Source organism: Xenorhabdus entomophaga (assembly GCF_037996725.1).
Lineage (GTDB): Bacteria > Pseudomonadota > Gammaproteobacteria > Enterobacterales > Enterobacteriaceae > Xenorhabdus > Xenorhabdus khoisanae.
Genome location: NZ_JBBMXH010000009.1, coordinates 1 through 56,758, shown reverse-complemented (window position 1 = coordinate 56,758; position 56,758 = coordinate 1). Strand labels below are relative to the sequence as shown.

General features: G+C 45.2%; 66 protein-coding genes and 1 pseudogene. 52 read left to right on the top strand and 15 right to left on the bottom strand.

The annotated features are described in order from the left end of the window. The first annotated feature begins 196 nt into the window (after nt 1–196). The 4 genes from AAC854_RS03260 to AAC854_RS03245 all read left to right on the top strand — a co-directional run bounded on the left by AAC854_RS03260 (nt 197) and on the right by AAC854_RS03245 (nt 3,085). Nucleotides 197–1,765, top strand: a complete 1,569-nt coding sequence (locus AAC854_RS03260) for a DUF6973 domain-containing protein (protein ID WP_340615864.1) — start codon at nt 197–199, stop codon at nt 1,763–1,765. A 128-nt stretch (nt 1,766–1,893) separates the two neighbouring features. Next, nucleotides 1,894–2,436, top strand: coding sequence for a hypothetical protein (locus AAC854_RS03255; RefSeq protein ID WP_340615863.1), 543 nt, complete (start codon nt 1,894–1,896; stop codon nt 2,434–2,436). A gap of 105 nt (nt 2,437–2,541) precedes the next feature. Continuing rightward, entirely contained in the window at nt 2,542–2,805 is a 264-nt protein-coding gene (locus AAC854_RS03250) for a hypothetical protein (protein WP_340615862.1), read from the top strand. 4 nt (nt 2,806–2,809) lie between these two features. Continuing rightward, nucleotides 2,810–3,085, top strand: coding sequence for a hypothetical protein (locus AAC854_RS03245; protein ID WP_047961769.1), 276 nt, complete (start codon nt 2,810–2,812; stop codon nt 3,083–3,085). A 183-nt stretch (nt 3,086–3,268) separates the two neighbouring features. Here the strand turns inward: AAC854_RS03245 and AAC854_RS03240 are convergent, their stop codons facing one another. Both AAC854_RS03240 and AAC854_RS03235 read right to left on the bottom strand, forming a co-directional pair. Beyond that, complete coding sequence (locus tag AAC854_RS03240) at nt 3,269–3,730, bottom strand: hypothetical protein (protein WP_340615861.1); 462 nt, start codon at nt 3,728–3,730, stop codon at nt 3,269–3,271. Between the two features lie 156 nt (nt 3,731–3,886). Beyond that, complete coding sequence (locus AAC854_RS03235) at nt 3,887–4,456, bottom strand: helix-turn-helix transcriptional regulator (RefSeq protein WP_273549077.1); 570 nt, start codon at nt 4,454–4,456, stop codon at nt 3,887–3,889. A 648-nt stretch (nt 4,457–5,104) separates the two neighbouring features. Between AAC854_RS03235 and AAC854_RS03230 the strand changes: the two genes are divergently transcribed. The 3 genes from AAC854_RS03230 (at nt 5,105) to AAC854_RS03220 (ending at nt 6,372) form a co-directional block, all read left to right on the top strand. Further along, nucleotides 5,105–5,365 (top strand): type II toxin-antitoxin system RelE family toxin, encoded by a 261-nt coding sequence (locus tag AAC854_RS03230; RefSeq protein WP_340615860.1) that lies wholly within the window; start codon nt 5,105–5,107, stop codon nt 5,363–5,365. 72 nt (nt 5,366–5,437) lie between these two features. Next, nucleotides 5,438–5,812 carry a helix-turn-helix domain-containing protein gene (locus tag AAC854_RS03225; RefSeq protein ID WP_340615859.1) on the top strand — a complete coding sequence of 125 codons (375 nt, stop codon included), beginning with the start codon at nt 5,438–5,440 and terminating at the stop codon, nt 5,810–5,812. 164 nt (nt 5,813–5,976) lie between these two features. Continuing rightward, nucleotides 5,977–6,372 (top strand): hypothetical protein, encoded by a 396-nt coding sequence (locus tag AAC854_RS03220; protein WP_340615858.1) that lies wholly within the window; start codon nt 5,977–5,979, stop codon nt 6,370–6,372. Here the strand turns inward: AAC854_RS03220 and AAC854_RS03215 are convergent. Further along, nucleotides 6,362–6,889 carry a hypothetical protein gene (locus AAC854_RS03215; protein WP_340615857.1) on the bottom strand — a complete coding sequence of 176 codons (528 nt, stop codon included), beginning with the start codon at nt 6,887–6,889 and terminating at the stop codon, nt 6,362–6,364. The genes AAC854_RS03220 and AAC854_RS03215 overlap by 11 nt on opposite strands. Further along, entirely contained in the window at nt 6,890–8,110 is a 1,221-nt protein-coding gene (parM, locus tag AAC854_RS03210) for a plasmid segregation protein ParM domain-containing protein (protein WP_340615856.1), read from the bottom strand. A gap of 295 nt (nt 8,111–8,405) precedes the next feature. On the opposite strand from parM, the gene AAC854_RS03205 reads away from it, so the two are divergent. Next, entirely contained in the window at nt 8,406–9,560 is a 1,155-nt protein-coding gene (locus tag AAC854_RS03205; RefSeq protein ID WP_340615855.1) for a hypothetical protein, read from the top strand. Beyond that, a complete protein-coding gene (locus tag AAC854_RS03200; RefSeq protein ID WP_340615854.1) occupies nt 9,560–11,074 on the top strand; it encodes a terminase in 1,515 nt (504 codons plus the stop codon). The genes AAC854_RS03205 and AAC854_RS03200 overlap by 1 nt, the downstream gene beginning before the upstream one ends. An 11-nt stretch (nt 11,075–11,085) precedes the next feature. On the opposite strand, the gene AAC854_RS03195 is transcribed toward AAC854_RS03200, so the two are convergent. Together AAC854_RS03195 and AAC854_RS03190 are read right to left on the bottom strand one after the other, a co-directional pair. Then, a complete protein-coding gene (locus tag AAC854_RS03195; protein ID WP_340615853.1) occupies nt 11,086–11,991 on the bottom strand; it encodes a hypothetical protein in 906 nt (301 codons plus the stop codon). Nucleotides 11,992–12,105: 114 nt separating this feature from the next. Then, complete coding sequence (locus AAC854_RS03190) at nt 12,106–12,297, bottom strand: hypothetical protein (RefSeq protein WP_152671484.1); 192 nt, start codon at nt 12,295–12,297, stop codon at nt 12,106–12,108. Nucleotides 12,298–12,643: 346 nt separating this feature from the next. Between AAC854_RS03190 and AAC854_RS03185 the strand changes: the two genes are divergently transcribed. Beyond that, complete coding sequence (locus AAC854_RS03185; protein WP_340615852.1) at nt 12,644–13,690, top strand: tyrosine-type recombinase/integrase; 1,047 nt, start codon at nt 12,644–12,646, stop codon at nt 13,688–13,690. 109 nt (nt 13,691–13,799) lie between these two features. Here AAC854_RS03185 and AAC854_RS03180 read toward each other — a convergent pair whose 3' ends face one another. Both AAC854_RS03180 and AAC854_RS03175 read right to left on the bottom strand, forming a co-directional pair. Beyond that, nucleotides 13,800–14,219: a type II toxin-antitoxin system HicB family antitoxin gene (locus AAC854_RS03180; RefSeq protein ID WP_047961758.1), complete on the bottom strand. Its 420-nt coding sequence runs from the start codon at nt 14,217–14,219 to the stop codon at nt 13,800–13,802. Nucleotides 14,220–14,278: 59 nt separating this feature from the next. Then, on the bottom strand, nt 14,279–14,458 hold the full coding sequence (locus tag AAC854_RS03175; RefSeq protein ID WP_047961757.1) for a type II toxin-antitoxin system HicA family toxin: 180 nt from the start codon (nt 14,456–14,458) through the stop codon (nt 14,279–14,281). A 191-nt stretch (nt 14,459–14,649) separates the two neighbouring features. Here AAC854_RS03175 and AAC854_RS03170 point away from each other — a divergent pair, with 191 nt between their 5' ends. After that, complete coding sequence (locus tag AAC854_RS03170; protein WP_340615851.1) at nt 14,650–14,946, top strand: chromosome segregation protein ParM; 297 nt, start codon at nt 14,650–14,652, stop codon at nt 14,944–14,946. A gap of 180 nt (nt 14,947–15,126) precedes the next feature. Here AAC854_RS03170 and AAC854_RS03165 read toward each other — a convergent pair whose 3' ends face one another. Continuing rightward, nucleotides 15,127–15,495, bottom strand: a complete 369-nt coding sequence (locus AAC854_RS03165) for a helix-turn-helix domain-containing protein (RefSeq protein WP_273549183.1) — start codon at nt 15,493–15,495, stop codon at nt 15,127–15,129. 550 nt (nt 15,496–16,045) lie between these two features. Between AAC854_RS03165 and AAC854_RS03160 the strand changes: the two genes are divergently transcribed. The 10 genes from AAC854_RS03160 (at nt 16,046) to AAC854_RS03115 (ending at nt 25,609) form a co-directional block, all read left to right on the top strand. Beyond that, nucleotides 16,046–16,375: a hypothetical protein gene (locus AAC854_RS03160; protein ID WP_340615850.1), complete on the top strand. Its 330-nt coding sequence runs from the start codon at nt 16,046–16,048 to the stop codon at nt 16,373–16,375. A gap of 173 nt (nt 16,376–16,548) precedes the next feature. After that, entirely contained in the window at nt 16,549–16,824 is a 276-nt protein-coding gene (locus AAC854_RS03155) for a helix-turn-helix domain-containing protein (RefSeq protein ID WP_340615849.1), read from the top strand. A gap of 158 nt (nt 16,825–16,982) precedes the next feature. Beyond that, entirely contained in the window at nt 16,983–17,519 is a 537-nt protein-coding gene (locus AAC854_RS03150; protein ID WP_273549180.1) for a dUTP diphosphatase, read from the top strand. A gap of 8 nt (nt 17,520–17,527) precedes the next feature. After that, nucleotides 17,528–18,280, top strand: coding sequence for a hypothetical protein (locus AAC854_RS03145; RefSeq protein WP_340615848.1), 753 nt, complete (start codon nt 17,528–17,530; stop codon nt 18,278–18,280). A gap of 405 nt (nt 18,281–18,685) precedes the next feature. Further along, a complete protein-coding gene (locus AAC854_RS03140) occupies nt 18,686–19,693 on the top strand; it encodes a type VI secretion system baseplate subunit TssF (protein WP_340615847.1) in 1,008 nt (335 codons plus the stop codon). A 36-nt stretch (nt 19,694–19,729) separates the two neighbouring features. Beyond that, nucleotides 19,730–20,422 (top strand): type VI secretion system baseplate subunit TssF, encoded by a 693-nt coding sequence (locus AAC854_RS03135; RefSeq protein WP_340615846.1) that lies wholly within the window; start codon nt 19,730–19,732, stop codon nt 20,420–20,422. 18 nt (nt 20,423–20,440) lie between these two features. Beyond that, nucleotides 20,441–22,618, top strand: a complete 2,178-nt coding sequence (locus AAC854_RS03130; protein ID WP_340615845.1) for a type VI secretion system Vgr family protein — start codon at nt 20,441–20,443, stop codon at nt 22,616–22,618. Then, nucleotides 22,615–24,135 (top strand): VRR-NUC domain-containing protein, encoded by a 1,521-nt coding sequence (locus AAC854_RS03125; protein WP_340615844.1) that lies wholly within the window; start codon nt 22,615–22,617, stop codon nt 24,133–24,135. The genes AAC854_RS03130 and AAC854_RS03125 overlap by 4 nt, the downstream gene beginning before the upstream one ends. 15 nt (nt 24,136–24,150) lie before the next feature. Then, the gene (locus AAC854_RS03120; RefSeq protein WP_340615843.1) at nt 24,151–25,356 is read left to right on the top strand and encodes a type VI immunity family protein; all 1,206 of its coding nucleotides are present in this window, start codon (nt 24,151–24,153) and stop codon (nt 25,354–25,356) included. Further along, the gene (locus tag AAC854_RS03115; protein ID WP_273549174.1) at nt 25,340–25,609 is read left to right on the top strand and encodes a PAAR domain-containing protein; all 270 of its coding nucleotides are present in this window, start codon (nt 25,340–25,342) and stop codon (nt 25,607–25,609) included. The genes AAC854_RS03120 and AAC854_RS03115 overlap by 17 nt, the downstream gene beginning before the upstream one ends. An 87-nt stretch (nt 25,610–25,696) precedes the next feature. On the opposite strand, the gene AAC854_RS03110 is transcribed toward AAC854_RS03115, so the two are convergent. The 4 genes from AAC854_RS03110 to AAC854_RS03095 all read right to left on the bottom strand — a co-directional run bounded on the left by AAC854_RS03110 (nt 25,697) and on the right by AAC854_RS03095 (nt 26,957). Next, the gene (locus AAC854_RS03110; RefSeq protein ID WP_340615876.1) at nt 25,697–25,930 is read right to left on the bottom strand and encodes a HigA family addiction module antitoxin; all 234 of its coding nucleotides are present in this window, start codon (nt 25,928–25,930) and stop codon (nt 25,697–25,699) included. Nucleotides 25,931–26,019: 89 nt separating this feature from the next. Next, a complete protein-coding gene (locus AAC854_RS03105; RefSeq protein ID WP_273549173.1) occupies nt 26,020–26,304 on the bottom strand; it encodes a helix-turn-helix domain-containing protein in 285 nt (94 codons plus the stop codon). Further along, nucleotides 26,294–26,614, bottom strand: coding sequence for a type II toxin-antitoxin system RelE/ParE family toxin (locus AAC854_RS03100; RefSeq protein WP_340615842.1), 321 nt, complete (start codon nt 26,612–26,614; stop codon nt 26,294–26,296). Before AAC854_RS03100 ends, AAC854_RS03105 begins: the two co-directional genes overlap by 11 nt. Nucleotides 26,615–26,654: 40 nt before the next feature. Next, nucleotides 26,655–26,957, bottom strand: coding sequence for a hypothetical protein (locus tag AAC854_RS03095; RefSeq protein ID WP_273549171.1), 303 nt, complete (start codon nt 26,955–26,957; stop codon nt 26,655–26,657). A 575-nt stretch (nt 26,958–27,532) separates the two neighbouring features. On the opposite strand from AAC854_RS03095, the gene AAC854_RS03090 reads away from it, so the two are divergent. The 13 genes from AAC854_RS03090 to lysC all read left to right on the top strand — a co-directional run bounded on the left by AAC854_RS03090 (nt 27,533) and on the right by lysC (nt 36,443). Then, nucleotides 27,533–28,186 carry a hypothetical protein gene (locus tag AAC854_RS03090; protein WP_273549170.1) on the top strand — a complete coding sequence of 218 codons (654 nt, stop codon included), beginning with the start codon at nt 27,533–27,535 and terminating at the stop codon, nt 28,184–28,186. Next, nucleotides 28,183–28,515: a baseplate protein gene (locus AAC854_RS03085; protein WP_273549169.1), complete on the top strand. Its 333-nt coding sequence runs from the start codon at nt 28,183–28,185 to the stop codon at nt 28,513–28,515. Before AAC854_RS03090 ends, AAC854_RS03085 begins: the two co-directional genes overlap by 4 nt. Continuing rightward, nucleotides 28,508–29,728: a phage tail protein gene (locus tag AAC854_RS03080; protein WP_340615841.1), complete on the top strand. Its 1,221-nt coding sequence runs from the start codon at nt 28,508–28,510 to the stop codon at nt 29,726–29,728. The genes AAC854_RS03085 and AAC854_RS03080 overlap by 8 nt, the downstream gene beginning before the upstream one ends. Further along, nucleotides 29,725–30,465 carry a hypothetical protein gene (locus AAC854_RS03075; protein WP_273549167.1) on the top strand — a complete coding sequence of 247 codons (741 nt, stop codon included), beginning with the start codon at nt 29,725–29,727 and terminating at the stop codon, nt 30,463–30,465. The genes AAC854_RS03080 and AAC854_RS03075 overlap by 4 nt, the downstream gene beginning before the upstream one ends. Continuing rightward, complete coding sequence (locus AAC854_RS03070; RefSeq protein ID WP_340615840.1) at nt 30,452–31,252, top strand: hypothetical protein; 801 nt, start codon at nt 30,452–30,454, stop codon at nt 31,250–31,252. Before AAC854_RS03075 ends, AAC854_RS03070 begins: the two co-directional genes overlap by 14 nt. Then, nucleotides 31,236–32,216, top strand: coding sequence for a tail length tape measure protein (locus AAC854_RS03065; protein ID WP_340615839.1), 981 nt, complete (start codon nt 31,236–31,238; stop codon nt 32,214–32,216). The genes AAC854_RS03070 and AAC854_RS03065 overlap by 17 nt, the downstream gene beginning before the upstream one ends. Beyond that, a complete protein-coding gene (locus AAC854_RS03060) occupies nt 32,209–32,817 on the top strand; it encodes a baseplate protein (RefSeq protein ID WP_340615838.1) in 609 nt (202 codons plus the stop codon). The genes AAC854_RS03065 and AAC854_RS03060 overlap by 8 nt, the downstream gene beginning before the upstream one ends. A gap of 179 nt (nt 32,818–32,996) precedes the next feature. Then, complete coding sequence (locus AAC854_RS03055) at nt 32,997–33,929, top strand: recombination-associated protein RdgC (protein WP_340615837.1); 933 nt, start codon at nt 32,997–32,999, stop codon at nt 33,927–33,929. After that, nucleotides 33,922–34,764: a DNA adenine methylase gene (locus AAC854_RS03050; RefSeq protein WP_273549162.1), complete on the top strand. Its 843-nt coding sequence runs from the start codon at nt 33,922–33,924 to the stop codon at nt 34,762–34,764. The genes AAC854_RS03055 and AAC854_RS03050 overlap by 8 nt, the downstream gene beginning before the upstream one ends. Before the next feature lie 2 nt (nt 34,765–34,766). Then, nucleotides 34,767–35,051 (top strand): PAAR domain-containing protein, encoded by a 285-nt coding sequence (locus AAC854_RS03045; RefSeq protein WP_273549161.1) that lies wholly within the window; start codon nt 34,767–34,769, stop codon nt 35,049–35,051. 1 nt (nt 35,052) lies between these two features. After that, nucleotides 35,053–35,799: a hypothetical protein gene (locus AAC854_RS03040; RefSeq protein ID WP_340615836.1), complete on the top strand. Its 747-nt coding sequence runs from the start codon at nt 35,053–35,055 to the stop codon at nt 35,797–35,799. A gap of 16 nt (nt 35,800–35,815) precedes the next feature. Beyond that, the gene (locus AAC854_RS03035; RefSeq protein ID WP_273549159.1) at nt 35,816–36,268 is read left to right on the top strand and encodes a hypothetical protein; all 453 of its coding nucleotides are present in this window, start codon (nt 35,816–35,818) and stop codon (nt 36,266–36,268) included. After that, the gene (lysC, locus tag AAC854_RS24190; RefSeq protein ID WP_420497875.1) at nt 36,177–36,443 is read left to right on the top strand and encodes an Rz1-like lysis system protein LysC; all 267 of its coding nucleotides are present in this window, start codon (nt 36,177–36,179) and stop codon (nt 36,441–36,443) included. Before AAC854_RS03035 ends, lysC begins: the two co-directional genes overlap by 92 nt. Before the next feature lie 229 nt (nt 36,444–36,672). Here lysC and AAC854_RS03030 read toward each other — a convergent pair whose 3' ends face one another. After that, on the bottom strand, nt 36,673–37,068 hold the full coding sequence (locus tag AAC854_RS03030; protein WP_340615835.1) for a helix-turn-helix domain-containing protein: 396 nt from the start codon (nt 37,066–37,068) through the stop codon (nt 36,673–36,675). A 293-nt stretch (nt 37,069–37,361) separates the two neighbouring features. Here AAC854_RS03030 and AAC854_RS03025 point away from each other — a divergent pair, with 293 nt between their 5' ends. After that, complete coding sequence (locus tag AAC854_RS03025) at nt 37,362–37,580, top strand: helix-turn-helix domain-containing protein (RefSeq protein ID WP_340615834.1); 219 nt, start codon at nt 37,362–37,364, stop codon at nt 37,578–37,580. 135 nt (nt 37,581–37,715) lie between these two features. Here the strand turns inward: AAC854_RS03025 and AAC854_RS03020 are convergent, their stop codons facing one another. Next, entirely contained in the window at nt 37,716–38,132 is a 417-nt protein-coding gene (locus AAC854_RS03020) for a hypothetical protein (protein WP_340615833.1), read from the bottom strand. A 282-nt stretch (nt 38,133–38,414) separates the two neighbouring features. On the opposite strand from AAC854_RS03020, the gene AAC854_RS03015 reads away from it, so the two are divergent. From AAC854_RS03015 to AAC854_RS02935, 17 genes and pseudogenes are all read left to right on the top strand, one after another. Then, nucleotides 38,415–40,109, top strand: a complete 1,695-nt coding sequence (locus tag AAC854_RS03015) for a capsid protein (protein ID WP_340615832.1) — start codon at nt 38,415–38,417, stop codon at nt 40,107–40,109. A 45-nt stretch (nt 40,110–40,154) separates the two neighbouring features. Next, entirely contained in the window at nt 40,155–41,732 is a 1,578-nt protein-coding gene (locus AAC854_RS03010) for a hypothetical protein (RefSeq protein ID WP_047961732.1), read from the top strand. A 24-nt stretch (nt 41,733–41,756) separates the two neighbouring features. Beyond that, nucleotides 41,757–42,485, top strand: a complete 729-nt coding sequence (locus AAC854_RS03005; RefSeq protein ID WP_340615831.1) for a hypothetical protein — start codon at nt 41,757–41,759, stop codon at nt 42,483–42,485. Between the two features lie 45 nt (nt 42,486–42,530). Next, nucleotides 42,531–43,106, top strand: coding sequence for a hypothetical protein (locus tag AAC854_RS03000; RefSeq protein ID WP_084728505.1), 576 nt, complete (start codon nt 42,531–42,533; stop codon nt 43,104–43,106). Nucleotides 43,107–43,118: 12 nt separating this feature from the next. Next, complete coding sequence (locus AAC854_RS02995) at nt 43,119–43,610, top strand: baseplate protein (protein WP_340615830.1); 492 nt, start codon at nt 43,119–43,121, stop codon at nt 43,608–43,610. 3 nt (nt 43,611–43,613) lie between these two features. Then, nucleotides 43,614–44,168, top strand: coding sequence for a hypothetical protein (locus tag AAC854_RS02990; RefSeq protein WP_340615829.1), 555 nt, complete (start codon nt 43,614–43,616; stop codon nt 44,166–44,168). Between the two features lie 9 nt (nt 44,169–44,177). Next, on the top strand, nt 44,178–44,897 hold the full coding sequence (locus AAC854_RS02985) for a phage tail protein (RefSeq protein ID WP_340615828.1): 720 nt from the start codon (nt 44,178–44,180) through the stop codon (nt 44,895–44,897). A gap of 11 nt (nt 44,898–44,908) precedes the next feature. After that, nucleotides 44,909–45,742, top strand: coding sequence for a hypothetical protein (locus tag AAC854_RS02980; protein ID WP_047961729.1), 834 nt, complete (start codon nt 44,909–44,911; stop codon nt 45,740–45,742). A gap of 122 nt (nt 45,743–45,864) precedes the next feature. Further along, complete coding sequence (locus tag AAC854_RS02975; RefSeq protein WP_340615827.1) at nt 45,865–49,755, top strand: hypothetical protein; 3,891 nt, start codon at nt 45,865–45,867, stop codon at nt 49,753–49,755. Nucleotides 49,756–49,757: 2 nt separating this feature from the next. Beyond that, nucleotides 49,758–50,111 carry a hypothetical protein gene (locus AAC854_RS02970; RefSeq protein WP_273549122.1) on the top strand — a complete coding sequence of 118 codons (354 nt, stop codon included), beginning with the start codon at nt 49,758–49,760 and terminating at the stop codon, nt 50,109–50,111. Beyond that, nucleotides 50,111–51,523 (top strand): baseplate J/gp47 family protein, encoded by a 1,413-nt coding sequence (locus tag AAC854_RS02965; protein ID WP_340615826.1) that lies wholly within the window; start codon nt 50,111–50,113, stop codon nt 51,521–51,523. Before AAC854_RS02970 ends, AAC854_RS02965 begins: the two co-directional genes overlap by 1 nt. Nucleotides 51,524–51,531: 8 nt before the next feature. Next, nucleotides 51,532–53,559 (top strand): hypothetical protein, encoded by a 2,028-nt coding sequence (locus AAC854_RS02960; protein ID WP_340615825.1) that lies wholly within the window; start codon nt 51,532–51,534, stop codon nt 53,557–53,559. Nucleotides 53,560–53,601: 42 nt separating this feature from the next. Next, nucleotides 53,602–53,937 carry a nucleoside triphosphate pyrophosphohydrolase family protein gene (locus tag AAC854_RS02955; protein ID WP_340615824.1) on the top strand — a complete coding sequence of 112 codons (336 nt, stop codon included), beginning with the start codon at nt 53,602–53,604 and terminating at the stop codon, nt 53,935–53,937. Then, entirely contained in the window at nt 53,937–54,386 is a 450-nt protein-coding gene (locus AAC854_RS02950; protein ID WP_340615823.1) for a phage protein NinX family protein, read from the top strand. The genes AAC854_RS02955 and AAC854_RS02950 overlap by 1 nt, the downstream gene beginning before the upstream one ends. Nucleotides 54,387–54,443: 57 nt before the next feature. Then, nucleotides 54,444–54,671, top strand: a complete 228-nt coding sequence (locus AAC854_RS02945; protein WP_047961724.1) for a hypothetical protein — start codon at nt 54,444–54,446, stop codon at nt 54,669–54,671. Between the two features lie 216 nt (nt 54,672–54,887). Then, on the top strand, nt 54,888–55,337 hold the full coding sequence (locus tag AAC854_RS02940) for a phage tail protein (protein WP_340615822.1): 450 nt from the start codon (nt 54,888–54,890) through the stop codon (nt 55,335–55,337). Next, nucleotides 55,337–56,758, top strand: a pseudogene (locus AAC854_RS02935) (hypothetical protein); the annotation flags it as partial. The gene AAC854_RS02940 and the pseudogene AAC854_RS02935, both read left to right, overlap by 1 nt.

Sequence of the window (56,758 nt, the reverse complement as noted above, 5' to 3'; positions counted from 1 at the left end):
GTGCGGCGACGATACGAACTGCCAAAAGAAATTCTTATATTTTAAAATTAATAATAAATTTATCAAAAAATAATTTCCATACTTGCTTTTATAATTTTTATTTATTGATTTTAAAATTAGAGTTGCTGTAAATTTTTTTCCCCTTTCATAAAGGGATTAATTTTATCTTGAAAATAAATAAGTTAAGGATATAGAGATGTCATATAGTTTAATTGCATATTATGAAAATGGTATTCCATATACTGCGGATGGAAAGAGAATTCTTAAAATTATCCCGGCGACAATCAGCGGGAGAGACGTTTTAAACAGATTGAAATCTAGTTTTATGCCATCTACTCCTAACATTTTTCCTGGTATTGGGTATGGTTCCTATGCGAAGCCGCGTGAAACTCTAACGGATGGTGCCCTTTACACACCAGGTGGAGGAATTAGCGCTCATGATATGGCTAAACTTTGGCAAGCTAATGGAAAGGAGGGAATATGTCCAGTTTGTTCAAGAAAACAGTGTCCTTTTATAGAAAAGGAAATAAATAAGGCATTGGGACTACTGGACAAATATCGTAATAAGCCTAATGGTGAGACATTCGCGCTAATGAGGAGTGATTACCATTTTACTCAACCATTATTAAATATCAAAAATATGTTTAACTCTACAGCGCCTGTTGTGATGAGCCATTTATCTATGCTTGAAGGTAAGCGGTTTTATTCAACCATGGATAATCTAAAAGGGCTTTTTGAAGATAGATATTTACTAGATAACAGAATAGGTTCATTTAAGAGCTTATCATCTAATGCTCAAACCACATTACAAATATTTGCTTATGGAAATGAATCCAGGAAATCAAAATATGATAATTTTTACCACCATATGGGTAGTGTGGAAGGTACTGGAAGGAGTACCCAATGGGGTAAAAGGGATTTTAATTCAGCCATTAAAGAATTATATAACAATATGGCTCCAACATTAAAAAATATTTTCGTACTAGATGAACTTGTCAAAGAGTTCGATAAATTTGGTCAAATGAGTACATATGTAAAAAATATTGGTAAGTTAACTACAGATTTTCTTAAAAGTGACTTTAGCAATAGCGACCATAAAGATCTTGTTAAAAACCAATATGATTTTTTCTCGGGAAAGAAAACTAATTTGCAGCGAGACATACAACAATACATGTTTGCCGTTAGTAACCTAGACAAGGTCTTCAATATAGGGGGGATTTCTCAAGGCAGTACGAATATGACAACTAGCGCACTGCGTTTTTCAACGCAGGGATCGCGTGAGACAAACCCTCACGGAATACTCCAGGACAATGATCGCAGGGAGGGTAGTCAGGTTAATGCCTTTCGACATACACTATGGCAATCTGCAATTACCGCTAAATACGGTAAGGAAATAGCCTCTCGTGTGGCTGATGCACATGAACGATATGACACGTTAGATTTGAGTGTTCGCCATTTCCAAACGTCCGCAGATGCTGATGAAACGATTGATATGCTGAATAACCGAACAGGCCGCCAAATTGGCATGGCAAACGCCAATACGTCAATGAAAGAGCAGGCTAAAGCAGTATTAAACCATTTTCATAAAGAAGGTCTCTACGTTGCCAAAGAGAATGCCTCTGGATTTTCAGTGGTGAAAGAGAAAATTTCAGATGAACAGCTTTCTTATATGAAGAGTCAATTTGATAGAGGTGATAATGAAGGTTTTTCACCCGAACAGTTAGCAGCTGGGAAGCGAAAAGAACCCATTGTCGATTATCAATGATAACGACTTAAAAATAATGTAAATTTAAGCTCGGCTTTTTCGGTTGTCATGGATATGCCATTAAGCGCGATACTCCCGCCGACAAAAAGCCGACTTTTTTATATGAATGGGCAATGTAGAGAGAGGCGATGATGATAGTTTTTAACCCAGACGATTATTTGCTAGGGCGAAAAAGTCAATTAGTTACTTTGTTTATTATGTTTTTCTCTGTGTTTTATTTGTCCAGTTGCAGGGAGGCTAATATAGCTGAAGGTATATTTGATTATACTGATAAATATTGTCATGTTAATGATGAATGTATTGTCAATATGAAAAGCATCACACCATTTGAGTGGGATTACATGTATGTAATAGATAATGGATTTGAACGTAAAGCTGTTGAAAGTTTCATCAACTTAAAAATTGATGGGGATTTAGATATATTTTCAAAAATCATCTTTGTTAAAGACAACAAACTTGTTTATCTTGAGCATTATATTGATATTTCGGATTCCGAAAAAACATTAGTATTAAATTTTGATGTTAGAAAAAAGGAAAAAAAATATATTAAGTATTACGTCATATCAAAAGATAATGCAGACGTTTTGATGAAAAAGGAAAAAGTGCCTGATAATAGAGCTTATTATTGGTTTTCATATGCGAATGAAAATCAAGTGGTGAGGGTGGATTAGATAAATAACCCGAATTCGTTTAAGCCGTCACAGGGAAAACGATTTGTATTAAGAGAGATAAAAATATTTAATAACTCATTTGGGTATGTGATTTGGGACGTTAGAATGACAATCGAATATACAGTAGTAGGCAAAAATAATTTTGATGACCTGACAGATCGATACGCTCTGAAAAATGATAAGCCGGATGTCCTGTCCCCTAAGTATTTAGCTGAGATGTGCGCTAAAGATTATAATGATAATCATGAGGGATGGGGTGCTTACTGGCCGATTGATATCGTGGTATTTACTGAGGGGAAATCTCTCGGTGTATTCAGGGTCGCGCAAGAATATAACCCAACATTTACAGCGTCATATCAGAAGAGCTAAAAGAATGAGTATCAACTACCTGCAACCAGAGGATTTGGCGGCATTACGGCGTTTTAAAGCGACGTCGGATGATGGAGAAGGGTACGATGTTTCCCGTGAAATTATGCACAGATTAGCGGAACTGGGCGTTGTTTGTTATCACCGGCATGGTATTTATAGCATTACATGGTTTGGCATGTATGTATTGGATCAAGCCAATAACGATCTGTGTCCACCGTTCCGAACTGAATCAGACCGTATTCGTGAATTAAATAATCGATTAAATATTCTTGGATTCTAATGTGTATAGGTGAATTGTGTTTCGCATGGATAGTGCCGTGTTAATAGCACCGGTCATCCGTGCTTGTTCCACCAGCGCATTGTCGATGAGATTATTTGTTGGCAATATCAGTCCACGGCCATAATGGACAGTGACTGTCTATACGTAGAATGGGTGTTGGGACATCACCCGCTCCGTAATTCCCTATTTGTAACGACCCGAAAACGATAGGTAATCCTTTTTATCCAAAACATCAAAATAGTAGGAGTTCTCATCAATGACTTGTTTTTCTTGATTTCTTAATTTCACCTTTATTTCATAGATGCCGGGTTCAGGGAACTCTATCTGGTCAAATGCGGCACTAAAAATAGCAGTAACTTGATTCTCCGGTAATCTGATGTCTTCAACAGTGAATTCTTCTCCTTCACCACCATAAGGATTTTCGTGAAATTTTACACAACTCTCTCCATTATGGAGAATATCTATAAATAATCGATAAGATTTTCTCTTATTCAGTCCCACTAGACTCACTATCACAGATAAGCGTTGAGTGTCTGGAAAGCTGCTTACTACTTTTGTGATTATTGGTGCCAGTAAATCAGGTTCTACGTTCTGATTTGATTCACGAGTGCAAAATGCTGTCGCTATTTTCTCTGTAATTCCCATAACACCACCTTAAATTTACATTTAAACACTGAATAAATAACCCTTGTTAATGGTTATTTTATATTCAATTTCAGAAGGTGTCGTGAAATAAAAAAAAAGGCCATCATTTAGACGGCCGAATGTGTGAGACTTATCTTTTAAAAGAATTATTGTTAACTACGCCGTGATTATTGTGTGGTTATTATTGGATTTCAATGCGTACAGAAATTGAAATACTGTATCCATTGAATTAGTGTTTCGAATTGACAGTGCTGTGTTAATGGCTCCAGTCATCCGTGCTTGCTCCACCAGCTCATTGTCGATGAGCTTGTTTTTTTCGAGCCATTCAGCAATATCCGCCCATGACCATAACGGGCGACTGCTATCTACGCGTAGAATTGGTGTCGGAAAATCACCGGCTCCACGGCTCCCCTTACTGTATCGAGATAACGCCGCTTTGGTGGTTCCTGCCAGTTCAGCAGCATCACTTAAACTGACTACATCACCAATATCTACAGATAAACAAGTTAATCCAGAAACTGACTCAATATCAGAGATGGCAGATGACACTGATTTGGCGTAATTTTCGCCGTTGCGTGTAAAATTAACGTACAATGTACCGTTGTATGCAGCGGGGTGGGCGTCGCTGCATCCTGCTTCATACAAAGCGTCTGAGATATCAAACAAATCATCGTCAGTAGTGATTTTCTTTCCACCCACCACGATGCTAAAACTGTATTTTCTCATATCCTTTTTCCTATCATTAGATGTGAGACTGATATAAAAAAGGCCGCCGATTGACGGCCTTGATATTATTTGCATTTATCCACTAATGAGATTATATCTTTTGCGTGGTCTTGGGGGCTATCCGGTGTTCCCCACACTGATTTTTGGTGGCACTTATCTTCACGTCCACATCGCAAAATTCCTACAGCATGGCCTTTTCCTTTCCGTTTGATGTAAGCCCAGCCTTGAGACACGGCATATGCAATTGCCGCATTGATCTCCTTATTTTTATGATACGCGATAGATAACACTCCTTTTAAATTAAGTCTCACTTTGTTAAAGAACGTAACCGGCCAAAGTCGCCAGCCAACGGTAACAATAGTAACCATTTATAGATTATTTGTCAACAATCATTACCAATCTTCAAGTTTATACTGATTGACTAGCCACTTAATGGCAAGGCAACGGCTGACTGCCCCGATGGTCATCGTTACCGGGCAATCGGTAATTCAATGGCCGTACCTGTGATGGCATGGATTGGGAAACGAATTTTAATGGGGTATGCGGAATACTTATAACAATATAAGTATTATATTGACAATATAAGTAATAATACTTATATTATACCTATCCTGAAAACGGAGATGCTCTTTAAAAATAGGGGAAATGATGGTCAAAGTGATTTGGTCTAAAGCGGCAACCAAACAGCTAGTCAGGATCGACACGCGATACCAGAAAGCGATCAAAAATAAAGTGGGTTTGCTTACGGGTTTTCCGCTGGTGGATTTGGATATCAAAAAATTAACGGGAACAGAAACTCAATACAGATTGAGAGTAGGTGACTACCGAATTCTGTTTGAGCTTTCAGGTAAAGCGCCGAAGATTTTGGAAGTGCAGGAAGTTAAGCGAAGACAAACAAAGACATATTGACTGGCACGGCGGGGAATACCCGCCTGCTTTTTCCTCTATTCGCGTCATGGTCAATACAATATTGGAGATAATATGGCTGGTATCCAGTTTATTACAGATGAGAACGGCAACAAGCAGGCTGTAGTACTTCCTATTGCGGAGTATGAGCGCTTGCTTGCAGCGCTAGATCGTGATGAAGATTTTGTCAGTATCCCTTACACCGAGGGGGCTAATGATGATGAAACCATTCCCCATGACGTCATTAGTATTATGGTTGATGAAGAGGTCACACTTCATGCAGCATGGCGTATATATCGACGTTTATCACAGATAGAGGTGGCCGAGAGGCTGGGAATTACACAAGCTGCCGTCTCTCAATTTGAAAAATCAGAACGCCCACGCCAAGCTACACTGGAAAAATTGGCGGCGTTTTATGTGTGTAGACCGACACAATTAATCTTGGATTAATATTAATCCATAGATCAGAGGCCGCTTAATGCGGCCTTTTCTTATTAGTCTATATAATCACTGCCTAATTTATTATTAACTTATTGTAATTGAAGGTATTTTCTTCTTCTTTTCTGCTTTTTATGTAATATAAAAAATCATTTAGAATTTCCTTGGAAAAGAGCGTGAAAGAAAAAATCTCCAATATCCATTTGGCAGATGTGCTTCTGAGAGAAAACCGCCCTCTGACCGCCAAAGAGGTCATGGATGCCATTCGCCGCTATTACCCCCATGTCACAATAGACAAGGATTTTGTCTACGCACGGCTTAACGTGTTTTGTTCGTCCAAAAACATTGTTTGCCTCATGGATACCCGTGTTCGGCCAAGAAAATATGAAATGAAATACATTACACAGGCCCACTTTAAGCCGCGCCATGGCATATCCATTGATTTCTCAAAAACAGTGATTCCCAATGGTGGGCTGAAGGGCGATGAAAAAAAGGCTGCATTAAAGCATGCAGCCTTACGTAAGATTTGGGATGACATGATCCGAAAAAGAATGATAGATCCTATTTCTTAGTCACGTTTCCTCTGAGTGCTGACATTGCTGATAGCGTTGAAGGCGGCGGTTGTTTATTGGTTGAACGTTCAATTAACGTCGCTGAACCATCCTCTCGTTTCTCGTGTTTGATTATGCTGGTGGTATTCTCAGACGGAGTATCCGTGTCGTTATTCGCTGGCTCTTTCGATTGGTGTGGTGCTTTTGCCACCGCTGGTGGTGCCTCAATTTCCACACTTGTCATTTCTGGCTCAACGGGAGCGGTGGGGGCTTCTTCTATATTACTTAACGCCAGCACACGCATGACCATCTGCTTACGTGTGTTGTGATCAGCAGCGAAAAATGCTTCCGTATCGAGAAGTGACAGCAGAGGCGCTAACCCCGCTTTTTCGATAAGATAGCCGCAGCGAATCGCATTCATCATCATTTTCCGTTTGCTGTGATGACCGGTCAGAGATTGATAATCTTCCCGAAACTTTGTGGTAGCAATGCCTGCTTCGCTGAGTGCTTGCGCTTTAATGTTTAATGATGATGACATTTAAGCCCCTTTTTCTTCCAGAAGTTTAGCCTTTTCTTTTTGTGCCTGTTTAATCAGCCACCCCTTAATGATTTCCTCTGCATCTATTTCAAATGCCATATGAACACCGCGAACAATGGCAAATTCAGGGTTGTCAGGAATATAGACAGGACATCCCCAGCCTGTTGTGCAATTGTTAAGGTATTCCAGTTTGCCGCCAATCAAATTAGCCCCGCCACCAACCAGAATAAGCACATCAATATCACTCAGATTGCGATGAACGGTACGGATATCATTTCGAATGATTTCAGCAAATTCCTCTGCCGCCTGTTGGACGACCTCATCAATTTTAATGCGTTTGTCTGCGGCTGATTTTAGACGCGAGCCGATATAACCTTGGCGGATAAATGTATCAATGGATTCAAGGTGAATTTCTTTGGGTTCAGCAATATTGAGTTTTTCTGCGTTTTCCTGAAGCAACGCGTGAACACGATCCAACATCATATAGACGCCGTGTTCAGAGGTACGGCGTTTCACAACTTGATAAGTTTTATCCAGTACGGCGATATCACAGGTAAACCGTCCTACATCAACAACCATGATACTCTCCGCCCCGTCAAGATCAGGGTTAGGCTTCATGTCAGACGTGACTGAAGCTGACACATAGGCCGGGATCGCTTCAGGATAGACCATAACATCTATAATGTGTGGTGCTTCATACTGGCCGGAGACATTGTTGACCGGCTTCATCAAACTCTCACGCTTGGCTTCAAGGCGGTTTTGATCAATTTTCCCCAAGTCGCTGTAAAACTGGTTAATCGGCAGTGTGTCCGCCAGAATAATTTCCTGTCCGCCTAACCCCAGCTGGGCCAGTGCGTTAATAACCAGAACACGATGGGCAGGGCTGGATTGGTAGTTTGGATCACAGGTGTTGACGAGATCGTTACCGCCACTGACAACAGAAAACACCACGTTTTCTCCGTGATCACCTTCGGTTTCCCATGAGGTTCCCGCTTCTAACGCCATTGATTGGGCATTACCTTGGCATACCCGTGCAGGAATGATGGTATTTTCAATTTCTCCATCACGTTCACGTCTAAAGCGTATAGCGATATTACCGGAACCTGCATCGACAGCGACTAAAATAGGCTGTTTAACCAGCGTGTCGTCTGAATCCGCATCGACGGCGACCAAAGTAGGTTTTTGAACAGCAGTATTATCAGAACCAGTAGGCTTCTTCATGATATTTCCCTGTTTTAGATATTAACGATTAAGACATTTAAGTCGGATTTGTGCATGAGTAATTTTGATAGATAAAAGGGAAAACATCAAGCGTTTGTTATCCAAACGAATAACAAACGCTTTTCGTTTTTTGCTTGGCAAAAATGAAGATTAAAAGGTATCTAGGGGAAGAGCAAATAGTGGTCGGCGTGGAGATTGGGGAGGGGTGAAATGAGCGGGAGTAAATTACGTTAATAGAACATATTAATGCTTGTGTATCATCGGATTCATTGAGGGTTGACTTTGGTAGATAGGGATGAACTGGCAGGAACACGTATCTAATTTCAATAGGCTACGTGCTGAAAATGGAATCAGCATCCGTGAATATGCCGAACATTACAACCTGAATCCCAACACCGCCCGTCGCTATCTGCGTTCGGCCAATCCCGCCACGTCAGATGATCATGATCATGCCACAACACATGATCAAATCATTCCCCTAAAAAAGACCGGACAAAAAAAGGGAAAATCCGCGCAATCCCGTGTGAATACGGGCGTTAAGCCGGGAAGGAAAACGGGCGGCGAGCGACATCCGCAGGCCAAAAGCGCCAAAAGTCAGAACGCGAAAATGATCATTTCGCCTGCCGCGATCATCACACATCAAAAATTATCCCGAGGGGAAGGACGTCGCTTGACCGTGGGGAATGAAGCGGCCATGAAACATGGCCGGTACGCCACCCCCAGAAGTGTTGATTTAGATCAGGCAGACGCCTTGATGGAAGCGGGTTATTTCGACGTGTTGGAAGTGGATTTGATGCGACGGGCATTAGCCCATTTTGAACTTGTTGAGCGGATACGTGATCGCTCCATCGAAGAACTTGAGAAACAGGAAGCCCAATTTAATCCCGACGACGGGACGCTGCATCCGGCGTTTAAGCAGCTCAAGATGCTGAACGACTGTTCCTATGCCATGACCGATTTCATGCGCACCATGACATCAATGAAACAGGGGTGGCTGAAAAACCGCCGTGACGAGGAAAAACATGCGGCCAAGATGGGCGAAACGACGGTGATCGCCAACGCCTATCAATGCCAGCAGGAAAATGAATGGGATGCCCTGCAAACGGCGGCTTACATCGAATCCCAAGGCGGTAAGGTGCCCGCCGCTTTATTGGAGAAATTGCGCCACGAGATGAAACAGGATCAGGGCGAGGACGTGGATAATGCAGTCATTGATCCGGACGAACTGGACAGGCAGGCCAGAGCATATCGGGAGAAGCAGGCCGGACGGGACACCTATCTGGCGACAAAGCGTCGGCTGGTTGATGGCATTGTCGATAAAGGCGGTTATGGCGATAGGGATAGTCAGGGCGAGGGGCGCGAAGGCGAGTCGCTGGATGCGTTAGAAGACGAACCGGATTATGACTATGCAGCCACCAGCGATATGTATGATGATGAGGGTGAAAGTTAGTGGCATCCCGACAGAAAAAACAACGCAGTGTTGTCAGTGATCCCCGTTGGCGGGATATGGTGATCAAATACCGGTACGACTGGGGGCTGGCGGCGGTACATCTGTTTGGTAAAACCCCCACATGGCAACAAGATCTGATTCTTGAGTCTGTACAGGAAGGTGGCAGCAAAACCAGCGTGACGTCGGGGCATGGTACGGGCAAATCGGATATGACCAGTATCATGATCCTGTGTTTCATTCTGTTTCATCCCAATGCCCGTGTGATCATCATTGCCAACAAAATCCAGCAGGTCATGACGGGGATATTTAAGTACCTGAAGGTCAACTGGCATGAATGTGTCCGGCGGTTCCCGTGGCTGCAAAATTACTTTGTCATTACGGATACGTCGTTTTACGCGGTGGGGGGAAAAGGCGTCTGGACCGTCATCCCCAAGGGGTTTCGTTTGGGTAACGAAGAAGCCTTGGCCGGTGAACACGCGGAATACCTGTTTTACATTGTGGATGAGGCATCAGGGGTATCAGACAAAGCCTTTGGTATTATCACCGGTGCCTTGACTCAGAAAGATAACCGCATCCTGTTACTTTCCCAGCCGACGCGCCCCAGCGGGTATTTCTACGATACGCACCATAGCCTCGCCAGACATCCTGATAACCCCAACGGCCTGTATGTGGCTATCATGCTGAACTCTGAAGAGTCCCCCCTCGTTGAGCCTGAATTTATTAAAATGAAGCTGGCAGAATACGGTGGCCGTGACAGTGTTGAATACCAGATCAAGGTATTAGGCCAGTTTCCTAAATCAGTCACCGGCTATCTGTTAGGGCGTGATGAATGTGACAGAGCCGCGAGACGTAAAATCCACCTTGAAAAAGGCTGGGGATGGGTTGCCCTGTGTGACGTCGGTAACGGCCGGGATAAGTCCATTATGAATCTTTGCAAAATATCGGGCACCCGTGGCGATAAACGCCGTCTGGTGAACTACAAAATGCTGGAAATGGATGGCTCCTGTGATCCGGTGGAGTTTGGGGAGTTTATTCATTTGACGTGTGATCCGGCCATTTACCCCAATATCAGTCTCGTGGTAGACAGTGATGGCGTCGGTTCCGATACGGCGAGTGTATTAGAGCGTCGTGGCCGCGATGTACAGCGTATCCGGTGGGGTAAGCCGATGTTCAGCAGATATGACCGCAGCCGGTACATTAATCAACGCGCCTACGCAAATGTGGCCGCGCAACGGGCGATCCGCAGTGGCCGAATGCGCCTGGATAAAAGCCTCAAGACATCAGAACAAGCCTCGAAAATACCGGTCAAGATTGATGAGAACGGGCGCTGGGTGATCATGAAAAAAGAGATGATGAGAGCGAAACTCAATATTCGCTCTCCGGATAGATGGGATACATATTGTTTTGGGATGTTGTGTGATTTTGTACCGGCCTGTGAAGATGTCGGTTTTGAAGAAGCCGCTACCCGCTCTGAGGCCATGAAGTATCTTGATGATTATGACGATGAAAGCTGACAGCCTAAGCATTAATCCCGCTTTTTTTGTTGCCCATAGCGTTGTGCTTTCTGTTTTTCCACGGCAATTTTGTTGAGGCGTATGGCTTCTTGTTGAATCCGCTGTTGATCAAGCAAATCTTGATCCCTTCGACGGAGGTAGGTTTGCTTCCGGCTTTCTTTTAATTTTTGCCGGGAGACGGTATTGCGGGCTTGCTTAGCTTCTTCTATCTTCTCAATGAGATACAGGCTAGATCCTGCAAACAACGAGCACCGTACCGGCGATACCATGTTATAATAGCTGTCAGACACGGCGTATTTATCGCCCGTGTTGATGTCGTAAGCGTCGGGCTGCGTTAAGCTGTTACCATCAACGATAACGCCATACGCCCCAACACGATAAGATTCATCACCGCCGATATCTAACACAATGTCTCTGTAACCCGTCGTGCGTCGGCGAAAGCGTGTCCCTTCCGGGTAGAAGCCAATCAGTTCCTTATCCAGTTCCAGTTCGGTAATGGTTAAATGGTCTTTGTTTTTCGTCCTGTGCAGCTGGTTGAGTTTCTTATCTATTTTTCTAAGGATCTCTTCGCGGACAAAATTAACGGTGGCGGAGGACTCAAAAGCACCAATGGTAAAACTGTTCACATTCCTCAGTATGGCGGGTACCGGCAAATAGATTTGCGAAGAGACGGCAGACAGACCCGCGGCCCGCTTGTGCTCGGCAAATGCAGCAAACTGTTGCCATGCCAGCAGCAGTGTTTCCGCCTCATGCAGCCCTTCCTGATCAGCCAGTATCGCCACAGGGCGGCAAGCCTCGCCCTGCGTATTTATATCGGTATAAACCGCGTGTTTGAATACGATCTTCAACCATTCACTACGCACTTTTAGAAACTCTTTGTACTTTGCTTCAAAAATGCTGTCACTGAAAGCATCCATAACTACTCCTAACAGGGTACATCTTAAACATACATATTTATAACTTTATCAGGTTTGACAAAAGTAATAAAAATTTAGTTAGAATTTACCTGTTAAAAATGACGGAATAGCGCTTTATTTCAAACTTTTCAGCATATGAACCAAAATGGTTTTGTAATCACAGGGAGAGCCGTCGTCATGAGTGGCCTCGCGCAGGGTGTAGACATGACGGGCCAGAATGTGCGGCAGGGCGCAGTCGTGCGGATCAAGGTGCAGTTCGTTGACCAGAGTGATGATATTTTCTGTAGTGTAGTCTCTAATATCCATGTATTAAATTTCCAAGGGATGATGAACGGCCAAGCGGTAAAAGTACCGCGCTAAATAAAAATCGCCGTGATTATATCTGTATTCTTCTATTTCTTATGGTCACTATCCCCATCCGCTTGACTTCGCGGCGGAAGTCGCTACTATTTTCTAATAGTACATAATGGGGATTATGTTCTATTATGTACTCGGACTGGCGGCGGCGGCGGGCTAGGATGACGGGGCGTGATTCAGCGCGGGCTTTTTTTATTAATAACAAAGGATGCGCCTACGTGAAATCTGAAGAATATGGCGGGGCGTTATGCACCACTTTTTACGTAGCGTCACCAAAACAGCGAGGGGTTTATTGATGGCAGGGGGACTGGCCCTGATGGGGCGTGATGCGGTACTGATCCCGGACAATCCGGATCTGAATGACGAGGTGATCCGCAACCTGAATGCGTTCGTCAAAGACCGAGAGGCGTTTGCGGACAACACCTGGAAGCAGCTGATGCAGGTGGCCCGGCAGTGGTGTCGCTGGTGTATTGTCAAAGGCCGGGCCTATTTGCCGGTGGAGGCGGACTACCTGCGTGATTATCTGCTGGAGTTGCATGAGAACGGGCGGGCCCCGTCCACCCTCAAGAACCATGTCAGGATGCTGAACATGCTGCACCGGCAGGCGGGCCTGATCCCCGCCGGTGACAGTCAGAAGGTGCAACGGACATTGAAAAAAATCAGCCGCCTGGCTGTGGTTAGCGGGCAGACGGTCGGCCAAGCGATCCCGTTTCGGATCGCCGACCTCAACCGGGTGGATGCCGCCTGGCAAGACTCTGATCAGTTGAAGGTCATGCGCAACCGGGCGTTTTTGTTTGTCGCTTACAACACGCTGTTGCGTGTTTCCAATATTGCCCGCCTGAAAGTGAAAGACCTGGTTTTTCAGCCCGACGGCCACCTCCTGCTGAACGTCGGCCACACCAAAACCATCATGGACGGCTACGGCATCACCAAGGCGCTCAGTCCGCGCGCGGCGGCCAGTCTGATCCAGTGGCTGACGGCCGCCGACTTGCTGGCGCATTCAGACGCGTATGTTTTTTGCCCGGTCCGCCGGGGGAACCGGGCCAACGTGCACGGCAAACCGTTATCGCTGTCCAATCTGGAGCGGATTTTCGCGGCCGCCTGGACGGTGGTGCACGGGGAAAAGACCGGGGCCGCCAATAAAGGCCGGTATGCGACCTGGACCGGCCACAGTGCCCGGGTCGGGGCCGCGCAGGACATGACGGAAGCGAACTATTCGCTGGCCCAGATCATGCACGAGGGCACCTGGAAAAAACCGGAAACGGTGGTGGGCTATACCCGCAATCTCCGGGCCGAAAAGAGCGTGATGATTGATTTGGTCGAGGGACGTTCTAACACTTAAAAAAGTTGAATATGAAGGGGGTTCTTCCATTGAACCCCCTATCTTTACCTGTTGTATCCGTGCATGGTACCCATATAGAGATGGCACTCAATCTATTATCAAATGATAGTTATTGCTGAATACCGTTTTGCAACTCATGCAAAGCAGCCACTTGCAAAAAGTGGCTACGGTTCTTGTACAGGTTTGGGCTGGCTTTAACCTGATCATCGATTTTTTTTGATAACAAGTCAGGCAAAGTAACATTGAATTTGGTCGATTTACCTAAATACGGTTCCACATCAACCTCAATCACAGCCCATGCCCATCCTGCGTACTCTGCGTCTTTGATCCAGTAATCCAATGAGTTTGCTTCAGGGGGGAGTTGGTTCATTTCGGCCAATAACTCTAAATGCCCTGTGATAGCCTCCTTAGCGTTTTTTATTGCCTCTTCCATTGAATCACCCGCAGAGAAACAGCCTGATATATCGGGCACAACCACACCGTAAGCGTGATTCTCATCACCGATTTCAATCGCAATAGGGTATAACACGTTATATTCCTCCAATAATTTTTTAAGAACTTGATTAGTGCAGGTGCAGATAAGGGGGCTTATAGCCCCACTTGTTTCTGTATTTTTCTGAGCAATCCCACTTTAATTTCTTGCTTCGGGTGTGGAATTGTCAGCAGGTCGTTATGTTCAGGGTGTTTAAAATGATGATGGCTCCCGTTAATTCTCACCAGCACCCACCCTCTTTTCTCAACCTCTTTGATTAAATCTGCACTTCTCAAATTAACTCCTATCTGTTTAACTTGGGAAGTATAATAACCCCGATAACTCCACGGGTCAACAAAAAATAACCCCGATAACTCTATTTAATCTCTAACGGTTTTCTTTACCACTTTTGACATAACCTATTGCTGTTTCCTATTGTTCTTGGGATTATCCTTATTCATATCAAGCATGAATAAGGATAATCGTTATGACTGACCACCGTATCTCTGATATTCAAAAAAAAACGCTCAAAATACTCTACTGGCTTAATGAACGACAAGGTGAAGATCATTTACCTGTACCAGCAACCGCGCTTTTCGAGATGGTTTCAAAAAACATGCAACACACGATAGCGGCAAGCAATTATCGAAAATCTTGCCGAACCTTGGTTGAGAGAGGCATATTGAATCAATATCGCCATCCCAAAACATTACGCCTAGCATACAAACTGACGCCTGATGGAAAAGAACAAGCAAAGAAAATCTGTGATAAAGACAGTGATTGATCCCCGCCATTCAAAAAGATAGAAAAGCCGATGCGTAAGCATCGGCCTCCTAAGCGCACAAATCCAACTAAAACAGGGCGTTTTTGCTGAATTATAAAAACAAGAATATCAGTAAAAAATCGCTTTACGCCAGAAATATAATACTTAATCTTCATTAAGCTTAGTTGGCTAGCTTCTCCCTTAAGTCGATTTGATCGACTCCATTGTATTTTTGAATTCCTCAAAAGCTTTTTCGTATTTCCTTGTTTTCGTTGTCAGGGTAGTAATGAGTTCGTTTTCAAACTCATGGTCATGACAAAAATTCTTTCTGTACAGGATTAAAACTTGATCTGCAAAGTTGTCATCATCGATGTAAAAATAACAGGGTGGCACGTCTAAAATCGCGGCAATCTTGCAAGCAATGTTGTATGGCGGCGTTAAAACACCTCTTTCATACTCGCTTATTTTTACCTTTGCTCGCTCTTTATTGGCTATCCCCAACGCTTCCCCAACCTCGCGTTGTGAGAGGCTTTTGGCTTTTCTGGCATCTACTAATCTTTGTGGGTTCATGTATAAAAAATATTAGCCTTATCTATGGTCGCATCTTGATTCTTTTTTACCATTCATACAGAATGCGTAACAGGGAGGTTAATTCAATTACTGTAATGTTAATTGCATTATAAATGGATTGATTACTAAGGTAAATCAATCTCTTTACCAGGGAATTTTAAAAGTAATTTATAAAACTATTACAAATGTAACTATTTTATACTTAATTTTTTGCCTAAATCGAGAGGTTTATATTGGAGAATAACGATTTGTATTTTCAGGAAATTGCATATTTGAGGGGGTTGCCTTGGCGGTCTGAAAGTATTGAGGTGTTGTCCGGTCAAATTTATACGCGAATTTCCGTTTCTAAAAATCCGGTTTTGATAGGGATGTCCTTTATATTTATATTGTTAAAGCTGTTTCGTGATGAAGGCCATTCCGATGATTTACGATACAAATACGATGTAGTGGCTGGCTACGTTATAAAAGGATTTGATTTTTAAATTAAACCCCCTATTGAAAAAATTGATAGCAATATATTTTCAATAGCCATTGTAAATATAGGCGGAATATGAATAGTGAATTGCCTGAATATAACGGTGAAACTGTTTTTGAAGATATCATTGCAAATACTTTGCTGAACTTACCGTGGGAATCAGATACTGCCCTTGAGTTAAGAGACAAAGTGTTTGAAATTATTAACTCATATGAAGGGAATCAAGGTGCGATGAGGATTATATGTCTCTATTGGCTTTTGTCTGACCAGCATGAATACGAGGAAAAGACAAATCTTCTAAATAACCAAACAATTACTGAGAGAATGGAAATTGTTGCTCGTATTCTTATGAATGCAGCCCTAAAAGAAATGGATATTCAAATTTCACTAATACAAAAGCATTAGATCTTATTGCCTTCAATTGTATCTGCGGAATATCCATATGAAATTATTCCTATGCCATTATTTTGTTATCTATGCTGTCTCCCTCAGTATGGATAACTTTTTTAATTTTAGTAAAAAGCAAATGAAAAATAATTTTCCGAGACTGATTTTAATTACCTATGAGGCGCAACCTTATGAATATAAATAGAAAAATATCAAGCTCTATTGGAAAGCGTATCCATATGCGGAGAAGAATACTGGGTTTGACTATGAAAACCTTAGCTGAAAAGAGTGGCACATTTCAACCACAGATTTTAAGGTATGAGACAGGAGAGCGTAAAATATCTGCTGCTCAACTGTTTCTGATTGCAACAGCATTAGATACCCCAATTGATTGGTTTTTTATGGATTGTTCTCCTAATTTAGAAGATAAAGATCCCAAAAACAGAGGTAAAGATGAAAGTAGTTGACTTGTTATAGATATTCATTCCAAGCGTAGAAAGTAATTCATTGATAAACTAGAAAGGTTTTTTCCACCAGCGCATTAAATTCTAAATAAAAATTTACTTTTAAAGTAAAGCTCAAATCTAATATGAATTCAGCCGTTTCATAATAGGAGAGTCCCCTCATGACTAAGCATGTCCCTGTCATTATCTGCCGCACCCACCCCAAGGCCGTTATCCCTACCTATCGCACTGAAGGTGCATCTGGGTTCGATCTGACCGCTGTAGATTGCGCGTTATATACCACAATTGACGACGGAAGATCACACCTCGCCTATATCATTCGAACAGGGATAAAAGTTTCGATACCTGATGGGTATTGCATGAAAATTTATGCTCGCACAGACCTTGGACAGGAACATCATGCACGCCCTGCGGAATGCGTCGGTGTTGTCGATTCTGATTATCGTGATGAAATCATCATTAAATTGATTGTTGAATCCGGTGCATTTCCCCTGACCATCAAAGACGGCATGTTGGTTGCCCAGGGATTAATTGAAGAAGTCACGAGGGCCTCATTTGAGGATGTCTCAGAGGAAAAATTTGCTGAACTGAATGCAGAACGTGTCGAGAATGGTTCTGTGAATACGGATAAAACAGCAGAGACTGAAACCAGTTCAACTGAAAACGGTAAGAACACAAAATCAAAAACGGATAAATAAGGATTTTCATGACCGGTTATATTCTTGCTGATAACTTTACGCTTAATCGTAGTGAAGAAGGCACCTACTCCGCACTCGATCTCAACATAGCCACAGCATTACTGGCAGGCTCTAAGCTCGAAGGCATGACCAATGAAGGCGATGCCATGATGAAAGCGCCCAATGGATTAAGCTGGATTATCGCAAAAAATCACGATTTGGCGCGTGAAAAAGAATTAGCGAAACAATATAACTGTTCCTGCTACAACCCTATGACTCACGAGTTGTTTACGCGCTTCATCATGCGGGAGTACCCAATGATTATTGATCCTGTCGTCACGGTAAACGGCAATTTGGTTGGACAGTGGCGCGTTGCATCAAATGGGGCATCAACCGGCATCAATGTCACTACGGCTTTTCAACACAAGCTTCCTGAATTCTGTGTGACCCAATCCGAAAGTATGACAGAAGCCATCGTACATAATGGCTTAATGCAGGCAGGGATTGGCCGCAACGCCTATCTGTATTTTCAACAGGATATGGAAACCTATGATGTGGTATTTATCTCACCGCAAACAGCCGAGGCCATCAAACAAGATTCTTCTTTCTGGGCGTATTGCGTCCGCGTTGCTGAACTTGATCAATATGCCGTGATTGGCGTACCTGAAGAGGTCGAATTACTGGCTGTTGAAAACGCTAAATTAATGCTGGTGGTTCAATTGGCTGAATACAAAAATGAAAGTGCGCCAGAGCTGGATGATGGAGAAAATTATAAACAATAATTTAGTTAAGGGGGCTGAGACAGCCTCCCTTATCAAGTCATTTTGGTTGCCGAAATAGAATGCAGGTCGCTACAGCAACATATCATAGATTCTTACCCATAACGACCTGACTCAGGTTACACCGTCAAAATCCAGACACCTAAACATTAAATTCATATTAATGACAAAAAATACGTATCTCATTAAATAAATTAACTGTTAAATCCGTAGAATATCGTGTTCAATCCTATAACTCGGTAATTTAATATAAATATTATCGATGAAATGCCGATCAATAATTCATCAAAATACACAGACGAGAAAAGATGAAAAAAGCAAAGCGTCTCTGTACTTGAAAAGATGGTCTTAAACAGGTTGCCCCATTGTGAGCAAGCAGAGTTTATTGAATATCGAAAAGGGAACGTTGTGAAAACATTTGAACAATACTTTCAACACGAGATCGAGTATCTCCGCGCATTACAAAAACTGGCACGAGAAGAAAAACCGCATCTGGCGGATATCCTCAGTGGACACGATCCTGATGTAGAAAGAGTCAATGAAGGTTCGGCTTTTTTAACTGCCCGTCTGCACCAAAAAATTGATGACGGATTGCCTGAATACACCCAACCGTTACTGCAACGCTTACACTCGCAGACAATAAAAGGTTTACCGGCAACCTGTGTGATGCAACTGGATAGCGTTCAGGGGACAGATAATGCTTACTCCGTGCCGACAGGCAGTAAAATTATCGCAGAAAACGGCACACCATTCATGAGCTGTCGCCCCTGTGATATCGAGCCATTGACACTGATCCGGCGGGAACTTCATCATCAGGCACAGGAAACACAGATTACCCTGACATTCCGGTATACGGGCAAAGATGACCGTTGGGCAATCAAACCCATCAGCCTGTTTCTCAGTGCTGATGAAACTGTCGCAGATACTCTGATGCTGGCACTGACGCAAGATGTCGATGACATTCAGTTTTACCAAGAAAACACCCGATATCCAATGGATATCATTCGCTTGACCCCCTTACAAGGCACAGAAAGGCTTATTTTGTCATCGCCACAGCGGGCGGGAAACTGGGCACCTCAAATGCTGATGGAATCCCTTTATCTGCCGCATGTTCACCATTTTCTTACGCTGGTCTTACCTACGACCATGCAAAGCCATGTATTGATGGAAGAAACCCGTGAATTTACTCTTGTGATCAAACTCAGCTGTGAATTGGCCGTGTCTGAAGCACAGATAGCGACAGCGTTTCACCTGCATTGTGTGCCCGTAATCAATCGGAAAATAACACAATTAATCGTGCCATTTAAGTCGGAGACTGCGCGTTATCGCTTACCATTATCACCCTCGCAAGGCGTACTGGATGTGCCCGGCATCGCATTGGAACAAGAGCCGGATGAAGAGCACGACCGGGGCTAATCTTTCCGTTTCTATCCCGATCACTTGCTGACCGGCATGGATCGCTATTTGGATGACGAACAGATCTGGTTCTACTCACTGGAAATGGGTGAAGATGCGTTAGGCCGGTTGCAATACGATCTGGTCTTTCGGGACAGTCGGGGGCAGCCGATGACGCACCCCCCGGCACGAAAATTTATCTGCCAGATAATGACATTTGAGCTTCAGCCAGTGTCATTAATGGCTGATAAGATGTGTTATGCGGATGAAACACTCCCTGATAATGTGCAAATTAAAAACCTGACAACACCTTCATCCCCTTACCCGCCAGTCACCGACAGCCACCGCTACTGGACTTTACTGTCACACTATTCTGCCAGCCCATTTTTACTGTATTCCGCAGAGGCCCTCAAACAGTTATTACGGGGTTACGATTTTTATGCGGAGACAGACAGAAACCGGAGCCGGGCACTGCGGCGCAGGATTGATGGCATTGTCTCCGTACATTCTGACCCCAAAGACTGGCTTATCCGGGGTGTTCCCCATCGCTGTCTGTTTATTGAATTGACGCTGGATGAAACCGCCTATCTTCACGAGGGAGAAGCCTTCCGGTTTGCCAATACCGTGTTTCAGTTTCTACCGTTCTGCCTGACACAGGATATGCGCCTGTTGATGACCTGCCGCACCCGTTTCGGCAAATCCTATGCCTTATCCCGTTATCCTGTTCAGGGATATCGCCCGTTAATGTAACAATAAGGAAATACTGTTATGGATGGTTTAGTTTTTACCTGCCAAATAGGCAGGCTCCCACCAGCCACCTTTCAAGTGGTGAGCTTCACTCTGCAAGAGCATTTATCCCGGCTTTTTCACCTTAACCTGACGGTGGTGAGCGCTACCCATCATATTCCTTTGCGTGAACAACTTAACCGTGAAGCCGCATTAACCGTCAAACGTAATGGTGTCGTTGAGCGCACGGTTAACGGTATCGTGGCCGGTGCGACACAGGGCAATACCGATGGAAAGCAGACGTATTACACATTTACCCTGCGGCCGGAAATGTGGCGGATGACGCTCAATCAGGACAGCCGCATTTACCAGCATCTCTCCGTCCCAGATATTCTGAAAAAATTGCTGTCAGAGCATCGTGTAAAGGCAGACAGCAAATTCTATGATAACGCCGGTTATCATGCACCACGGGACTATATTACCCAGAAACGGGAATCCGCCTATGATTTCTGGTGCCGGTTAGCGGCGGAAGAAGGCATTATTTTCTGGTTTGAGGAAAACCAGATGTTTTACAGCAATTCTCACCTCGGCATGACGGCCGCTTTACCCTTGGTCTACAACGGTCAACCAAACACGGATGATACTGACTCCACCGTCTGGCAGTGGCAGTATGGCGAATATTTATGCCCGGATGAATTTATTCACAAAGATTACAACTACCTGCGTCCTTCCCAGCCGATGCAAACCCAAGCCAACGTAGAACCCAGCAGCGGGCATTCCATTTTTGAAAGTTACGGACGTTTCCAGTGGAGTAAAGAGGGACAGCCCTTTGGTAAAATCCGCCTTAACCAACTGAACAGCGAAAGCAAACTGGGTTCTGCACAGTCTAACTGCATCAAATTACGCCCGGGTAAAATCTTTACCCTCAGTGCGCATCCGTCTGAAACGATGAATGACCGCTGGCAGGTGGTGAATATCACGCATCATGGCGCTCAACCACAAGCGGCCGGAACGGGAGGTGAAGGCACCACATTAACCAGCGAGATGACTTTTATCCCCGGCTTTGATGACTGGCGGCAACCGTATCACTATAAGCCGCTGGCAGATGGTGACGAGCTAGCCACGGTTGTCGGACCGGAAGGCGAAGAGATATTCACCAATGAATTAGGGGCAATTAAGGTTCATTTTCACTGGAACCGTTACGATAAACCCGGTGACAGTTCATCCTGTTGGGTTCGGGTGGCTCAGGGCTGGAACGGCAATAACTTCGGTTTTATGGCCGTTCCCCGTATCGGGCAGGAAGTGATTATCTCTTATCTCAACGGCGATATTGACCGACCGATTGTGACCGGCTGCAACTACAATGGCCGTAACAGCCCACCGCTGGATTTACCGGGCCAAAAAACCCGCACGACCTTTAAAACTAAAACGCACAAAGGTGAAGGCTTTAACGAGCTGCGTTTTGAGGATGCCAAAGGCAGTGAGGAAGTTTATATCCATGCCCAGAAGGATATGAATACCAAGGTGCTGAACAATAGTACCACTCATGTGGATAGGGATCATGAAGAACGCATTGGTCAAGACCAGAAATTAACCGTGGTGCGGGATCAGTTTGAGGAAATTCAGCGCAGCCGCCAGACCGTGATTAAACAGGATGATGATGAGTCTGTCAGCGGCAATCAAACGCTGCGGGTTGAGAAAAACCAGTCCAGTACCATTACCGGGCAGCAAAGCCTCAAAATCGGCAAAAGCCAGTTATTGGAAATTAACGACAACCAGGAAGTGCGTGTCGGTAAACACATTGTGCTGCAATCCCAAAGCGGCCAGATCACCATCGGCAACTCAGGTGGTCAAATCATTATCGATCCTACGGGGGCTATCACCCTATCCGGCACCTCAATCTCTATGACTGAACATGCGGCTGGAAAAGCCAGTACTCAGGCGCTGTTTGATTATTCGGGCCGTTATATTCTGACCAACAGCAAGAATGAAAATAAACCGCTGACCCATACCCTGTACCAGATAAAAACCCCAACAGGCATCGTGTCAGGCCGTACTGATGCCGCTGGACGTACCGCCATCGTGCAAACCCAGCAAGCGGATACCTTGGAATTCAGTCTCCCGGAAGCGCAGAAAAAGAAAAAAACCAAAACGCTGTACCACGTTGATAATAATCAGCCCGTGGATTATGTGATGGAATTTAAGGAGGAATCAAAATGACCCAACAATTACAACCCGGTGGTATGTGTCCAGCCATTACATCGGTGAGATGTAGAATGGAGCGAGTCGAATTTCCCAAAGATGAAGACCAATGTTATTTAGCCAAAAAAGCAGCTTTCGCCATCTGGGCCCCAAAGGCAGGAATAAATAAAAATGGAGCCGCATTTTCGCTAAAACAGGCAGTAATGAGTGGTCTCATCAGAGTTGAGGAAAAAATTCACGATTGGTTATGGCAATACAAGGCTGAAGTCGTTTTCTTTATGAGAGGATATGATGTGCCATTACCAATGCTGGCAAATAGTGAGGCAAGAAGAACTAAATACACAGGTAATCTCCCTCATTCAGAAAGCCCATTCTCACATTTGACTAACGTGGAAAAGAATAAATTCGGTATTACGGGTATCCGGCGACCGGATATTATTTTAGTCAAAAACAAACAACTCCGCTGGCCTGGACGTGAAGGTCAATATTTTGATGGTTCCGTTCATCCTGATAATCTCAAGATGCTCATTGAAGTGAAGTTCCCTGGTGATACTTTAAAGAAGGGGCAAGAAAGTGCTTATAAATTCATTGCTACTAAGGAGCGATTTGGGGTTTTTGTTGTTGAGGATAACCGTGATTCAAAGGAGTGGGAAACGCTTTCGGAAGAAGCTAAAGCCGCTGAACGGGAAAACATTAAGCAACACCTGTCGCAATTTAGCCGTTCTATTATACCCCCGGCGATAGAAGGATTAGCTTCTTCTTTACCGCTGCCAATACCAGGTTATACAGGTATTGAGCAATTGTTACTAAAAAATATCCCTTTAGTCAGTGAGAAGCAATGGCAATACGAACCCATATTTAGCCTGTGGTTAGCCGTGCGTCATGGTGCAATTCCAGCGATGATAGAGCTTTCCGCCGAGAAGGAACCATCATTTTTAGAGCGCGCAGAGCAATATTACGATCAGAGTGCCAGATTTGTATCAGAAAGTGTGACTTATGCCAAAAATGCTATTGTCCGAAGTTGGGAATGGACATGGGATTTAACGGCCAGTGGGTTCAATTACCTGAGTGATAAGACGCGTGTAGCACTGGCGGCTTGTGGTGCCTGGTTTCGTGAATCAGGTCAGTGGATAGCAGATGAAATTATCGATCCGGTGACAAAAAAGCTGAGTTATGCCATTCATTGGGTCAGTGAAAAAACAGGGGAAATCGTTCGTCTCACCGAAGCTAAAATCAAGGAAGCCGTGGAAACGGTATACAAATATACCGATTTGACGATAGACGCATTAAAACAGGTCGATTGGTATCAGATAGCCGCTGATCTGGGCAATGGTACAATTCAGTTGATGGTAAAAATAGGCGAAGAAATTATTACCATTATTAAAAGCATTGTTGTTGTCGCTGCTATCGTTTTGTTGGCGGGTTTAATTATCTGGGCGGGTGGCGTTATAGGTGGTGTCGCGTCCGCAATATGGGCAACCCTGGCAGCAGCAATGGCGGGAATGACCGCATTAACAGCTGCAACCGCATCATAAGGAAAAACGGTTATTATGAATAAAGAAGCCTATTTTGAGCATATCAAGGCACAATTAACGGGATTTACCCTGCAAAGTGAACGAGATATTACCGTCACCCGTTTAGGGTTGGCTATCACGTTGTTTTTTAAACAAGGTTATACCCGTGAAAAAAAAGAACGTATTTTAGCCTGTTATCGCCGTTTTAGGGAAATGTACGGTGATAAGTTAAGATTCCATACCCATGAATTTGATGGGTTAAAAAAATATTCAGCCGAAAATATCGAAAAGGTAGAACAGCTAATTTTGAAAGCGGATAACGGCCCCTTCGTTGGCAATAAAATATGTAGTTGGGATGTCAGTGATGCACGTAATGCCCATGAAGCGCCTCAATATTGGATGCACTATATTGATTCATATGAAATAGCAAATAACAAAGGTAGCTCTTACCTGTGTCTAGTATTACCGTGGGATGTTTTAACTACGGATAAAGGGCAAAAAGAGTTTGATGAATGGCTTACATTTCTTTGCAAGCAACTCAATCCCGATCATGGAGAATGTGGTTATACGTTTGTATTACCACGGGATTACCATGAGTATATGCCTCAAGAATATCAACTTGCTATCCGATATCCAGCGATACAAGTTAATTCTAATATTCATATGGATGTAATAGATTATTTTAACAGTATACGGAGTATTGGATGGATCACTCTGTTATCAAATCGCTTTATAAAACGCCTTGGCGGTGAGCAATGGGTAAGAAAAAAATTATCCATTCATCCTGATATTGCTATCACAAAATACAGTAATGGGTTGATTATAAAGATAGATGAATATCCAGATTTAACTCAGTTACCTGCCTGTGTGTCAGAAAGCTATTTATTTATTAATGAGCTAATTCGACCTATTCGTTATGTAATGAAAGAAGGTGATTCTTTACATACTTATGGTGAAGGCCATTTCACGGGAAAAACCAGTACTCTCTGGTATGCTCGTTATGATCGTGGTCCCTTACAGGTTGAACCTCTGATGGCAGGCGAACCCGCCAGAGTTGATGGTTACTGGACCACCAAAGGGCGTGAAGGATTGGAAAACATCATTCTGCAAGGCGATATTGCCCCGGATGTAGAGGGCAATGCACCCGGCACAACCGTGTGGCGTTTGGTGCGTCAGATAGAGCATGATGATATGAAGGATCTGAAAGAACTTGAGGCACAACAAAATGCGGGCCACCATTGATGGTAAAAAAATTATCCTGAAAGGCGATACCACAAATACAAGTGGCTCCGTATTAACAGGTTCAGGGCTAACCAAACAGGGGAAACCCGTTGCTTGTGTTGGTGACAGTGTGTTTTGCCCCGCCTGTAAAAACACAGGTACTATTGCTGAAGGTTCGTCACTGACGGTGATACAAGATAAAGCGGTTGCACTGGAAGGACACAAGGTGAATTGCGGTTGCCCATCTGGGTGTACGCTTGTTGCTACTGAGTAATAAAACGAGCGGAAAAGTGCGTCAGAGTCGATTGATGGAGTTTTGTCGCAAGGGGGCACTTACGCGCCCCCTCATTAGCAGCTGAAATCATCTCGCCAATAATGCCGTGATAGGTTTGACACTGGTTTTCTGAGCCATCAGCTGCCGCGCTTCCCAGCGATCATGGCTGGCTTGTACGTTAATCCAGAAGTCAGAGTCCGTTTCAAACAATGCTGCCAACATTACAGCCTCTTCGATGCTGAACCGGCGTTTTCCATTGATAATTTCAGCAATGCGCGGGCGGGAAAGATTAAGTGCCTCGCCTAATTTTGCCTGAGTAATATTAGTGCTTAAAAAAACAGGATGAATTTTAAAATGACGGAATTTTCAGCGGTTAGTACCGTTTGAGGACAGGCAACTACAGAATAATGTTACCCCATAACAATTTTAATAGATGCTCCACAAGCTGCCGCGTATCGTTCTAGAGTTGAAACACTAGCTTTACTGGCGTTTCTTTCTAATTTGCTCACGGCTGGTTGAGTAATCCCCATACGTTCAGCAACTTGTGTACTATTGATACCAGCTCGGCGGCGAAGATCAGCCAAAAGCTCCTGTAATTCTTCCTCTTTCTTCTCTGCAAGATAAGCGGCCATTACCTCTGGATTCTGTAAAGCTTTTGCCTTTACTTCAGCATAAGGGATACCTTTAACTTTCATGTGTTAGTTCCTCTAGTCTATTCAATGCTAATTGGATCTCTGCCTGTGGCGTCCTTGCCGTCTTTTTAATAAAGACGCGCAAGATATATATTTTTTTCCCTTTGGCAAAAGCAAAAAAGGTTCGTGTAATATCCTTTTTTCCTGCTCTTAATTCAAAAAGACCATCCTGAATAATATCCGTGTGCGGATAACGCAACTGATTACCTTGAGACTCAAGTTTATCCAGTGCGGCGAACGCCTTACCTTGCATAGCACTATCAAGGTCTAATATTTCCTGTTGTGCTTCCGGGTGAAAGATCAACTCAAACACAAAGCAGCTCCCTTTCCTGTCCGTATGTTAAGCAGATCCATTACGGCCACCACGGATCAATCAACCACTCTGCAATAAACTGCCGTTGGCTGTTATCAAGAATGTCGGCCGCTTCCATAAAACTAAACTTCGTTTCTTTATCTTCCCCAAACCACAAAGACAGCAGAAACCGCGCAAAGATCTGTTCCCCATGGCTCATAACCTTAATGGCGTTCTCAAACGTTGCTACGTCAACGCTTCTATTCTGCCAGTCCCATACACCAACCAAACGCGGGTGATGCTGGCTCATAACCTTAAAAAATTTATGCTGTAAATTGCTTAACCGAAAAGTATCCAGTTCCATATGACTCGCCGTACAGTTGATGAGATAATAAACACAGCATAACCTATAGGATATAATAGCTCAAAGGTTATATATAACTTTTAGGTAATTATATTCTCCGCAACATACTGAGTCTGATTCTTCACTGAGAAAGCCAGAGGCTTCGCCATTAGTAATAGGAGAGGGACTTGTCTCACACTCAGCTAAAGCACTTGGCTTACCTAATCTGTACCATTTAGCGCGACTCATATCGTATGCTGCACCGTCCCACCATTGAGAATCTTCCACAGGTCCCTAGTGGATTTATTGCGCAATTATCTCAAGACCATATTAATACGATTAAACGTTGAACGGGCATTTATTGCTAATAATGTAAATTGCACTAACACATTGAATAATTGACTTTATTTTTAAGTTAGAACGCGTTTTTTTGTTGCTGTCGATCATGTCGTTGCGCTACGATTTCTCCCGCTTAAGGGCGGTTCTGGAAGGTGAGGTTAGCTTTTTCGACGATTGCATAACTTTGATATCAGCGCGAAACCAGAAACCTAAAAGCAGAGGCCGCCCAGTGCGGCCTTTTTATTTTTGGGAGAACTATGATTCAGAGAATTGCAGTGATCAGCACAATGAAAAAAACCGTTATGGTACGTGCTGTCTTTAAAGAGGGTGATTTGATTTTGGAAGACCGGAAAATACTTCCGCCAAAACGAAAAGCGATGCTGAACGAGCTATCAAAAGACATTCCGAAAATGGTAAAAGCCGGGTTTAAGGTGTTGGTGGACGAAATCAGCGGCGAAATTGCTCAGCATATCGGGGCCATCAATGTCAGGCTGAGCGACAAACACCATGATGGCCGTCCCGTTATTGTGGTTGCAACCGGTCGCTATAATGAGCTGAAACGGCAAGGCAGTATCATTTATCCCCCCAAGGGAAAAAACTTATACGAGATCTCGCCATCCCTTATTGATGTTGAATTCAATCCAGCGGGTGAGCCTGTCTATCGTATTGACTGGGAATCCCTTACATCCGAACATATCCTGATGCTGCTTGTTGTTTACAGCACCATGTTCAACAATGTGGCCTCTGATGCGTACATTAAAGCCATGCAATCCACAGCGGTAGATGAGCCCCCTTCCCGCTTAACATCGCTTTTTAATATTGTCAGTGCTTATGACAAAAAAGCCGAAAAAGAAACGGCCACATCAACATTAACCGGCACACGCATTGATAACAATACGGTGATCTTATGAGTGAATATTCACGACTGGATGACCGCTGTATTACCGATCCCATCATTCGTGCTTATCTACACCGCGAAATTATCGCCCAGTCTCAGTTATACGACCACGCGAGTAACATCTCATACACCATTAAACCCGATGAGGAATTTAGGGCCGATCTGGTGGCCTATCGGGTTTATAAAAATTCCGTTTTACGTTGGGTTGTCAGGCTGGTGGCGGGTCATGAAAGTGAATTGGAGTCCCTGCCGATAGGTGATAACCTCGCATTACCTTCTGCCGCCTGGATACGCGACAGGATCAGACACTATGCTGACACGCCCGAGGTAAGGAATGATTAAGATTAATTTTCCTCGCACAGAAACAGGTCGGTATGATACTGATGGTTTAATGCCAAAAGAATTTAACCGGCTATTTAATCAAATCACTAACGACCAGCAGGCCAAACGTCGCCGTAAGGTTGCACGGCTTCTCACCCCTTCTCTTTTAAAAAATAAAAGTTTTGATGATGTTATTGCCTTGGGAAAGAAGCGCGACGGGACGTTCTTCACAAAAGAAGATCTGAAGGCGTTTGAAAAAAACCGACAAAAAGTTCGGTCTGGATTCAATACTAACATCGCCGGAATTACCTATATCCAGCTGATAGCGAATTGCACCAATATTGACATCAAGCGGGCAAATAATGCGGTTGATGATGGTTCAGGCATCAAAATAGCTTCATTTATCGGTATGGAGCACAACGTTGCTATTATCAGCGTCACTGCGTCTGACAAGTCTAAAGACAAGCACCACCGCGTGAAGATCCGCTTTGAGGAATGGGATACCGCGATGGAAGACCTGTCAAAAAAAGAAAACAACACCGCCCGTGTAGTACGTCAGTTGTGTACTGGCCGAGTGTCATTTGATTGCGATTGTGGCCGTCATCATTATTGGTATCGCTATATTGCTACAGCGGGGAATTTCGCGGTTAGCCCCCCGAAAGAATACATCTACCCCAAAATCAGAAACCCGAACTTAAAAGGGGTGGCCTGTAAACACGTTATTCACGCGATGACCAGAATGCAAGCCGGAACATGGCAAATGCAGGTTGGCCGCCTGTTACAGAAAAATGCCCGTACCACCAGCTTTGGGGATGATAAGAGAAAGACAACTGAGTTTTTTGGGAAAGAACAACTAAAACAACTGAACAGAAACCGGAAAAGCAAAACCAGTCACAACGCGATAAAAAGTGAATACCGACGTTATCAACAACGCATGGAGGCACTGGAAAGAAAACTGACTCAAGATCCGAAGAAAATTGATGCCTTACGCTCACAGCTGAAGAAAGCGAAAAGGCTCACCGATTCACAACGTTTAAAACTGCAAAAGAAGCAGGAACAAATCAACCGAATGAAAGCCCAGGAACAACTGTTAAAACAGCAGCTGAAAGATGCTTTCAATCTGAAAAAACAATCCTTCATTGATGCGCTCATTATGTCAGGAAAGAATCAAGAACAAGCTGAAGCCGCATTTAACGAGTATATGAAAAAACAGATTAAGGGTAATAACGCATGAGCCGTTATGACGAATGGCTGGATGAGAGGCCAGACAATGAAATCACAGGAATGGGCTCCACTCCGCTACAGCCAACCACGCACATATCAGCGCAGGATGCTGAACTGGTGGATTTAGATGATATGCCACCGCCCCCCGCTACCGTGATGTTGGTCGAAAATGAGGACATAGCGGCACAAGCCGTTCTGCCACAACACCTGTCCACAAGAGAGCAAGACTTAAACCTGAGCCCACGATACAAAGGGCACACGCCCCTCAATGATCTCGTTCGTCAGGACTGGATAAAAATGATTGAGGAAGATCCAGACAGTTATGATGCTTTGTTATATCGCCCCCGGGATGATGCCCCCACAAAGGCGAATGACGATGGCCTTGAGATACCGGTTTTCACTGAGTTCAATAACCATCAAAGAGAACTTTCATACACCGATCCTCAAAAAGTGAAGGTATTGGACTGTCCTGACGAACGGGAATCATTTACTGCCGTTGATTCTGATGGCGATCAAGATGGCGGTATCGATGATTTTTTAGTTATCAGAGCCGCCGCGACAGGCGTATCGATAGGCTCAATATTTGAATGGAACGAAGAATTATCCGATGGTCAATTAGCCCGCCGATTTTGGTATGTGCTACGTATTTTCACGTATGGTACGGCATCCGTGGGTTCACTCTATTACTGCATACCGGCCAGAAATTTTAGTCAGTCAGCATTAGGAACAGACCATGAGCAAAGATGAAGGCCACGACATTTTAATGCGTATTAAGTCGCTGAAGCTGAACCCCATTGGCGAAAGGGAAGTCAGTGGATTTCGTGGCATTGATATTGCTGTCGGGAATCACATCGCATCAAGCCTAAAAGGGCTCAAAGTTAATCATCCAGATCTGCATAATCAGGGGTTCGTCGAGTTTATCAATCGCCCATCAAGCGATCAGGTTCTGCTTGGCCGTTTCGACGACATTAAAGATTTCATTAGAACCATGCGACAAGCGAAAGCCGGTAGAAAAAGCCAGTCAGATAACAAATATGCCAACCCTGAAGCCCTGCCTGTGATTAATCTCTCCCGCACGATGGATTATGATGTGATGCCGAACGACAGGCAGATAAGGCGGGATAGATACGGGGAAGTTTTTGAAGGTGATACGATCATTGCGGTGTTAGACGCACATCCAGTCAACCTTGTTTACGATATTTTTGTATTGTCAGCAGAGAAAGAGCCTTTATCACTCCTGTGTAATGCCATTGCTGTCCACTTTGCCAGTATGATTGCCACCAGCTTTCATGCGTCAGTCAAGATGGCCAATGCCGAGGTGGACATTGAATGTGCGTTCAATGCCGCCCGAGAAATTTCTTTTTCTGATGTATCATTGCCTGTCATGGAAGATCGCATTTTTGGTGCCAAAGCCAGTATAAAGGTACAGGCCGATATCATTATGGCACATGCCGTTGTTCCACAGCTTGAGAAAACCGTCGTCACCACCGCACAACGGACAATACGCAGAGACAGTCATGGTACAGCAATCTAATCAGTTTTTTTTACAGACTATTGAGATCAACGGTGAGGTATTACCGCGAGAATCTGTCACCTCTGTAGCGTATATAGAAATTGCCAAATTAGCAGCCCCGCTTTTACTACTGAATATCCGTGATGTGACCGGCTACGTTCTGGATAACATGGGTGTAAAAGAAGGTGCAGTGATCACGGTCACGCTTGGCGATCCCGGAGGGGAACAGGCATTATTTAAAGAGGATTTCTTTATCGTTTCTGCCCCACTCAATATGGATACCGTGACAATCACCAGCATCTCTACGGCCATGCGGACTCTTCTGATCCCCACCGGCACTCCCCGTTTTTTTGCCGATGCTGAACCAGAGAAGATTATTCGCACACTGGCAAAAGGATTAAAGCCGGTGACTGAGCCCTTTAACCGCCTTGGAACCTATCATTTAAACATGGGGCAAAAACCTGCCACCCTGGTTCGACAAGTGGCAAAAGATCATGGTGCGTTGGCATGGACGGCCAGAGGTAAAATCCATTTGAAGTCGATGAGTAACCTTATCAAAACAAAACCCGCTTTCACATACGAGTACAACAATCCTCAAGCGAAGTACCGCATAACAAAGCTGAGAAACCTTAATTCAGATTTCGCGGTTACAGCGTCAAAGCAGCATCGTTATGTCGGTTATTCCATGACGGATGGCTATCGTTCATTCGGGGATGCTTCACTGCCGGTGAAAATGGTATCTGATGCAGAATTAGGGACACTGCAAAACATGGGGCGAGTTCTGATCCCAAAGTTAGACATTGAATGTGCGGGAAATCCCGCGATTCAGGCGGGTTCCGTCATACAAGTGGTTATTCATCGTTATGATCCTGATAACCGCATTGATGAATCGATACCCAAGAATATGATTGTGGAGCGCGTGACGCAGTTTGAAGAACGTGTTGCCTACAGCACCAGAATGATTTTGGGGGTTCCCAGTGAATAATGCTATCTATGGTAGCCATCGGGCCATCATCGTCGCTACAGAGCACCCAGCGGGGCTCATGAAAGCAAAAGTGAAGCTGTTACCATTATGGGAGGGTGTGCCCGATGATGCTTTGCCGTGGGCTGAGTATCGCCTGTCAATTGGCGGTGCATTTACCCCCGCCGTGACAGGCGATCTGGTGTGGGTTGAGTTTCCTTATGGGGGCGACAGTCGCTACCCAATGATCAGCGGTGCAGCACAGGATGCCCCCAATGGTATCCCGAACGTCGCCCCGGAAGCATCCGGTCAAAGCGGAGCCTATACCCCCCCAGCCGTTGAAGGTGCCCCGCCCCTGCCGGTTTTATCGCCCACGAAAGACTTCGTGTATAAGCGCAATCACTTGCTTGTTATCCATACCGCTGGTGGCGGTATATCGATTACCAATATGGCAAGCGGGGCGTGTATAGGGATGAATGAAGCCGGTGATGTATTCCACCATGCTACCGGTGATTTTTTCCTGAATGTAGGCGGCAAAACGACAATAAAATCTCAGGGGGAAGTCATTGTTGAGAGTGCGACGGGATTCAGAGCTAAAGCACCCGCGTTCAGTTTTTCGCAATGAAAGTTGGGGTTCTAAGCCGGAATAACGGTAATATTGTTCTGGCCTGAATCGGGTAAAAGTTCAACATTCATTAACGGTGGTTCCAGCTTAGAACTCCATTTTGCCATTACATAAAATTCTAAATAATTTTTTATTTTTGTTACAATCGATACCCAAATGGCTAAATAGGTATCACTTTGATGTTCAAGGTTTTTAAAAACGCGCTCATCTACCAGTTATCACGAGACGTGCCAAACCTCACTGAAGATGAATTACGCGCCCTTATTCCGCATTTTGCTTTTTCTCCTTGTGGCCCGCATGATGCTTCCCGTATCGGCTGGTTGATGGATGATGATCGTCCAGCGATGTTTGTTCACGGCAATAACCTGCTTATCGTGGCCGAGAGAGAGAGTAAAGACCTCCCAGCCGCAATTATCAAAGAACACCTTCATGCAAAGCGTGATAAATTCGAGTCTGTGAAATGTCGCAAGTTACGCCGTACTGAAATAGCTCAAATCAAAGATGACGTTATCCAGGAACTGTTACCACGTGCATTCCCGAAGCGAAGTACCCTTCAAATATGGATTGACATTGATAACGGTTTAATCTCAATTGATACCACCTCCCCCCGTACAGCGGAGCATGTACTCGCACTTTTGCGCCGCACACTTGGCTCACTGCCTGTTATCCCTATTGCAACCGCAAATCCATTTAAACGGGTGATGACTGGCTGGTTAAAAGAGACGGATACCTTTCCGGCCCAATTACGCCTCAGTGAAAAGATAAAAAAAGCCGATCTGATTTATGATGATGGGGAAGTCCGCTTCAACAAAGAAGATATGCTGACCAACGATGAAGCCGTATCCATCCTGTTAGATCAAGGCCGTCAGGTTTGCACACTTGGCATTCATGTTAAGACGCAATTCGGATTTGATTTAGAACTCACCGATTCATGCAAATTCAAAAAACTCCAGTTTGGTGATGAATTTTCAACGCAAAATAATGCTGAAGAAGACGAGTTATCCCGCGAATATGCAGATTTCATCTTAATGGTGAATGAGCTACGCATTGCCTACAACATCATTTTTAATGCCATGGGTGGCTTGCTGAATGCAGGGAAGGACAATGTGTAAACCAGCCGTGAATGAATACAATCGCCCTTTTCTGAAGTGGGCGGGGGGAAAATATGCTGTACTCAAGCAAATCCTTCATCGTTTGCCTCACCGGAATCGCCTGATTGAGCCCTTTGTCGGGGGTGGCGCTGTGTTTCTGAATGCGGGGGGGTTTGAGCGTTACCTACTGGCAGATATTAACCGTGATCTGATTAATCTCTATCAGGTAGCCACCACCAGCAATGAAGTGCTGATCGATAAAGCGGAGTGCTTTTTTAAGCAAAACAAGTGTCAAGAAGCCTTTCTGGATGTGCGGGCAAAATTCAATGCCATGAGCTATACATCATTGGAACGGGCAGCGGCGTTTTTGTACTTAAACCGCCACTGTTTTAACGGATTGACCCGATATAACCGAAACGGAAAATATAACGTTGCCTATGGCCGTTACAAAAAACCGCCTTATTTCCCTAAAGCGGAGCTAACGCATTTTGCCTCCATTGCGCCCCGCTGTGAATTTTCCCATGCCCACTATAGTGACACGATCCGCCGTGCCGGAGCCGGAGATGTGATATTTTGCGATCCGCCCTATGAACCCCTGCCAGACACGACCGGATTCACAAACTATGTCGCGGGTGGATTCACATTCCAAGATCAATGCACACTGGCAAACGAACTGGTTCATGCTCATCAACGTGGGGCGCATATCGTCATGACCAATAGTTCAGCGCCAAAAATCCGTGAAATGTACGAGTCCCTGAGATTCAAAATACATCCGCTCAATGCGCGCAGAACGATAAGTTGTAAAAGTGCAACTCGTGGTGCAATAAGCGATCTCATTTGTTTTATGGAAGGTTAAACATGTCAGCCGTTGGTACTCAGAATTCGATTTGTTCCGGGCACGGTGGATTTCCGCCCCGCCCTTCATCTGAAGGTGAAGCTCTGGTAAAAATCAATGGTATTCCTGTGCTTGTAGACGGGAATGTATTCCCTGATCACTCTGATAGTAACAGTACGCATAATGGAACAGCCATCAGCACAAGACCTTGGTTTACGGTGAACGGGAAAGCCATTTGTTGTGTTGATGATCCGGTTTCGTGTGGCTCTATTGTGGTGTCTGGGGACGCTTCTTTTAAGGTGAGTTAATATGTTAGACAATGAAAAACAAATCGCCGCATTCAGGGCATTGGGCGCTGAAGGATTACACCCACCAGCCGCACTGACCATATCCAAATCGACAGCGGCCAGTGCCATCGAAAAAGCCTCATCGCTGCGTAAACTCGTGAAGAAGGAAACGACCTATCCAGCGTCAGTAACTCACGCCTTGAGCAAGATCACTGATGCGATCGGCAAATTAACGGTTTCTGCAAACGCGGCAAATGCGTTCCATAATGCAATCAATGGCTATCAAAATCCGTCCCAATTGATCCAAATGCGGATTGGCTGGACATGTTATTTAAAAGGCAACCTTTTACCTGACAGCACACCATTTCATTTGATTGAGGCTATTGCTGATACCAAAATCACCACCGTACAAAACCAGCTTGTTGCAGGCATCCAAACTGGCGATATCAAGGCGGCAATGGATGAGATCAATCCAATCTTGGCTAATAGCCTTGGGGCTGGTGGTCTTGTTTCAAAACTGACTGACGAGCAGACGAGCAGGCTTAACCACGCCACCGAAGCATTAGCACGTTCGCTGGACAGCCTGAATAAAGCAACGGAGGCCATTAATCGATTAGCAACTCAGGCTAATGATTCTGCCAATCACGCGCAAAAATCCTTTAGTGATGCCGTCAGCGTTTCAATCATTTCCGGTTTGATTGAAAGCCCTGTCATGATTGATGCCTTAAAAGCAGTGACGCCTGCATCTGTCATTTCTGCATTGTCATAGGGTCATAGGAGCCATCATGTTACTTGGCGGGATGAGTCCATTTTCTACCGTAAAATCACTCAAATTCGGCTGCATTGGCATGATACTGGGTGCTCTCTGTCTTGGTGGATATCTTGCCTACAGCAAATACGAAAGCCTCACAAAGAGCGTTACAGCGCTAAATAAGGCTAATTCTGTATTATCCCATGATAATAACAGCCTAAAAACCGTTATCGGTTCTCAAAATGAAAATATACGCCTCCTGAATGGTGATATTGCCGCACGCGATAACCGGTTAATTGAATTAGAAGAATCTCAGAAAAATTTAGAGAAAGAAATTAAGCAGCAACAAGAGGAAAGTAATAGTGCTATCAGACAATTTAAAACCATGCTGGCTCATGCTCAGTGCGCTAATCAGCGTATGCCTGATGACATTATCCGGTTGCAACACCAACGCACAGCCGACTTCAACCGGCGTTATGGTGGTTGAAAAGCGGATGGAAACTAAACGACCACCCGCTATAAAAGCGGTGATGTGTACCCTACCAGCCGACCACACGGCGCTTTGGGGGGATAATGTGGTTTATAATGAAAAAGTTAGGCGGTCGCTGGCAGAGTGTAATAATAAGAATCAACGAACAAATGAGATGAATGCGAAGCTATAACTGTCTCCGACAGGACTCGCAGCAAAGGTGTTAGCTATCATCCAAGACAACCCTAATTTCTATAAAGCTCTGGCTACGCACTGATTAGCCGTTGTGTCTACAAGTACTAAATCTTGTTCCTGATTTAGTACTCATTGAGATTAGGATTATTCGGTTGTCAATGTCTATGAGTAGAATTATGCTGATAGTATAAATACTGGTATTTATACTAAAATCAGCAATACCGATATTAGTCATTGAGTAACTCATTCAAACGTAATATCAGAGTTCGACGTTGCTTATATGTTAATCTCGACCAAATTTGATCAATTTGTTCTTTTAGCTCTACACCTTTCGCCAGTTCATATGAAGTAATACTGGTTTCACTGCCTGCTAAATTAGAAGGGAAATCTTTATCTTCTAAGTCAGCATAACAATCGGAAAAAAACCAGCTAATAGGCGTATTTAATTCACGGGCGATTATAGCAAGATAACCCACATTGATTTTATTGATCCCTTTCTCAAACCTAGCTACTTGCTGTTGGGAAAGGCCAATTCTTTCAGCCAAATATTGGGTTGTTACCCCCTTCTTTTTTCGCTGTTTTCTGATACGTTCACCTACATTTCTACAAATAGAATGAACCATAAGATCTCCCATAACTGCCTAAAATTAAGGTATTACTATCGATTTACTCTTTTATAGATATCAATTGTAGAAAATAATATCAATGTGACCTTTTTCATTTCATGGACTTTTTGGCAAAAAAATTTAACAAGATGCGATGGGTAACGACTCGCATTTCCCCGCTGTTTAAACCTATTTTATCTCTACATTATCTTTAGGCGGCGTTCGGGGAAATGGGCGTTTTACCCTTTTATCGGTTACTGGCTACACTTATTCTGGAATATTCATTAATGACGCTAAAATAAGGGCTGATTATGAAGAGTGATTGGCATCCCGCTGATATTGTAGCCGCAGTACGTAAAAAAGGGATCAGTTTATCTGAGTTATCACGCCGATCTGGTTTGAGTTCAGCGACGTTACAAAATGCTTTACACCGTCGCTATCCGAAAGGCCAACGGCTCATTGCAGAACATATCGGCGTGCATCCGTCAGAAATCTGGCCGAGTCGATACGAGGGAAAGATTCAGAAATAATGCAATAATAGGGACCGCCCCTTACCGGAACCGATCCTTATATAACCAACTGATTTAGCTTGGACTAATTTATTAAGGCCAAAAATGCACGGCCTGAAAGTGCGGCGGTTTTAATGTGTATCATCGCATCTCTCTTTATAACGAACTATCACGCCAATGGTAAAACATGTCATCCATCGTGGCTTTATCGCCCATTTTTTCTAGACACATCTCCTGAATCCCCTTACTGGCACTCCCTCCCCCTATTTCCTGTAAGAACGCATACATCTGGGTCGGCATCGACAAAGACGCAATTTTCGGGGTTTTCAAGGTGCGCTTCTTACCCAACTTCGGCCAAGGGATCTTCCCCATCGTTTTATCGTCCACATCACGCATACTGAAGCTAAACAAGAGCCTATTTTTGTATTCAAGCACAATTTCTTTCGCTGTTTCGCGCAAATCAGCATCGGTCAACACGGATTCAATATGTTGATGGATCACCTTTCTGTCGCGTGTGAAGTATAGATGACTCTGGCGACCGTTGTCATATGTCAGGTAAACGCGATAGCTCATAATTTCCTTATTTACTATTAACTCAATTAGACTAGATGCTGAAAATTCTAAATGATTTTTTTTGGAAAAAATACAAAAAAACACGGCGTTAGGATTATGGCGGGATATTGTAGTTAACCTATCCTAAGCACGTCGAAAAGCTGACTCCCGTATCTTCGCACTCTGAAAAGGGCCATTACGGTGAGTAATAATATTAAAGAATTCAAAGAGCGTCAGAAAGACGTAAATGAACGCGCTGCACAAGTCCTTTCGTTCGCAGCACATGCACAGTTCAGGGATGGTGTGTTCATCGACGATCCACAAGAACGTTACGATAGTATCTTAGCTGCGGCTAAAACTGTCCCGATGTTTGAAGGCGTCAATGCTGAATACGTTGGACAAGTTTCTAGTGCTTGGGCTGATAGTCTGGCGGAATACAGTGATCGCAATGGTCACTACCCCTCATCTGAAATTCTTGCTAACTGCCATCATGCGTGTGAACGCCTGATCTTGGAAGCGGCGGCGGAGAAACATGAAGGGGTCGGTGCCGCCATGTTCGAAAGTGTCAAAGCGGATATGTCCACCAGCGATGGTATTATGCGCCAGGCGCTTTTTGCGGCGCTGATCCTGCCGACGGCATTAGGCGCTTCCACAGGCGATGCCTGTACTTTCGTCCCGTGCGAACGTGACGAATCAAACGTCTATGAAGTCTTCAACGTGGCGGGTTCTAAATTTGGCTCCTATAACATCGGTGACGAACTGAACATGCAGTCTGCCGGTGTTTACTCACAAATGAGCCGTACCTATATTTTCCCCGATAAACAGCAACCTGATGGCACAAAAAAGTCCTTCAAATTCGAGTTGGCTGAGACTCAGGAAGGCCAGGGAATGCCTATCCGGGCGGGTCGCACGGTGCTGATGGTCAACCGCAAACGTTCTGACCGTGACAACAAATCCGGCAAGGTCTACTTTGACGGTCAGGATCATTCCGGTGTGACTTATTCCGTCACCGGCACGATTGATTATGCCAAAGGTGAGATCACGGTTGAATTTAATGGCGACAATATCCCAGCAAAAGGGACTGAGTTAGCCGTTGCGCTTGAAATTGATATTGAGAAAAAAGCCGACCTGATCCCATTGGTTAATCACGGGATGCGTAAATGGACGGTTGTACCGTCCCAATACGTACTGGCAGCGGAACACACCATCCAGTCGCTGATGGATGCTAAACGGGAATTTGGTCTGGATTTGGCTTCCATGCAATTCTCAGCCGTGCGCAGCTGGCTATCCCATGAAATTGACATGATGCGTCTACGCAAGATCGTCTTTCATACCATCCACGGCAGTGAATTTGATATTGCCTTGCCAACAACCCAGCAATGGGATTCCTACGTAGCGTTGCTGAAATCGGCCATCACGAACGAATCCACCCAAATGACCAACCGTACCAAAAAAACGGGGATTCGTGGCGGGTTTGCGGGGGGTGCTGCGGCTAACTTCATTAAATCTATGCCGGAAACTTACTTCAAACCTGCTGAAGGTTATGTCCAGTCTCCGCGCATTCAGTTCATCGGTACGCTGTTCGGCGTATACCGTATTTTTGAAGTGCCGGAAACGGTCTGTGAACAGCTGTCCAACGAAGGGTGTAAGTTTTCTGCCAACGACATTTTCTTCTACGGCCGTGGTGACAATATCGGCGATGCCGGTTTAGTTGCCGGTGATGCTGTTCCTGCCATTCCCTTTGTGCATCCAACGACAACGTCACTGATCAACCGCACCACACTGTGGGGTTCAGCGGTGAATGAAATTCACCCCAGAAACGGCGAGAAGTATTTCACCAAGCTCACGCTAACCAACACCAAGATTGGCGCTATCGATATGCTCACCGGCAAACTCATCACCGATGGTCATAGCGAAAGCCAGACAAATGCGACGTCTACAACCGTGGATAACGACAAAAAGAACGACAAAAAGAACGACAAAAAAAACCTTGATTAAATTTCATTGATTACGGCGCCAGAAATGGCGCCATAAGGAATAAAAATGAATAAAATTCCTTTCGCTATTGGTCAAGCCACCGGTGTTGCCATTATGCCACCCAACGCGGATGCCACATTTACAAATGCGACGGGCGGATCATCCGTTTTTGCCGGTGTGGTTGTTGCCAAACGGGGTAAGCCAAACACCGTACAATACGTCACACCGGATACATTGCAAAAAGTGTTAGGTGATCCGATCCATCCTCATGCAGGCCAACACTTTGAACCGTATCGCCATGTTTATCAGGCGTTAAACGGGGGTAATGGCTATATAGTGCGCGTCGAAACGCCGAACATGAGAATTCCGGTCATTGGGGTGGCTCAAGAAAGGGAATATGGCAAAGCGATCCCTTTCGCAAAAAATGTACCTCCCAGTGATGACATAGAACTAAACGATGACTCTTTCTTCGAAATCTATGTTAATGACGGTGATGCGTCCGCCAATCGCACGTTATCCTTGATTAAGGATGAAAACCAAAAAGGATTCTTTTTTACCCTCACGCTAAAAGAGACAGACAGTTTTGGTAAACAACACACACTAGATACGATTCAGGTATCGCTTCAGCCTGACGCTATTGATGATATGGGGCAACCCGCTTACTTACCTATTGCCCTGGAAAACAACACACATCGTTTACGTGCGGTTATGGGCAGTCGTGTATCGCGTTTTCCAGACTACTATCAGGGCTTCGAAGATCAGCCTTTTGTTGGCGGATCAGACGGTGACATGAGCAAGATCACCAGTGAAGCGTATGCACAAGCGATCAAGGCGCTCAGTGCTTCAATGGTGAATTACACCGCCATTTTATCATTAGGTTGTTATGACAGCACCGCCCTGTCCCAATTAGCTAAATTAGCTAATGATGTTCGTGTAGACATGTTTTGCGATTTGCCACCAGCGTCTATGCCATCTGACGCGATTAAAACGGCTCAGGAACAAGGATTTGGTAGTTACGCACATATTTGCCGTTACCATCTTCCTTACAGCTGCCGTGATACTTTCTCCGGTGCACAGGTCGTTTATGGCCTATCTGGTGATGCGTTTACCGCTAAAGCCAAAGGTGTTGCGATGGTGTCAGACGTAGGTGGCTATCATCTCTCACCCGCTGGGCAGTCACGCGGCGTATTGCTCCGACAAAACATCAAGCCACGTCCGGCGGCGGCTGACATTGACCGCGAACTCTACGCAGCGAGTGGGATCAATACCGTTGGTTTTGCCTCAGATGGCTCTGTCATGATCGATGACGCACTCACCACGTATGCCAAGAAAAACTACCTCCGATTCCAGCACGTCAATAGCACATTCAATGCGATTGCTCGCCTTGTTTATGACATCGGCAATGCGTTGAAACATGAACCGGATGGCATTACCCGACGTGGCCTAGAAAGGGAAATCCCTAAGCTGCTTGATCGCTTTGTTGCCTCTGAAGCATTAGTGGCACCGCGTAATGCGGCCAATGGCACCGCGCCATACGTTGTTACCGTCACACAGGATGAATTTGATATGTGGCATATCAGATACGAAGCCTGTCCAACCGGTGTATCACGCCGGATCGTAGCTGAACCGGTGTTAATCCCGTAATTAAGTAGGTGAGGAAAAATGAGTATGAGTAAAGGTCTTTTCACACGCGGAGCGCTGCTGACATCTCGTTTGAGGGCATTCGCCACTCCCGTGGGTCAGGTTGCGATGATGGAGTCCAATCAGGCCAAGATCGCTGGCAGCGCGGCTCAACCGGCGTCCCCAATGGGGGATAGCAACACATCAGAGGATATGCTGCTGGAAGCCGTATACAAAAAGGCAGAACAAGACTCTCGCGGGATTGCCGCCGCTGCGGTGATTGATTGGGTTCAAAATGGCGAGGGCACTTTCGATTCATTTGATGAATTCGCGCTGGGACTGGCCGATCTTCTTCAAGATAACGATGAAGCACTGACCGATGAGCAAATCGACGACTACAACATGTGGTTAGGGCTCATGGCAGATGCGGCAGTGGCTATGGGCGCAGATCAAAGCGACGTAACAGCCATGATCGACAACGCCGATGATGATGCCGCTGATGCCGTTCTTTCTGCCATTGATGTGTCACCAGACGACGAAGATAACATCATTGCTGAGTTTTCGGTCACCGGTGGCGATGAGGGGGCAATGATGGAAGCCAGCATCAAGGTCGTACGCGACGGAGTCGTTAAGTTGATCCGCAAACAGCCGCGTCCGCGTCGCCTCAGTGCGGCCCAAAAAAGTGCGTTGAAAAAAGCCCGCATGAAAGCCCAAACCGCGTCGGCCAAGAAAGCGCGTAAAAAATCCAACCTTGTTCGTAAAAAACGGGGTTTGTAACAACGATGCCACCCGCATTTTAGCTGGTGGTATAAGGGGAATTTCATGATTTGTGGTGCGGTCATGCCGGATGGTATCAGTCCATTTTTAAAGGCTTATATTACTAACGAAGACTCGATGGTTGTCGGCTATATCGGTGACGGTGCGACGGCAACGCTACAATCCCTCTGGGAATCACCTTTCGAGAATGATTCCATTGGTTCGATGGCGGGGATATCGACCATCGCCAATGGCGCACAGGTCATGACAGACAGTACCTCCATCACCCGTATTAACTCATTAATGGTTTGGCAAGGTCAAAAACCGCCGCAAATCACCCTGCCTTTGCATTTTATGGCGAAGCAAGACGCTCAGATTGAGGTCCAGTCAGCCATTATGACGTTATTGCAAATGGCCTCGCCTGAGTTGGGAGTGGCAATGCCCGGAGGAAGACGCCCTGAACCCGTGGTGATCGATATAGGACGCCGGTTAAAACTCACTGATGTTGTAATTCAGGAAGTAAACTTCGAACTCGATGCACCTAAAACGGCTGAGGGGTATTACACACATAACACGGTGACACTTTCGCTCTCCGGTATGCAGGTTCAGAACAGATCAGAAATTCCTTACATGTTTATTTGATGGAGTTAATTAATGGCTGGATTCAGTAATAGTAAAGCGAATAAGGCGTTTTTGAAAAAACGTTTTAACCAATCCAAAGCGGCGGGTGAACGACTCATCGGCGCGGATTATTGGATGGTAATCAAAGGCTACGAACACCTCTCTATCCTTATTCGTACTACACAGCTCGGGGAGTTTACCCGGGAAGACGTTGAGGATTATGCGCCTTCCGGTATCAAAATCAACCAGCACGGCGTATTTAGAAATCAGGGCGAATTTCAGTTTCAGTGTGCAGAAACCATTGAAGGCGTTGTGTTGGCCGCAGTCAAAGAATGGGTGTTGGAAAAAGCGTATATCGACATTGATATTTACCTCGCCAGTGAATCGAAAGGTGGTGGATCAGGCAATCCCATTCGTTCATATGAAATGGTGAAGTTGTACTGTGACGCCGTTGATCTGGCGTCTGAAGATATTACGGCGGTTGTTCGCCCTTCTATGCGTGCTGTGTACAACTGGCAGGAATAATAAATGACACCGATGCAACTCTTAGATTCTGTTAAAACGCGATTCAGGCCACTCCTTGTTGTGGAAGAAAACACGCTAAAAGGGATGCTGGTTAAGGCACTGACCGAATATCAAGATCGCGCAGGACTCATTAAACGGATTTATTTAGCGAAAGAGGCAGGGACATCCCTGCCCTATCCTGATGATTATCTTGAGTTAGTCCATGTCATTGATAACCGTAGCTCACTCGTTTTTGCCGAGCCTTATGCCGATCAGCTACAGCTTGATTTACTGGGCGGTGAACGCTACCCGTTGACGTTAGTGTATCTCGCCAATATGCGGGATTGTGATTTAGATAATTGGGTTATTCCCCCCAGCCTCTGTGGTGTACTGGAAAACTACCTGGAGTGCCTGATCGATATTCAAAACACGGAACGTAAGCGGCGAGTGTCGGTATCAGGCAAACTTGATGTTAGTCACCTTCCTGATGAAACCACGCTGTATCAACGTAAAATTGATCTGGAAGACAAAATGTCGTCCAACAGAGCCATTATCACCGGTGCCAGCTTAATGCCGTAAGGAGACGACATGGGGATCTTCAGCGGAGTAGGAAAGTCGCTAGGCTACAACAGCCTGTCCAGCTTCGGTAAAGCCGCAAGCAATAATTTTATTGGCAAAGTTCTGGAACGTTCAACCTCCATACTCTCCGGCAACGCGGGCGGTACGAGAAGTCTAAGTGATGAACTTCGCCATGCGAAATCCATCGCCCACTCTGCCCTGCGTATTCGCTACGCACAAGGCTGGCAATGGGCTATCGAAGCGGACGGACTGAATGGCTTAGATATGTTTGTCAAAGACATTACTTACGATTCCGTCACGATAGAAACAGAGGCTAAACAGATTGGTGCGGTCGTTTTCAACAAACCCACACACCGGGAAGCGGGCACAATCACGATTACCGTTCGTGATTCCGAAGAGGGTGCCATTGCGCGTTGGTTTGATGAAAGAGCAGATCGTGTCACCAATGGAGATGGCACCGTCAATCTTCCGTCTCAATACGCGATGGGAATACGCATATATCGTGTGATGCAAAGCGGCGGCATCGAGCTGGAGAGTGAATTTGACGTCTTTCCGATTTCTCGCGGAGAAACTACGCGAGCCCGTGATCAGGTGACAGAATTTCTTTCCTACCCTCTGACCTTCATTAAGATGTCATCCATTGAAACAAGCACGGCATCAATCATGGGTAGCGCCCTACGTAATGCAGCGTCTGGGGCGGTTAGCACAAATAATATTATTAAATTTTAAATGGGTTATGTATGCAAATTCCTGATTTCCCCCTGCCCTCTAATCCCAATGTGGAAATTCGGTTCCGAATGTCTGATGTCGCCGATGCCATGTCATATTGTGGCACTGATCCTGATCAGGAAGAAGCCCTGACAACGCGTTATTTGAATGAAATTCAGTGTGGAGAGAATAAGCATGATGCTGCGCTTTGGACGGCCCAAGACCGGCGCACCGCGTTATGGTGGATCTTCTGTAATTCCAGAATCAACACGACATTAACTGTTTCTTATGTGTGCTCCCATTGCCAAAAAGACCATTATTACGACTACGATGCAAGAGAACTGGATATGACAGCGGGCGTGCTTACCGTTGAAGCCTTTGAAACCGTCTCTATTCCCGTAAACGGCCAACCCAAAGACTGGGTATTGAAACCATTAGATGGTCGGGCAATGGAACACCTCGAAACCGCACGCAATAACCTGCCACCCCAGAATGACCCTTCTTATCGCAAGGAACTGATTAATCTCAGGGTCATGGAATTAACGCACCAGGCTCATTTGCATGAACAACCGGAAGACTTCATGAAAGCCGCCCAAATCCGTTATGAACTCATAAAACAAATGGCACTGGATACGGAGTTTCCACCGTTAGTCGCCAGTATTGAGCTGATGAATCGCCGCCTGGCTCATGGGCTCGCCATGAAAATTGAAAAAGGGGTCGCTAACCTGCTGCTACCAAAACATGTTTGCCCTAATTCAGGTAAGGAGGGTACGGCCAGTCAATACACTCAGCTGTACACCCCATTTCGGAATCACAACTTCTTTCCAGACTTTAGATCTCAATGGATGGCTGGTATTAACAACTAATCTGGCACTTTACGGTAATCAGCCCACCGGTGATATAGACAGGCTACCTGAATGGCGTGCCTTCAAGATGAATGAATCACTAGAAGAAAAGTTCAAGAAAAATACGTGATGGTGATAACTACATGGTCAACACAGCATTAAAGCTACAAGAACAGGAACGCATCATCAATGCGATTGAAAAAGCCAGTGATGCGGAATTATCGGCCCTTGCGGATATCCGAACCGATATCCGCAATCTGTTCAGCAAAAACGGCAAGGTCAATGCGGGTGACGATGGGTTAATTATCAGCCGGCCATCACGCAGCGTATCAAAAAAAAACCCGCCTAATTCTCTTGGCCTAAAACTCATTGCGGCGGAAAAAGCACCACCAGCCAGCGACACGCAAAACTCAAATAGCGAACAAACGGATAATGTTCGTCATCCAAATGCACACCAAACGGTTGGTAAAATAAAACATACGGCAAACGATAATCAAATAAACGATGTTCGCATCACAAATGACAAGCAAATAAACAACGTTCGTTATCCAAATGCACGCCAAACGGTTGGTAAAACAAAACGCACGGCAAACGATAATCAAATAAACGATGTTCGCATCACAAACGACAAGCAAATAAACAACGTTCGTTATCCAAACGCACACCAAACGGTTGGTAAAACAAAACGCACGGCAAACGATAATCAAATAAACGATGTTTATATCGCAAATGACAAACAAGCAACACACAAAAATAATGGCACTGACAATCCCCCTAACACCGTTTCATTGAAATCCTATTTGGCGAACAAAAAGGCGCTAAATGGAAACCAAAAAGCGCTCGCGTCGGTAGCCGCAAAAAATATCAAAACGGGAAATGATACTGTCCCGGCAACCTCTACACGTCCCAATAGCGGCAACAAAACCGAACAGCCCCGCACAGCTTCAGGGCGTTTTGCGTCAAAAGACAAAAACGAATCACTCAAAACCAATAAAGCACAGCAACAGGAAAAAAAAGACAACGCGAAAATGCAGGCCGGTTTTCTGCGTAAGCTCGGTGGGATAATGGGAGCGTCAGGCAAGACACTGACAGACACAAAGGAGGGGGGCGCAGTAGATGTCATGGGGTCCGCTGGTGGCTCTTTCTGGAAAGCGGGAAAAGAAGCCGCAAATGTCACCTCTAATGCCGTCAATAACGTGGTTTCACTGCATGATTGGGTTAACGGTAAGCGTGAGAAAACTCAGCCGGCAACAAAACAAGCCGCCATAACCCGTCCCTCTATTCCCGCCCCGGCATTAGGTGTTGAAAAACAGACGAAATCAGCCAACGCATTCTCAGCACAAGACCAAAACAACCAAACAAAAGTTATCAAAGAACAGACCAAATTAACGCAAGCCAATGATGAAAAGGTCATTAGCCTGCTTGAAGATCTCGTTGATAAGAATAACGAGAAGAACGGTGATGGCATTCTGGGGACACTCTTCAGTGCGCTGGCGATCAAAGCCATCGGAAAAAAAATCGGGGGCAAACTCGGGGCGGCAATTCTGTCTGCGCTGGCGCTGGGTAAAATCAAATCGCTGATATCCAAATTCAGATCCGGCGGCACCGATGACAGCGGTATTGATATTGACGTTGACGGGCGCGATAAAAAGAAAACAAAAAACAAAAAAACCATAAAAAACATAGGAAAAGGTGCAGCAAAAACAACAGCTGCTGTGGCGAGTTCAACGGGTACAATACTGGCGGGCAAAGCGATCCTTGACAGTGCCGAAGATAAGATCAGTGAAAATGCAACCCAAAAAACCGCAACAAAAGGGGCGGAAAAAGCGGCAAAAGCAGGGGCAGGAAAAAGCGCCGCCAAAGCAGCGGGGAAACTCGCAGCCAAAACAGCACTTAAAGCGGTTCCGGTTGTTGGAACAGTTTTAGGCGCAGGTTGGGATGCCTATGACGGTTTTACAGATACCGACGCACAACGTGAAACCTTTGGCCTAAAAGACGGCCAGGAAGCCACAACCCGTCAAAAAACAGAGTATGCCCTGGCAAACGTGGCTGATCTCGGGGGATTAGTGTCTGGCTCTGCCGGATTGTTGGCGGATGGGGCTAAATGGCTGGGCATGGACAGCGTGTCCGACGCATTGACATTTGATGCCGGTGACATTGCTAAAGCATTAGACAATAAAGTCACTGGCGTTCTTAATTTGTTCTCTTCTGATGACCAAAATAAAAAAGATGCACAACAGCTTAAACAAAGCGAATCAGAAAATATTGAGTTGGTTCAGGCTATCACTGAAGGCGCAGACAAAACAACTCAGGCCGTAAACAGTTTAGCCAATCAAATTCCCCTGCTTGGTGCTGAAATGGGACAAGATGGTAAGACAGTGCCTACTGTGTCTCCAACTACACCGCTTCAAAATAATTTTGGTGACGGCTTGAATATTGGGGGTAAAAACGCCAGCAACCGAAATTTCCGCAATAATAATTTTGGTAACTTGGTCTATGTCGGGCAGAAGGGCGCTCGCCTTGAAGATGCCAATGCAAAAGGCGAGCGTACTTTCGCTAAGTTTGATACCCCAGAAGAGGGCATGAGGGCGCTTGCCAACCAAATTACGGCATATGCTAACGGAACGTCAAAAGCGGTCGGTTATCAAAAACTCAATACCGTTGAATCCATCATTACTAAATATGCGCCCAAAAATGAAAATAACACCGAAGCGTATATAGCCAATTTATCAAACGCGTTAGATGTTAAAGCCGATCAGCAACTGGATCTATCAAACCCTGAAGTCATGACAAAGATGATCAGGGCTATTTCCACCATTGAAGGGGGAAACCCCCAAGTAACCGATGAATTTATCAAAAATGCAATCGGTACTCGTGACGAATCAGCCAATTCATGGGTCGGTAAGTTTAGCCCAGAAACATTGGCCCATGTGAACAAAGCACGGGCAGAAAATGGGCTGACAGCCATTCATTCAGGTGAACAATTTAGTGCGCCTGAAACCATAGGCACAACGGCTCAGGCGAAAGGAAACATGGCGTCTGTCGCATCACTGGCGACGACAGCACCTGAATCAAAAACAAAATACCAAGAGCACCAAGAAGCCAAAGATGTTAAAACGTCGGATGATAAAAAAACAGGCTATTGGGACAGTGTCAAGGATGCGCGTAATATCGCGGATGAAAAGATCACTAACGTGTTAGAAGGCAATAATGTTGCCGGTATTCGTCTGAATAGACCGGATGCAGGATTAACACTCCCAACGAATGCCAGTGCGAAAAATCTGCCTGCCGGATTACGAACGGCCATGCTGCCCGCCGATCAGATTGCCCTGGCACATAAAACGAAACGTGTCGAAAATCGGGCTTACAACCCGCTAGAACAAACACAAAGCTACAGAGAAAATATCCCCGTATCTGCCATAACATCGGCTAACAAGGGCAGTATTTCAGTTGCCCTGGCAAAGAATGTGAATGAGCCGTTACCAGAACCTAAACCGGCTTCTGGCAGTTTTTCACAAACGTTAGCGGATATTGTCTTGCCTAGCATGGCCGATACCGCTAAGAGCATGACACAAGGTTTTTCCAGCAGTGGAATGCTTGACGATATGCTAGGCACACTTGGATTGGATAACAGCCAAACTAGCGCATTTTCTCCCCTCACGGGCTTTATATCCCAACAAATTGATAGCGGTGTGCATGGAATGGTAGATACCGTTGCCAATACGGTCCGTCAACCGGTCAGCATGACCATGCCCAGTCGTCTGCCCACCGTGACGGATCTCGCTGCCAGTGGGGTAAAAACGCCGGTCACACGCGATAAATCGTCCAGCAATACAGATAGCGCCATGCTTACCCAGTTGCAAAAAATATCGGTGTCTATCGAAAAACTGATCGGCGTTCAAAAAGAAGCAAATAACAATGGAAAAGACCCCAATACAACCGAGAATTCCGCGCAGCCAGCACCGAGAAGCGATATTCCGCTGGGTGCCGCAAACGACGCACTATCCGAAATGCTCAGAGACAGGAATCACTAGGAATGAATGAGATTGACTGCTTACTACGTATCGATGCTGGTGGCTTAACCCTCAAGTCAGGAGAAAGCGAAGCCTTGCCAGCACGGTTAGAGGAATGGTTACGTACTCCCGTTGGGAGTATTTATGGCTTACCTGAGTGGGGCAATCCTTTAGTGGAATTCAAACATGAGCCAACCAATCAGCTTGTGGCCGTCTTCATTGAGAATCGTTTGATCTCCAAATTACGGACTGATGTTCCCGAAATCAGCCTGTCTGGGATACGCTGCGCACCCGCTAACGATGCCATAGATATGTATGTAATCACATTCCAAATACAAACCGGTACAGTCACGATTGGGCTGCAAAAGGGGAATTAATGACTATTCAGGATTTACTCGACAAATTTAATGAAACACTTCAGCAGAATAGCTGGTGGGCGCGTTTCACGAACAGCCAGTTCGTCAAAATGATGGTAATTTTTGGCGCACAAGTTATTTATTATGCGCAAACCTTTGCTGAACGCGCCTTAGCGGAGGGATTTATTTCAACAGCGACCAAACGTTCATCCATCTTGGCCGCCGCTGAAGATAAGGGCTATGTAGGCCGATTAATTACCCCCAGCAGTGGGTTAGCGTCCGTGCGAAATAAGACATCCAACCGCATTCAGTTACCGGCGTTTTCGACTTACTTATCCGATCATCAGTATCCATACATGATCATGGATGTGTTAGATATTCCCGCTGGCGAAACGATTACAGATATCAATATTAAACAGATGGAGATTGTTAAAGTCACAAAAAACGTCCAGCTGGAAGAAGATTTTACGTCTGTCATTCTGCCTAAAAATCTGACCGCTGAATGCGTGAAGATTGACGTCTACGTCACCATTGATGGTGTCGAAGCATTATGGGAAGAAAACCCGCAATTCCGCCTCGCAACAGGGACAAGTCAAAACTACGTCCTGTTTTATAAACCAACAGAACAATTAGGCATTCGCTTTGGCGATGGGTCTATCGGGAAAAAACCCCCAGAGGGCAGTATCATCGATATTCACGTTTGGTGCAGTGCCGGGGATATCACGTTGGTAGAAGGACAAAAGTTGATACCGTCGAATTCATTTTCTGTCTACACCAATAATTTAGAAATTATCACCACAACCCCTATCACCAACGGTGCAGGGAGTGAAACGACGGAAGAAATCCGAAACCGCGCTCAATACTACATTGCCTATGACGATCAGGTGGTTTGGGGTGGGGACTACAAATTTTATTTGAAGTCAAAAATTGTCGGCACGTCATGGCTTAACATCTGGGGAGAGCAGCAACAGGAAAAATCCACCGGCATTAAGGATCTGAATAATATTAACGCGATTTTCATTTGTGGCCATAAGCCCCAATCAACGCAGGGATCATTGAAAAAAGAAATTTTAGATGCCCTAGAATCCATTCCCAATGCGCTGAACAAAAAGTTCGTTTATGTCGAATCTAACGAACTGCCCTTCACGATAAAGCTCACAGGGGTTGCTATCAAAAGCGTCATTATTTCAGATGCAAAAACCAAAATCCGTGATCAGTTAAATACCCAGTTCGGGCGCGATGCCACCAGCTTTGATTCAAACAGCGCCGGTGATTTTGAACAGATCCGGGTCAATAACCTGTGGGCTTGTGTTGAATCGTTGGATGTACTGGCTGAATTCAACATTGAGGTTATTGGTATGACGGAGGCAAAACAGCTGAATGATTTTATCTATCTCGATACTGAGAATTCAGTGTTCGAAATCGCTTATTAAGGTTAGAAATGATTAAGGATTGGTTAAAGAACAGGCTTACACCAGAAAAGCAAAAATCAAAACTGTGGTGTGAGTTTACAGACAGCTTACAAGCCGTTTTAGAAAAAACGGTAGAGCCATTGTTGGAGCGCCTTTCCAATAGGAAGTCGATCTTTACAATGCACCCTGAAGACCTGGATAAGCGCATCGCAGAGCTGGGGAAATTTTTCATCATTCGGACGGAAAACGAGAAAAGCAAACCAATTTTGCTCTCTCAGCGTCTTGATGAGATCCATTTTAAGGGCACGGAAAGGCCCATTTCCTCCACCTTTTGGCGGGAATTTAACAACCTGCCGGCCAAATGGGCGCCTTTATGGGCCCCTCTGGATCAAGAACACTTTCCCTATGGGACAGTGTTTCTTCCACAGGAGCTGGTAGAAACCGCCAAATCACGCTATGGCGAGTTTTTTCTGACCTCGCGGGGGGTAATCCAATTGTCACTCAACACGCTGTATGAACAATATGGCTACAAAGAGCAGGCAAAGCTGTTCAGAAGATTAACGGAACAATTTGATCAGGTTATTGCGCCTCTTATTCCATTGGAAATCGTGTATAACGGCTTTCATTTTTTTTTCTACTTCACCATCACGGAAGAAGCGGAATTACTGATCCTCAAACAGCTCCGCATATTCATCGATGCGCAATTTAAACTTCAGGATGTCACCAACACATTATCGGGATATACCCGCCAGTTAAGACTGCCAAATCAGACCATCAGCGCCATTATCCGCCCGCTGAAACAGCGCATACATCGCTTTGATGAAATGCCCCTTGATGCGTGGGCGTTAGATTTACACCAAACGCCCCCTATTATTCCCATCCCTTTTGGCATGCAAAATGATCCACGGCTGATCCTCATTGATAACAAAATATGGATATCCACTGAAGGCCATTATGGGTGTCTTGTGTCACTGAAAGGGGCAGGGATAAAACGCTATTCATTTCCATCATGGGCGAAAAAGGTGTGTTTACCGATCCCCGCTGAACAGATCGCACGGGTAGAAAAAATAACCTACTGTATCATGCCAGAATACCTTCTTTATGACGTCCAGCTGGAAGAACACTACGATGCCGTTCGCCTGAAGCAGACAGCAGAACAGGTACGTATCAGCGCAATACCGGAAGGGCACAACACGGTTGAAAACATACGCCTTAACACCCAGCTCTCATCCAATATTCAGCTGAAAGATGACAGCGATATCACTCGCCTGCAACACATGGCTGAACAGATACGTGTCAGCGCCATACCGGAAAAAAATGAGACGGTCGAAGGAATACGGTTTAACACGGGGCTCTCATCCAAGATAGCGCCGGTCGAATTCAACGCCTTCACCCGCCTGAATATGACGGAAATACGCCTTTTCTACGCGGTACAGCTAAATGATAAGCGGGATACCGTTCGCCTTGAACGGACAACGGAACAGGTGCGTATCAGCGCAATACCGGAAAAGCGCGACACGGTTGAAAGAATGCGATTCAACACCGAACTGTCGTCCAAGATAGCGCCGGTCGAATTCCAGACACTCACCCGCCTGAACATGGCGGAAACGCGTCTGTTTTACACCGCTCAACTGCATGATCGCAGTGACATCACCCGTTTTAAACACTCGGCTAAACAAGTCCGTGTCAGTGTCATACCGGAAAAACGCGACACGGTTAACAAGATGCAAGTGGGTGCCGAACTCTCATCCAACATGGTGCCTGTCGAATTCAATGCCCACACCACCCATTTGAAAATGAAAATGGACGAAGTGCCATTAGACATGTGGGCGCTTGATGTCAACGTCCTCGCGCCGCCTGTCTTTATGGGTGATCCCCGTCTTAGGGAAGTATCCGGCCGGGTCATCCTTGAAACAACAGGACAGCGAGGCTGTTTGGTCAGTTACTCAGACGGTAAAATGAGCAGTTATGAGTTCCCGATGGGAACCACTGAAGTGCAGCTGCCAAGCGATGGTTTACATTCATTTAACGATATAGTGAAGATCGTCTTTATCTAGTCAACGCTAGACCAAATAAACCCCACAAGAAGGACTTTTGAGATGAAACTAACTGAATTACAACAGCAAATTCACCAGCAAAATGTTGATGCGGATTGGTGTGACAATCCAAGAGAACGAGGCACGTTACTTTGTTTAATTCACTCAGAAATCAGCGAGGCAATGGAGGGAGAGCGTAAAAATTTGATGGGCGACCATTTGCCTCATCGTCCTATGGCTGAGGTCGAATTGGCTGATGCAGTGATCCGAATTTTAGATTATGCAGAGGCATTTGGTTATGACATCGAGAGCGCGATTGCTGAAAAGTTAGCATACAACAGACACCGGGCAGACCATAAACGAGAGAATCGCGCCAAGACTGGCGGTAAGGCATTTTAATGAAAATCAAAACAAGCGAACTGACGGGACGGGCGTTGGACTGGGCTGTGGCTAGGGCTGTTGGCATGGATATTTATATGGTCAATCACTACGATGATGAGTACGCATGGATTGGTAATGGTAGAGTTAGACAGGCAGCATTTGAAAAACCGATTATCACGGTTGGATTGTGTAATGACGTGCATATTGAATTCGAAGCTGAATCAAAACCGTATTCACCATCAACCGATTGGGCGCGGTGCGGGCCGTTGATTGAGAAGCACCATGTTGAATTAAACTTCAATTCAGTCAGTGAAGAGTGGTCGGCATACATATTTAATTTCGAAGAGCTTGAAAGTGTAATTGAAGATGGTGACACACCACAAATCGCCATCTGTCGTGCTGTCGTCGCTGCACAGTTAGGCGACGAGGTAGAGATACCGGATGAACTGATGGAGGGAGAAAGTTAAAAAACTGCGGGGATTAATTGACAGTTATTCAGGCATGGAACCAGAGGGCAAATAACGATGACCAGAGCAGCGATTGAGCGACTGAACAATTCAGCAGGCCATAATTATCAGTGGTCAGAAATGTGTCGGGTTCACCTCTGTAAAGGGTGTGGTACAGCAGAGCACCGCAGCGGCTGGTATTGGTGGGCTGGTTATAAATCAAAAGTTGAGCCGCCGTGTTACCAACGATGCTCTGAGGATGAACTACTGAAATGGCAAGAAAAGGCTATTTTCGAAGGGATATAACGGAGGTTAGATGGATAATTTCTGCCTGCATGAATCGAATAAAAAACTATTTTACGAAAATCTAAAACAACTACTCGACACTCACCAAAAACTCAGTATCTCAGTCAAACCCTACAGAAAAAAACGCTCACTATCTATCTCAGAATGCCCTATGGGTTTATTGAGAAATTATAGTTCCAATATACTGCCGTAAAATACACAGAATGAGGTTGTTTTATGGCAGATGCTCTCGCCTCCGTATCAAACGGAAAGCTCTACAAAGGTCAATTACTGAACTATTACTACAGTCGCCGTGCTGAATCTGCAATCGGTGTTAACGGCCAATTTTTAATTACCAAAGGCTGGTTTGGTACTTCCTCGCTGGTCACCGCCAACCCGACCGGTGGCTGGGATATTGCCAATATTCCCTTGGATTTTGCAAATAAAGATCTTCTGAAGAAATTCGCTGAATGTTCACTTATCTGTACCGTATCCGGTAGCACCATCTCAATCAATGCAACATTGCCTGAAGCGGATCTTCCCGAAGATAAAGCCTTTGACTTCAACACACTGGCGCTGGTGGATAACAAAGGCAATATTTTTGGCATCTTGTGCTGCCAACAAGACACGCTTCATAAGGGAAAACTATTTACCGCATTGATGACAATCGAGCAGAAGGTGGCCTAATGTCTCAGGTAATCAACGAAGCTGTCGTGCTTTCCAGTGACAGGGACTCCCTGCCACTGTTGGCCGATGTACAATATTTGGAGCCATACACATCAAGCGCCTTAAATCGTAAGCTGAAAGGGATCTTACGGGCAGGTATTTATGCCGGATTTCACCCCAAAGCGGGTGCTGGACTGTCAGTGATGATCACCTCCGCCTCAGAGAAAGACGGGCAGGGCGCAGCATCAATCAACGTCGGTAAAAGTCAGATTTCCATTCAACAGGTGAAAGATGTCATTGTTCCGGTTCCGGCCAGTAAAACCAGCATCATTGCGCTGGAAGCCAATTTTGAATTCGGCAAAGTCACCAACCAAGTAGATTCATCCTCCACGCTTAAAGCGGCTCATATCGTCGTGGTAGACGTTTCTCAGGGTATATCAGGCAATCAGTTAGAGTTATGCCGTGTTAACGTCCCTATGGACGCTAAGGCTGTGACACATGCCATGATTGATACCTCGCATCGTGTGGCGCAAACTGTTGGTATCACATTAAGCGAAAAGATCGACAGTGATGATGAAGGGATTGCCGCCAATCCCAAGGCCGTCAATATTCTCAGGAAAACATTGCTTGGTGATGCCCCTAATGGCTTAAACACCTTCGGCCAGCTGGCAAAATCGCTTGGCGGAAATAAAAACTTTGCTGAAACGACGAACAATGCGTTATCGGGGAAGATGTCAAAACAGGAAGTGGCTTTTCTTGATGACATGGGCAAATTTCAACATTGCTTATCGAGCGGTTTTTACAAGGTGGGAATTAAGAATATCGCGGCGGTTGCCGATGCACCGGCAGGGTTTTACGGTTACGGTATTCTGGAAGTACACAATAGCAATGGCGTCATTGCCCAGCGTTACACTGCTCATAATGGACAAGTCGCAGTACGACAATCCTGGGATAACGGGGCTAAATGGATCGGATGGACTCCGATCTATTCATCCACCACCAAACCCAATGCCGCCGATGTCGGGGCCTACGGCAAGGGCGAGACGTACAGCAGAGGGGAAGTCGATAGCCGTGTCAATGATGTCAGGAACTCTGCCAATAATGCCAACAATAACGCCAATGGGCGTGTACCAGCTGGCCGCAAGGTTAACGGCAAACCCCTGTCCGCTGATATTGCACTGAACGCCGCCGATGTCGGGGCCTACGGCAAAGGCGAGACGTACAGCAGGGCCGAGACAGACAAACAGGTCAATGATGCCAAAACTGCCGCCGCCAATGCCAACAACAACGCCAATGGGCGTGTCCCCGCTGACCGCAAGGTTAACGGCAAGCCCCTGTCCGCTGATATTGCACTGAACGCCGCCGATGTCGGGGCCTACGGCAAAGGCGAGACGTACAGCAGGGCCGAGACAGACAAACAGGTCAATGATGCCAAAACTGCC

Bases quoted from the DNA above. Each gene is read 5' to 3' on its own strand.
- AAC854_RS03260 (WP_340615864.1), top strand. From the start codon at position 197: ATGTCATATAGTTTAATTGCATATTATGAAAATGGTATTCCATATACT.
- AAC854_RS02940 (WP_340615822.1), top strand. From the start codon at position 54,888: ATGGCAGATGCTCTCGCCTCCGTATCAAACGGAAAGCTCTACAAAGGT.
- AAC854_RS03155 (WP_340615849.1), top strand. From the start codon at position 16,549: ATGAATATAAATAGAAAAATATCAAGCTCTATTGGAAAGCGTATCCAT.
- AAC854_RS03025 (WP_340615834.1), top strand. From the start codon at position 37,362: ATGAAGAGTGATTGGCATCCCGCTGATATTGTAGCCGCAGTACGTAAA.
- AAC854_RS02950 (WP_340615823.1), top strand. From the start codon at position 53,937: ATGAAAATCAAAACAAGCGAACTGACGGGACGGGCGTTGGACTGGGCT.
- AAC854_RS03095 (WP_273549171.1), bottom strand. From the start codon at position 26,957: ATGGAACTGGATACTTTTCGGTTAAGCAATTTACAGCATAAATTTTTT.
- AAC854_RS03195 (WP_340615853.1), bottom strand. From the start codon at position 11,991: ATGGATGCTTTCAGTGACAGCATTTTTGAAGCAAAGTACAAAGAGTTT.
- AAC854_RS03135 (WP_340615846.1), top strand. From the start codon at position 19,730: ATGGATCGCTATTTGGATGACGAACAGATCTGGTTCTACTCACTGGAA.
- AAC854_RS03075 (WP_273549167.1), top strand. From the start codon at position 29,725: ATGAGCCGTTATGACGAATGGCTGGATGAGAGGCCAGACAATGAAATC.
- AAC854_RS03090 (WP_273549170.1), top strand. From the start codon at position 27,533: ATGATTCAGAGAATTGCAGTGATCAGCACAATGAAAAAAACCGTTATG.
- AAC854_RS02965 (WP_340615826.1), top strand. From the start codon at position 50,111: ATGACTATTCAGGATTTACTCGACAAATTTAATGAAACACTTCAGCAG.
- parM (WP_340615856.1), bottom strand. From the start codon at position 8,110: ATGAAGAAGCCTACTGGTTCTGATAATACTGCTGTTCAAAAACCTACT.
- AAC854_RS03070 (WP_340615840.1), top strand. From the start codon at position 30,452: ATGAGCAAAGATGAAGGCCACGACATTTTAATGCGTATTAAGTCGCTG.
- lysC (WP_420497875.1), top strand. From the start codon at position 36,177: ATGCTCAGTGCGCTAATCAGCGTATGCCTGATGACATTATCCGGTTGC.
- AAC854_RS03215 (WP_340615857.1), bottom strand. From the start codon at position 6,889: ATGTCATCATCATTAAACATTAAAGCGCAAGCACTCAGCGAAGCAGGC.
- AAC854_RS03245 (WP_047961769.1), top strand. From the start codon at position 2,810: ATGAGTATCAACTACCTGCAACCAGAGGATTTGGCGGCATTACGGCGT.
- AAC854_RS03255 (WP_340615863.1), top strand. From the start codon at position 1,894: ATGATGATAGTTTTTAACCCAGACGATTATTTGCTAGGGCGAAAAAGT.
- AAC854_RS02955 (WP_340615824.1), top strand. From the start codon at position 53,602: ATGAAACTAACTGAATTACAACAGCAAATTCACCAGCAAAATGTTGAT.
- AAC854_RS03080 (WP_340615841.1), top strand. From the start codon at position 28,508: ATGATTAAGATTAATTTTCCTCGCACAGAAACAGGTCGGTATGATACT.
- AAC854_RS03165 (WP_273549183.1), bottom strand. From the start codon at position 15,495: ATGAACCCACAAAGATTAGTAGATGCCAGAAAAGCCAAAAGCCTCTCA.
- AAC854_RS03050 (WP_273549162.1), top strand. From the start codon at position 33,922: ATGTGTAAACCAGCCGTGAATGAATACAATCGCCCTTTTCTGAAGTGG.
- AAC854_RS02995 (WP_340615830.1), top strand. From the start codon at position 43,119: ATGGCTGGATTCAGTAATAGTAAAGCGAATAAGGCGTTTTTGAAAAAA.
- AAC854_RS03235 (WP_273549077.1), bottom strand. From the start codon at position 4,456: ATGAGAAAATACAGTTTTAGCATCGTGGTGGGTGGAAAGAAAATCACT.
- AAC854_RS03225 (WP_340615859.1), top strand. From the start codon at position 5,438: ATGGCTGGTATCCAGTTTATTACAGATGAGAACGGCAACAAGCAGGCT.
- AAC854_RS03010 (WP_047961732.1), top strand. From the start codon at position 40,155: ATGAATAAAATTCCTTTCGCTATTGGTCAAGCCACCGGTGTTGCCATT.
- AAC854_RS02980 (WP_047961729.1), top strand. From the start codon at position 44,909: ATGCAAATTCCTGATTTCCCCCTGCCCTCTAATCCCAATGTGGAAATT.
- AAC854_RS03120 (WP_340615843.1), top strand. From the start codon at position 24,151: ATGAATAAAGAAGCCTATTTTGAGCATATCAAGGCACAATTAACGGGA.
- AAC854_RS03150 (WP_273549180.1), top strand. From the start codon at position 16,983: ATGACTAAGCATGTCCCTGTCATTATCTGCCGCACCCACCCCAAGGCC.
- AAC854_RS03040 (WP_340615836.1), top strand. From the start codon at position 35,053: ATGTTAGACAATGAAAAACAAATCGCCGCATTCAGGGCATTGGGCGCT.
- AAC854_RS03085 (WP_273549169.1), top strand. From the start codon at position 28,183: ATGAGTGAATATTCACGACTGGATGACCGCTGTATTACCGATCCCATC.
- AAC854_RS03105 (WP_273549173.1), bottom strand. From the start codon at position 26,304: ATGAAAGTTAAAGGTATCCCTTATGCTGAAGTAAAGGCAAAAGCTTTA.
- AAC854_RS03185 (WP_340615852.1), top strand. From the start codon at position 12,644: ATGGCAGGGGGACTGGCCCTGATGGGGCGTGATGCGGTACTGATCCCG.
- AAC854_RS03020 (WP_340615833.1), bottom strand. From the start codon at position 38,132: ATGAGCTATCGCGTTTACCTGACATATGACAACGGTCGCCAGAGTCAT.
- AAC854_RS03005 (WP_340615831.1), top strand. From the start codon at position 41,757: ATGAGTAAAGGTCTTTTCACACGCGGAGCGCTGCTGACATCTCGTTTG.
- AAC854_RS03230 (WP_340615860.1), top strand. From the start codon at position 5,105: ATGGTCAAAGTGATTTGGTCTAAAGCGGCAACCAAACAGCTAGTCAGG.
- AAC854_RS02985 (WP_340615828.1), top strand. From the start codon at position 44,178: ATGGGGATCTTCAGCGGAGTAGGAAAGTCGCTAGGCTACAACAGCCTG.
- AAC854_RS03205 (WP_340615855.1), top strand. From the start codon at position 8,406: ATGAACTGGCAGGAACACGTATCTAATTTCAATAGGCTACGTGCTGAA.
- AAC854_RS03240 (WP_340615861.1), bottom strand. From the start codon at position 3,730: ATGGGAATTACAGAGAAAATAGCGACAGCATTTTGCACTCGTGAATCA.
- AAC854_RS03130 (WP_340615845.1), top strand. From the start codon at position 20,441: ATGGATGGTTTAGTTTTTACCTGCCAAATAGGCAGGCTCCCACCAGCC.
- AAC854_RS02960 (WP_340615825.1), top strand. From the start codon at position 51,532: ATGATTAAGGATTGGTTAAAGAACAGGCTTACACCAGAAAAGCAAAAA.
- AAC854_RS02945 (WP_047961724.1), top strand. From the start codon at position 54,444: ATGACCAGAGCAGCGATTGAGCGACTGAACAATTCAGCAGGCCATAAT.
- AAC854_RS03045 (WP_273549161.1), top strand. From the start codon at position 34,767: ATGTCAGCCGTTGGTACTCAGAATTCGATTTGTTCCGGGCACGGTGGA.
- AAC854_RS03055 (WP_340615837.1), top strand. From the start codon at position 32,997: ATGTTCAAGGTTTTTAAAAACGCGCTCATCTACCAGTTATCACGAGAC.
- AAC854_RS02970 (WP_273549122.1), top strand. From the start codon at position 49,758: ATGAATGAGATTGACTGCTTACTACGTATCGATGCTGGTGGCTTAACC.
- AAC854_RS03160 (WP_340615850.1), top strand. From the start codon at position 16,046: ATGAATAGTGAATTGCCTGAATATAACGGTGAAACTGTTTTTGAAGAT.
- AAC854_RS02990 (WP_340615829.1), top strand. From the start codon at position 43,614: ATGACACCGATGCAACTCTTAGATTCTGTTAAAACGCGATTCAGGCCA.
- AAC854_RS03125 (WP_340615844.1), top strand. From the start codon at position 22,615: ATGACCCAACAATTACAACCCGGTGGTATGTGTCCAGCCATTACATCG.
- AAC854_RS03030 (WP_340615835.1), bottom strand. From the start codon at position 37,068: ATGGTTCATTCTATTTGTAGAAATGTAGGTGAACGTATCAGAAAACAG.
- AAC854_RS03145 (WP_340615848.1), top strand. From the start codon at position 17,528: ATGACCGGTTATATTCTTGCTGATAACTTTACGCTTAATCGTAGTGAA.
- AAC854_RS03065 (WP_340615839.1), top strand. From the start codon at position 31,236: ATGGTACAGCAATCTAATCAGTTTTTTTTACAGACTATTGAGATCAAC.
- AAC854_RS03000 (WP_084728505.1), top strand. From the start codon at position 42,531: ATGATTTGTGGTGCGGTCATGCCGGATGGTATCAGTCCATTTTTAAAG.
- AAC854_RS03170 (WP_340615851.1), top strand. From the start codon at position 14,650: ATGACTGACCACCGTATCTCTGATATTCAAAAAAAAACGCTCAAAATA.
- AAC854_RS02975 (WP_340615827.1), top strand. From the start codon at position 45,865: ATGGTCAACACAGCATTAAAGCTACAAGAACAGGAACGCATCATCAAT.
- AAC854_RS03250 (WP_340615862.1), top strand. From the start codon at position 2,542: ATGACAATCGAATATACAGTAGTAGGCAAAAATAATTTTGATGACCTG.
- AAC854_RS03035 (WP_273549159.1), top strand. From the start codon at position 35,816: ATGTTACTTGGCGGGATGAGTCCATTTTCTACCGTAAAATCACTCAAA.
- AAC854_RS03190 (WP_152671484.1), bottom strand. From the start codon at position 12,297: ATGGATATTAGAGACTACACTACAGAAAATATCATCACTCTGGTCAAC.
- AAC854_RS03115 (WP_273549174.1), top strand. From the start codon at position 25,340: ATGCGGGCCACCATTGATGGTAAAAAAATTATCCTGAAAGGCGATACC.